This is a genomic window from Agrococcus sp. GCM10030265 (assembly GCF_042666675.1).
GTDB lineage: Bacteria > Actinomycetota > Actinomycetes > Actinomycetales > Microbacteriaceae > Agrococcus.
Genome location: NZ_JBHTCZ010000001.1, coordinates 170460 through 225897, shown reverse-complemented (window position 1 = coordinate 225897; position 55438 = coordinate 170460). Strand labels below are relative to the sequence as shown.

General features: G+C 73.2%; 56 protein-coding genes (2 of these 56 only partly in view). 27 read left to right on the top strand and 29 right to left on the bottom strand.

What is annotated here, in order from left to right; genetic code table 11:
- The 6 genes from ACFQPP_RS00970 to ACFQPP_RS00945 all read right to left on the bottom strand — a co-directional run.
- On the bottom strand, positions 1-897 hold the 5' portion of the coding sequence (locus ACFQPP_RS00970; RefSeq protein ID WP_376914606.1) for a hypothetical protein. 228 nt of this gene lie to the left of the window's left edge; 897 of the gene's 1125 nt are visible here — the first part of the coding sequence; its start codon is at positions 895-897; the stop codon falls past the left edge of the window.
- Positions 894-2123: a CaiB/BaiF CoA transferase family protein gene (locus ACFQPP_RS00965; protein ID WP_376914605.1), complete on the bottom strand. Its 1230-nt coding sequence runs from the start codon at positions 2121-2123 to the stop codon at positions 894-896. The genes ACFQPP_RS00970 and ACFQPP_RS00965 overlap by 4 nt, the downstream gene beginning before the upstream one ends.
- Positions 2124-2145: 22 nt before the next feature.
- Complete coding sequence (locus tag ACFQPP_RS00960; protein WP_376914604.1) at positions 2146-3201, bottom strand: Gfo/Idh/MocA family protein; 1056 nt, start codon at positions 3199-3201, stop codon at positions 2146-2148.
- Positions 3198-4157 carry an MBL fold metallo-hydrolase gene (locus ACFQPP_RS00955; protein ID WP_376914603.1) on the bottom strand — a complete coding sequence of 320 codons (960 nt, stop codon included), beginning with the start codon at positions 4155-4157 and terminating at the stop codon, positions 3198-3200. The genes ACFQPP_RS00960 and ACFQPP_RS00955 overlap by 4 nt, the downstream gene beginning before the upstream one ends.
- Positions 4157-5305, bottom strand: a complete 1149-nt coding sequence (locus ACFQPP_RS00950; protein ID WP_376914602.1) for a mandelate racemase/muconate lactonizing enzyme family protein — start codon at positions 5303-5305, stop codon at positions 4157-4159. Before ACFQPP_RS00950 ends, ACFQPP_RS00955 begins: the two co-directional genes overlap by 1 nt.
- Before the next feature lie 347 nt (positions 5306-5652).
- Positions 5653-6066: a hypothetical protein gene (locus ACFQPP_RS00945; RefSeq protein WP_376914601.1), complete on the bottom strand. Its 414-nt coding sequence runs from the start codon at positions 6064-6066 to the stop codon at positions 5653-5655.
- A gap of 148 nt (positions 6067-6214) precedes the next feature.
- Between ACFQPP_RS00945 and ACFQPP_RS00940 the strand changes: the two genes are divergently transcribed.
- From ACFQPP_RS00940 to ACFQPP_RS00925, 4 genes are read left to right on the top strand one after another with little or no spacing between them, the layout of a single operon-like run.
- Entirely contained in the window at positions 6215-7162 is a 948-nt protein-coding gene (locus tag ACFQPP_RS00940) for an aldo/keto reductase (protein ID WP_376914600.1), read from the top strand.
- Complete coding sequence (locus tag ACFQPP_RS00935) at positions 7159-8016, top strand: amidohydrolase family protein (RefSeq protein ID WP_376914599.1); 858 nt, start codon at positions 7159-7161, stop codon at positions 8014-8016. Before ACFQPP_RS00940 ends, ACFQPP_RS00935 begins: the two co-directional genes overlap by 4 nt.
- Positions 8013-8882, top strand: coding sequence for a fumarylacetoacetate hydrolase family protein (locus ACFQPP_RS00930; RefSeq protein WP_376914598.1), 870 nt, complete (start codon positions 8013-8015; stop codon positions 8880-8882). Before ACFQPP_RS00935 ends, ACFQPP_RS00930 begins: the two co-directional genes overlap by 4 nt.
- A complete protein-coding gene (locus ACFQPP_RS00925) occupies positions 8879-9628 on the top strand; it encodes an SDR family NAD(P)-dependent oxidoreductase (protein WP_376914597.1) in 750 nt (249 codons plus the stop codon). Before ACFQPP_RS00930 ends, ACFQPP_RS00925 begins: the two co-directional genes overlap by 4 nt.
- Positions 9629-9664: 36 nt before the next feature.
- On the opposite strand, the gene ACFQPP_RS00920 is transcribed toward ACFQPP_RS00925, so the two are convergent.
- The 6 genes from ACFQPP_RS00920 to ACFQPP_RS00895 all read right to left on the bottom strand — a co-directional run bounded on the left by ACFQPP_RS00920 (position 9665) and on the right by ACFQPP_RS00895 (position 15246).
- Positions 9665-10591 carry a YrzE family protein gene (locus tag ACFQPP_RS00920; protein WP_376914596.1) on the bottom strand — a complete coding sequence of 309 codons (927 nt, stop codon included), beginning with the start codon at positions 10589-10591 and terminating at the stop codon, positions 9665-9667.
- 153 nt (positions 10592-10744) lie between these two features.
- Positions 10745-11521: an IclR family transcriptional regulator gene (locus ACFQPP_RS00915; RefSeq protein ID WP_376914595.1), complete on the bottom strand. Its 777-nt coding sequence runs from the start codon at positions 11519-11521 to the stop codon at positions 10745-10747.
- A 17-nt stretch (positions 11522-11538) separates the two neighbouring features.
- Positions 11539-12372 (bottom strand): 5-dehydro-4-deoxy-D-glucuronate isomerase, encoded by an 834-nt coding sequence (kduI, locus tag ACFQPP_RS00910; protein WP_376914594.1) that lies wholly within the window; start codon positions 12370-12372, stop codon positions 11539-11541.
- A 17-nt stretch (positions 12373-12389) separates the two neighbouring features.
- A complete protein-coding gene (locus ACFQPP_RS00905) occupies positions 12390-13697 on the bottom strand; it encodes a TRAP transporter large permease (protein WP_376914593.1) in 1308 nt (435 codons plus the stop codon).
- Entirely contained in the window at positions 13694-14209 is a 516-nt protein-coding gene (locus ACFQPP_RS00900) for a TRAP transporter small permease (protein ID WP_376914592.1), read from the bottom strand. The genes ACFQPP_RS00905 and ACFQPP_RS00900 overlap by 4 nt, the downstream gene beginning before the upstream one ends.
- Before the next feature lie 14 nt (positions 14210-14223).
- The gene (locus ACFQPP_RS00895; RefSeq protein ID WP_376914591.1) at positions 14224-15246 is read right to left on the bottom strand and encodes a TRAP transporter substrate-binding protein; all 1023 of its coding nucleotides are present in this window, start codon (positions 15244-15246) and stop codon (positions 14224-14226) included.
- 136 nt (positions 15247-15382) lie between these two features.
- On the opposite strand from ACFQPP_RS00895, the gene ACFQPP_RS00890 reads away from it, so the two are divergent.
- The 8 genes from ACFQPP_RS00890 to ACFQPP_RS00855 all read left to right on the top strand — a co-directional run bounded on the left by ACFQPP_RS00890 (position 15383) and on the right by ACFQPP_RS00855 (position 23903).
- On the top strand, positions 15383-16408 hold the full coding sequence (locus ACFQPP_RS00890; protein ID WP_376914590.1) for a zinc-binding dehydrogenase: 1026 nt from the start codon (positions 15383-15385) through the stop codon (positions 16406-16408).
- On the top strand, positions 16405-17154 hold the full coding sequence (locus ACFQPP_RS00885; protein WP_376914589.1) for an SDR family oxidoreductase: 750 nt from the start codon (positions 16405-16407) through the stop codon (positions 17152-17154). The genes ACFQPP_RS00890 and ACFQPP_RS00885 overlap by 4 nt, the downstream gene beginning before the upstream one ends.
- A complete protein-coding gene (gene eda / locus ACFQPP_RS00880) occupies positions 17151-17771 on the top strand; it encodes a bifunctional 4-hydroxy-2-oxoglutarate aldolase/2-dehydro-3-deoxy-phosphogluconate aldolase (protein WP_376914588.1) in 621 nt (206 codons plus the stop codon). The genes ACFQPP_RS00885 and eda overlap by 4 nt, the downstream gene beginning before the upstream one ends.
- The gene (locus ACFQPP_RS00875) at positions 17768-18715 is read left to right on the top strand and encodes a sugar kinase (protein ID WP_376914587.1); all 948 of its coding nucleotides are present in this window, start codon (positions 17768-17770) and stop codon (positions 18713-18715) included. The genes eda and ACFQPP_RS00875 overlap by 4 nt, the downstream gene beginning before the upstream one ends.
- 235 nt (positions 18716-18950) lie before the next feature.
- Positions 18951-19841: a hypothetical protein gene (locus tag ACFQPP_RS00870; RefSeq protein WP_376914586.1), complete on the top strand. Its 891-nt coding sequence runs from the start codon at positions 18951-18953 to the stop codon at positions 19839-19841.
- A 76-nt stretch (positions 19842-19917) separates the two neighbouring features.
- Positions 19918-21459 (top strand): glycosyltransferase, encoded by a 1542-nt coding sequence (locus ACFQPP_RS00865; RefSeq protein WP_376914585.1) that lies wholly within the window; start codon positions 19918-19920, stop codon positions 21457-21459.
- Between the two features lie 150 nt (positions 21460-21609).
- Positions 21610-23022 carry a sugar porter family MFS transporter gene (locus ACFQPP_RS00860; protein WP_376914584.1) on the top strand — a complete coding sequence of 471 codons (1413 nt, stop codon included), beginning with the start codon at positions 21610-21612 and terminating at the stop codon, positions 23020-23022.
- 62 nt (positions 23023-23084) lie between these two features.
- On the top strand, positions 23085-23903 hold the full coding sequence (locus ACFQPP_RS00855) for a hypothetical protein (protein WP_376914583.1): 819 nt from the start codon (positions 23085-23087) through the stop codon (positions 23901-23903).
- Between the two features lie 28 nt (positions 23904-23931).
- On the opposite strand, the gene ACFQPP_RS00850 is transcribed toward ACFQPP_RS00855, so the two are convergent.
- Together ACFQPP_RS00850 and ACFQPP_RS00845 are read right to left on the bottom strand one after the other, a co-directional pair.
- The gene (locus ACFQPP_RS00850) at positions 23932-24156 is read right to left on the bottom strand and encodes a hypothetical protein (RefSeq protein ID WP_376914582.1); all 225 of its coding nucleotides are present in this window, start codon (positions 24154-24156) and stop codon (positions 23932-23934) included.
- A gap of 2 nt (positions 24157-24158) precedes the next feature.
- Positions 24159-25124: a hypothetical protein gene (locus ACFQPP_RS00845; RefSeq protein ID WP_376914581.1), complete on the bottom strand. Its 966-nt coding sequence runs from the start codon at positions 25122-25124 to the stop codon at positions 24159-24161.
- A gap of 352 nt (positions 25125-25476) precedes the next feature.
- Between ACFQPP_RS00845 and ACFQPP_RS00840 the strand changes: the two genes are divergently transcribed.
- Genes ACFQPP_RS00840 through ACFQPP_RS00830 form a run of 3 tightly spaced genes read left to right on the top strand, consistent with a single transcriptional unit; the run spans position 25477 to position 28621 of the window.
- Positions 25477-26781 (top strand): ABC transporter substrate-binding protein, encoded by a 1305-nt coding sequence (locus ACFQPP_RS00840; RefSeq protein ID WP_376914580.1) that lies wholly within the window; start codon positions 25477-25479, stop codon positions 26779-26781.
- Positions 26778-27719 carry a carbohydrate ABC transporter permease gene (locus ACFQPP_RS00835; protein ID WP_376914579.1) on the top strand — a complete coding sequence of 314 codons (942 nt, stop codon included), beginning with the start codon at positions 26778-26780 and terminating at the stop codon, positions 27717-27719. The genes ACFQPP_RS00840 and ACFQPP_RS00835 overlap by 4 nt, the downstream gene beginning before the upstream one ends.
- Before the next feature lie 8 nt (positions 27720-27727).
- Complete coding sequence (locus ACFQPP_RS00830; protein WP_376914578.1) at positions 27728-28621, top strand: carbohydrate ABC transporter permease; 894 nt, start codon at positions 27728-27730, stop codon at positions 28619-28621.
- 19 nt (positions 28622-28640) lie between these two features.
- On the opposite strand, the gene ACFQPP_RS00825 is transcribed toward ACFQPP_RS00830, so the two are convergent.
- Together ACFQPP_RS00825 and ACFQPP_RS00820 are read right to left on the bottom strand one after the other, a co-directional pair.
- The gene (locus tag ACFQPP_RS00825) at positions 28641-28865 is read right to left on the bottom strand and encodes a DUF2283 domain-containing protein (RefSeq protein ID WP_376914577.1); all 225 of its coding nucleotides are present in this window, start codon (positions 28863-28865) and stop codon (positions 28641-28643) included.
- Positions 28866-28987: 122 nt separating this feature from the next.
- A complete protein-coding gene (locus tag ACFQPP_RS00820; protein WP_376914576.1) occupies positions 28988-30031 on the bottom strand; it encodes a phosphotransferase enzyme family protein in 1044 nt (347 codons plus the stop codon).
- 119 nt (positions 30032-30150) lie between these two features.
- Here ACFQPP_RS00820 and ACFQPP_RS00815 point away from each other — a divergent pair, with 119 nt between their 5' ends.
- Complete coding sequence (locus ACFQPP_RS00815) at positions 30151-31737, top strand: SPFH domain-containing protein (protein WP_376914575.1); 1587 nt, start codon at positions 30151-30153, stop codon at positions 31735-31737.
- 83 nt (positions 31738-31820) lie between these two features.
- Here ACFQPP_RS00815 and ACFQPP_RS00810 read toward each other — a convergent pair whose 3' ends face one another.
- Positions 31821-32120: a DUF4287 domain-containing protein gene (locus ACFQPP_RS00810; RefSeq protein WP_376914574.1), complete on the bottom strand. Its 300-nt coding sequence runs from the start codon at positions 32118-32120 to the stop codon at positions 31821-31823.
- Positions 32121-32628: 508 nt separating this feature from the next.
- Positions 32629-33657, bottom strand: coding sequence for an Lrp/AsnC family transcriptional regulator (locus ACFQPP_RS00805; protein WP_376914573.1), 1029 nt, complete (start codon positions 33655-33657; stop codon positions 32629-32631).
- A gap of 121 nt (positions 33658-33778) precedes the next feature.
- Here ACFQPP_RS00805 and ACFQPP_RS00800 point away from each other — a divergent pair, with 121 nt between their 5' ends.
- Together ACFQPP_RS00800 and ACFQPP_RS00795 are read left to right on the top strand one after the other, a co-directional pair.
- Positions 33779-35326, top strand: a complete 1548-nt coding sequence (locus ACFQPP_RS00800) for an AbgT family transporter (protein WP_376914572.1) — start codon at positions 33779-33781, stop codon at positions 35324-35326.
- 42 nt (positions 35327-35368) lie between these two features.
- The gene (locus ACFQPP_RS00795) at positions 35369-36595 is read left to right on the top strand and encodes a M20 family metallopeptidase (protein WP_376914571.1); all 1227 of its coding nucleotides are present in this window, start codon (positions 35369-35371) and stop codon (positions 36593-36595) included.
- Between the two features lie 178 nt (positions 36596-36773).
- Here ACFQPP_RS00795 and ACFQPP_RS00790 read toward each other — a convergent pair whose 3' ends face one another.
- On the bottom strand, positions 36774-37223 hold the full coding sequence (locus ACFQPP_RS00790; protein WP_376914570.1) for a hypothetical protein: 450 nt from the start codon (positions 37221-37223) through the stop codon (positions 36774-36776).
- A gap of 240 nt (positions 37224-37463) precedes the next feature.
- Complete coding sequence (locus tag ACFQPP_RS00785; protein WP_376914569.1) at positions 37464-38585, bottom strand: phosphotransferase; 1122 nt, start codon at positions 38583-38585, stop codon at positions 37464-37466.
- A 99-nt stretch (positions 38586-38684) separates the two neighbouring features.
- On the opposite strand from ACFQPP_RS00785, the gene ACFQPP_RS00780 reads away from it, so the two are divergent.
- From ACFQPP_RS00780 to ACFQPP_RS00770, 3 genes are all read left to right on the top strand, one after another.
- Entirely contained in the window at positions 38685-40178 is a 1494-nt protein-coding gene (locus ACFQPP_RS00780; protein ID WP_376914568.1) for a sensor histidine kinase, read from the top strand.
- A 22-nt stretch (positions 40179-40200) separates the two neighbouring features.
- Positions 40201-40857 (top strand): response regulator transcription factor, encoded by a 657-nt coding sequence (locus ACFQPP_RS00775; protein WP_376914567.1) that lies wholly within the window; start codon positions 40201-40203, stop codon positions 40855-40857.
- 292 nt (positions 40858-41149) lie between these two features.
- On the top strand, positions 41150-41983 hold the full coding sequence (locus tag ACFQPP_RS00770; protein ID WP_376914566.1) for an LLM class flavin-dependent oxidoreductase: 834 nt from the start codon (positions 41150-41152) through the stop codon (positions 41981-41983).
- A 9-nt stretch (positions 41984-41992) separates the two neighbouring features.
- Here ACFQPP_RS00770 and ACFQPP_RS00765 read toward each other — a convergent pair whose 3' ends face one another.
- The 6 genes from ACFQPP_RS00765 to ACFQPP_RS00740 all read right to left on the bottom strand — a co-directional run bounded on the left by ACFQPP_RS00765 (position 41993) and on the right by ACFQPP_RS00740 (position 46470).
- Positions 41993-42346 (bottom strand): hypothetical protein, encoded by a 354-nt coding sequence (locus ACFQPP_RS00765; RefSeq protein ID WP_376914565.1) that lies wholly within the window; start codon positions 42344-42346, stop codon positions 41993-41995.
- Positions 42347-42390: 44 nt separating this feature from the next.
- Positions 42391-43425, bottom strand: a complete 1035-nt coding sequence (locus tag ACFQPP_RS00760) for a glutathione S-transferase family protein (protein WP_376914564.1) — start codon at positions 43423-43425, stop codon at positions 42391-42393.
- 88 nt (positions 43426-43513) lie between these two features.
- Entirely contained in the window at positions 43514-44086 is a 573-nt protein-coding gene (locus ACFQPP_RS00755) for a nitroreductase family protein (protein WP_376914563.1), read from the bottom strand.
- 211 nt (positions 44087-44297) lie between these two features.
- Entirely contained in the window at positions 44298-45563 is a 1266-nt protein-coding gene (locus ACFQPP_RS00750; RefSeq protein ID WP_376914562.1) for an MFS transporter, read from the bottom strand.
- Positions 45564-45615: 52 nt separating this feature from the next.
- A complete protein-coding gene (locus ACFQPP_RS00745; protein ID WP_376914561.1) occupies positions 45616-46044 on the bottom strand; it encodes a MarR family winged helix-turn-helix transcriptional regulator in 429 nt (142 codons plus the stop codon).
- 69 nt (positions 46045-46113) lie between these two features.
- On the bottom strand, positions 46114-46470 hold the full coding sequence (locus ACFQPP_RS00740) for a hypothetical protein (RefSeq protein ID WP_376914560.1): 357 nt from the start codon (positions 46468-46470) through the stop codon (positions 46114-46116).
- A 169-nt stretch (positions 46471-46639) separates the two neighbouring features.
- On the opposite strand from ACFQPP_RS00740, the gene ACFQPP_RS00735 reads away from it, so the two are divergent.
- Complete coding sequence (locus ACFQPP_RS00735) at positions 46640-47593, top strand: hypothetical protein (RefSeq protein WP_376914559.1); 954 nt, start codon at positions 46640-46642, stop codon at positions 47591-47593.
- Between the two features lie 16 nt (positions 47594-47609).
- Here the strand turns inward: ACFQPP_RS00735 and ACFQPP_RS00730 are convergent, their stop codons facing one another.
- The 3 genes from ACFQPP_RS00730 to ACFQPP_RS00720 all read right to left on the bottom strand — a co-directional run bounded on the left by ACFQPP_RS00730 (position 47610) and on the right by ACFQPP_RS00720 (position 50116).
- Complete coding sequence (locus ACFQPP_RS00730) at positions 47610-48080, bottom strand: MarR family winged helix-turn-helix transcriptional regulator (RefSeq protein WP_376914558.1); 471 nt, start codon at positions 48078-48080, stop codon at positions 47610-47612.
- Between the two features lie 40 nt (positions 48081-48120).
- Complete coding sequence (locus tag ACFQPP_RS00725) at positions 48121-48744, bottom strand: CE1759 family FMN reductase (protein ID WP_376914557.1); 624 nt, start codon at positions 48742-48744, stop codon at positions 48121-48123.
- Between the two features lie 217 nt (positions 48745-48961).
- Positions 48962-50116, bottom strand: coding sequence for an LLM class flavin-dependent oxidoreductase (locus ACFQPP_RS00720; protein WP_376915281.1), 1155 nt, complete (start codon positions 50114-50116; stop codon positions 48962-48964).
- 183 nt (positions 50117-50299) lie between these two features.
- On the opposite strand from ACFQPP_RS00720, the gene ACFQPP_RS00715 reads away from it, so the two are divergent.
- From ACFQPP_RS00715 to ACFQPP_RS00695, 5 genes are all read left to right on the top strand, one after another.
- A complete protein-coding gene (locus ACFQPP_RS00715) occupies positions 50300-50656 on the top strand; it encodes a hypothetical protein (protein WP_376914555.1) in 357 nt (118 codons plus the stop codon).
- Positions 50657-50822: 166 nt separating this feature from the next.
- Positions 50823-52322: an MFS transporter gene (locus ACFQPP_RS00710; RefSeq protein ID WP_376914554.1), complete on the top strand. Its 1500-nt coding sequence runs from the start codon at positions 50823-50825 to the stop codon at positions 52320-52322.
- Between the two features lie 80 nt (positions 52323-52402).
- Positions 52403-53092, top strand: a complete 690-nt coding sequence (locus ACFQPP_RS00705) for a copper homeostasis protein CutC (RefSeq protein WP_376914552.1) — start codon at positions 52403-52405, stop codon at positions 53090-53092.
- Between the two features lie 250 nt (positions 53093-53342).
- The gene (locus ACFQPP_RS00700) at positions 53343-54911 is read left to right on the top strand and encodes an MFS transporter (RefSeq protein ID WP_376914550.1); all 1569 of its coding nucleotides are present in this window, start codon (positions 53343-53345) and stop codon (positions 54909-54911) included.
- A gap of 167 nt (positions 54912-55078) precedes the next feature.
- Positions 55079-55438, top strand: the start of a protein-coding gene (locus ACFQPP_RS00695) for an alpha/beta fold hydrolase (RefSeq protein WP_376914549.1). It continues 543 nt past the right edge of the window; only the first 360 of its 903 coding nucleotides appear in the window; it begins with the start codon at positions 55079-55081; its stop codon lies off the right edge, out of view.

Below are 55438 nucleotides of genomic sequence, written 5' to 3'. Positions count from 1 at the left end.
GGCGGAGCGCGCGCTCGGCTGCCCGGCGTGCGCGGGGATGAAGGAGCGCTGCGCCTCGTCGCCCATGAGCCAGGCGACGTGGTCGAGCAGCTCGGCGCTCGCCGGCGTGCGCCGCGTGATCGCGATGCCCGTGCCGCCGAGGGTCGAGCCGATGCGGCCGTCGACGGCGGGCGGCGCGCCGAACGCGACGCGCTGCGCGGCGGGACGCTGCGCGTACGAGACGTAGCCGTACACGAGGGGCACGTAGCGCAGGTCGTCGCCCGTGCTCATGCGCTCGAGCAGCGCGATCGGGTTCTCGTCGACGGTGCCGACCGGCGCGTGCGCGGCGAGGTCGGCGAGCACGTCGATCGCGAGATCCCAGGCGTCGTCGCGGATGCGACCGTCGGCGGTCGGATCGGCACCGGCCGAGACCGCGATCGAGCAGAGGCTGAGGAAGGCGTGCGGCCCGGCGAGGTTCGGCGCGACGCCGCCCGCCCGCGCGAGCGAGCGCACGGCATCCCAGTCGACGGGTGCCTCGGGCACCGACTCGGCGCGCCGAGCCGACACCTGCGTCGCGGCGTCGAGCGGCAGCGCCCACAGGCGGCCGTCGACGACGTACGACTCGAGGCTGCGCCCGATCGCCGCCTCCCGCCACCGCGCGACGTCGTCGGCGCCGAACGACTCGTCGACGGCCACGAGGCAGTCGGCCTCGAGGGCGTCGCCCAGGTGCGGATGGTCGAGCACGACGAGGTCGTAGCGCGCCGCGGTCTCGGCGATGGGCGCCGACTCGAAGCCCTCGAGCGGATGCACGTCCCACGCGAGCGTGTCGACGCCGCGCGCCGAGAACGCCTGCGCGGCCGCCTCGAGCGCGACGCGGCCCCGCGGGTGATCCCACGTCAGGCCGCGGTACGCCGTCACGCGGGCACCTGCTCGACCGGCTCGAGCGTCGTCTCGGCGACCACGCCCGACGCGAGCAGCGCATCCACGCGCTCGGAGGCGATGCCGAGCTCGGCGAGCACCTCGCGCGTGTGCTCGCCCGCGAGCGGGGCGCCGCGGTCGATGCGGGCGGGCGTCGCCGAGAACCGGTACGGGAAGCCGGGCACCTTCACGCGCCCTTCCGTGGGGTGGTCGTACTCGACGAACGTGCCGTTGTGCGCGATCTGCGGGTCGTCGACGAGATCCTGGTAGCCGTACACGGGGCCCGCCCACATCCCGGCCGCGAGCAGCGCATCCACCCAGTGCTCGGTCGTGCCGGCGAGCAGGCGCTCGGCGACCTTCGCGTGGATCTCGTCGCGGCGCGCCCAGCCGTCGACCTCGGGGTCGAGCCCTGCGAACGACGGCTCGCCGATGATGCGGCCGAGGCCCTCGAGGTCGGCGAACGCGAGCGCCATGAAGCCGTCGGACGTCTGGAAGACGCCGTACGGGGCGCGGATGTAGACGTGGGCGCTCGGCTCCGCACCGCGGCGCTGCGCGACGCCGCCGACCGTGAAGACCGACAGCTCCTGCATCTGCAGCGTCGTGAGGGCGTCGAGCATGTTCACGGTGACGAGCTGGCCCTCCCCCGTGCGCTCGCGGTGCAGCAGCGCCACGAGCACGGCCTCGAAGGCCGTGGATGCCGTGACGGCGTCGGCGAGGTACTGGCCGGCGGGCATCGGCGGCTCGCCCTCGCGCCCGGCGGAGAGCATCGCGCCCGACATCGCCTGCACGAGCAGGTCCTGCCCGGGGCGCGAGACGTACGGACCCGTCTCGCCGTAGCCCGAGATCGACACGTAGACGAGGCCCGGGTTGATGGCCGAGAGGGTCTCATAGTCGAGGCCGAGGCGCGTCGCGACGCCGGGGCGGTAGTTCTGCAGGAAGACGTCGGCGCTCGCGACGAGCTCGCGCAGCACCGCGGCGCCGTCGTCGGACTTCGCGTCGATCGCGAGCGAGCGCTTGTTGCGGTTGAGCGAGAGGAACGACACGTTGATGCGGTTGCCGCGCGCACCGCCCGCGGCGGCGAAGCGCTGCCATTCGCCGGCCGTCGGCTCGATCTTCACGACGTCGGCGCCGAGGTCGCCGAGGCGCTGCGCGGCGAACGGGCCCGCCATCGCGATGGAGCAGTCGAGCACTCGGTAGCCGTCGAGGGCGCCGCGGGCGTCGGTCATGGTGCGTCCTGTCGTCGAGGGGTCAGTCGTGGACGCGCACCTCGACGCCGTCGGCGGCCGAGGAGCGCAGGAGGGCGTCGATGAGCTCGACGCTGCGGGCGGCGACCTCGGCATCCGAGTGGTTCTCGGTGGAGGCGCCGGTGATGAGGTCGATGAAGCGGGCGGGCGGCACGAGGCACTCGTAGTCGCCCTCGCCGGGCTCGATCGCGAGCTCCTCGCGGCGGCCGTCGTAGCGGCTGAGCGTCACGCGCTCGCGCTCGACGTCGAGCATGAGCACGCCCTCGGTGCCGAAGAGGCGGATGTCGACCTGGTAGCGGTCGCCGTCGGCGAGCGTCGCGGCGCCCGAGAGGGAGCCGAGCGCGCCGTTGTCGTAGCGCACGACCGCGGCGTCGAAGAGGTCGACGGGCGCGCCCGCGCTGGCCGTGCGGCCCGCGACGGTCGCGGCTCGCAGGCCCGTGAGCCACAGCAGCAGGGCGGAGGAGTGGGTGACCTGCCCGTGCGCGTAGCCGCCGCCGTGCTCGGGGCTCGACCACGTGCTCGCCTGCGGGGCGGTCGCGGTCGCCGAGTCCCAGCGCTCGAGCATGTGCGTCGCGTCGCCGCCGAAGAGGCCGCGCGTCGGCGAGGCCATGTGGCACACGGCGTGCTGGATCTCGCCGATCGCGCCCTCGTCGAGCATCCGCTTCGCAGCGATGGTGAACGGCTTGTAGTGCCAGCCGTAGGGCACGAGCAGGTGCGTGCCGGCCCGCTCGGCGCGCTCCACGAGATCCCACGCCTGGTCGGCGTGCAGCGTCATCGGCTTCTCGCACAGCACGTGCATACCGCGATCGAGCGCCTTCGCGGCGGCGTCGTGGTGCAGGTCGTGCGGCGTCGAGATGACGACGGCGTCGATGCCGGCGTCGAGCAGCACGTCGACGTCGTCGGTGGCGACGCGGAAGCCGAACCGCTCCTGCACCGCCGACAGGTCGCCGAGGCCGCACACGGCGACGAGCTCGACGTCGTCGCGTGCGGCGAGGATCGGCAGGTGGTTGCTCGTCGCCCACCAGCCGGCACCGATCGCGCCGACGCGCACGCGCCTCATGCGGCGCTCCAGGCGCGCAGGCCGTCGCGCGTGCCGACGCTCGCGCGCCCGCGCTCGACGAGCCGCTCGAGGTTGCCCGTGACGGGGAAGATCAGGTACTCGGCGGCATCGGGGCCCCACGGGCCGACGTCGCCGGCGATGCGGTGGATGAGCTCGAGGGTCGTGCGCGGGCCGTCGGCCTCCGCGAGCGCCGCCTCGAGCGCACGGTCGAGCACGGCGACGTAGTCGGCCGACTCGTCGAGGAAGGCGTCGACGGCCGTGCCCTCGAAGACGGGGTAGTGCGCCGTGAGCAGCAGCTCGGCGTCGTGGGCGCGGAGGCGCTCGATCGTCGCGAGGTACGGGTCGACGTCGCGGTACGTGGGCGGGAAGGCGGCGCGGCCGTCTGCGAACGGCACCGTGGTGCCGAGCACGGCGTCGCCGATGACGAGCGCACGGCTCGACGGATCCCACAGCGCGAGGTGGCCGGGGCTGTGACCGGGCGCCTCGAGCACGTGCACGATGCGGCCGCCGCCGAGGTCGAACGCGTCGCCGTCGCCGATCGTGCGGGCGAGGGATGCGAGGCGCGTGCTCGCGCGGATGTGCTCGGTGAGCTCGGGCGGGTCGTCGAAGCCGTCGGGCTCGTGGAACTCGCCGTAGCGGCCCGCGATGAGCAGCTCGAGATCCTGGGTCATCGCCGCGTCGGCTGCGCCGGCGAGCAGCTCGACGTGGGGTGCGGCCTCGAGCAGCGCCGCGCTGCCACCCGTGTGGTCGAAGTCGCAGTGCGACGTGATCGCCCAGCGGATGCGCGTCGTCGGCATGCCGATCTCGGCCAGGTACGGCAGCAGCGTGCCTGCGATGGTCTCGTCGACGCCGGTGTCGAACAGCAGCACGCCGTCGGGGCCCTCGAGCAGGTAGAGCGCGACGATGCGCTCGCCGAGCGGCGCGACGACGCGGTGCAGGCCTGGACGGATCCGCATCACGCCGTCCGCTCGGTCGCGAGCCGCAGGCCCGTGCGATGCGAGCGCACGTGCGGGCCCGCTGCGGAGCGCCAGCCGTCGCCCGCCATGCGTGCGGCGATCTCGGACTCGTCGATGCGGATGCCGGCGCCCGGCTCGTCGCCGAGCACGATGCCGCCGTCCTGGAACGCCTGGTCGATCGTCACGCCGATGGGCGAGCCGAGGTCCTGCACCTCGGTGGGCATCGTGTTGGGGACGGCCGCTGCCGCGTGCACGACGGCGGCGTCGGCGGTGTGGCCGACGAGGCTCACGGGCAGGTCGCGTGCGTGCGCCGCGACCGCGACGCGCAGGAAGTGGGTCACGCCCCAGACGGCGCCGATCTGCACGACGTCGACGGCGCCGGCGTCCATGAGCGGTCGGTACTGCTCGAGGCCGGTGAGGTTCTCGCCGGTGGCGACGCTCGCTCGCACGGCGCGCGACAGCGCGGCGTGGCCTGCCGCATCCCATCGGCGCAGGGGCTCCTCGATCCAGACGAGGTCGAGCTCGCGCTCGATGGCCGAGACGTGTCGCACGGCCTGCTTGCGATGCCACGACTCGTTGGCGTCGAGCATCAGGCCCGGGTGCTCGGCGTTGCGGTGCAGGGCCTCCTCGACGATGCGCAGCCTGCGCACGTCGTCGGCGACGTCGCGGCCGCCCTTCAGCTTGCCGCTCGTGTAGCCGCGCTCGGCCATCGAGCCGTAGAGCGCGGCGAGACGCTCGTCGTCGAGGGCGATGTCGAGCCCGGACGCGTAGCCGTCGACGTAGCGGTCGCGGGCGCCGAGCAGGCGCCAGAGCGGCTCGCCGGCGAGCTTGGCCTTGATGTCCCAGAGCGCGGCGTCGATCGTGCCGATGCCGCCGAACGTGGCGCCAGCGTGTCCCGACTTGAAGACGCGGGCGATCATGCGGTCGTAGAGCGAGGCGACGGCGCGCGGATCCTCGCCCTCGATGGCGGGGAAGAGGCGGTCGACGTCGTGCGTCGAGCCGGTCGCGACGCCCTCGATGCCGGCGTCGGTCTCGAGCACGAGGATCGGCACCTCGGTGATGCCGGAGTCGACGTGTCCGTTGACGTCGCCCACGGGGCGGCCCCAGTCGTGCTGCGTCGTGAGGCAGCGGTACCCCGTGATCTTCATCATCGCCTTCGATGTCGGTGGGTGCACCCGAGGTGCGTGCAAACACCATACATCATATGTCTGATGAGCGCGAGTTCCGCCAGGCGGATCGGCGGCGGCCCGCTGCGCGACGGCTCCCGGCCTCGAGGCGCCTGTCTCGAGTGCGCGTGCCAGCCGCTCGGCGCCGCGGGGATGCGCACGGAGCGGCGTCATGATCGACATGCGCGATCGAGATGTCGCTCCGTGCGCATCGCGGTCGATCGGCGATGCCGGCGGCCACGCCGGCGCACGCGTGCGGCGCGACGATGGCCGGACGCGACGATGGCGCGCACCCTCGCGGGTGCGCGCCATCGGTGGGGGGCTCGGGGTCAGCGACCGATGCTGCGGTCGTGGCTCTGGCCGGCGCGATGCTCGGTGTCCATCGACGGCTCGCTCGGGCCGAGCCGCAGGAGGCCCACGACGAGCGCGAGCGCGCCGGCGACGAGGTGGAAGCCGACGTCGAGGCCGTCGAAGCCCGTGGGCAGCACGCCGCCGAAGCTCGGGTCGATGACGGCGTAGGCGCCCATCGCCAGGTAGAGCAGGCCCGTGAGCACGAGCGAGATCCGCGACGCGCTGCGGAGGACGAGGCCTGCGATGAGCAGCGTGGTGCCGAGCACGAGGCGCAGCACGTCGAGAGGCGTGTCGACGTTGAGCCCGAGCAGGCGACCGTCCTCGACGGACAGGCCGGCGACGCCCAGGAACAGGACGAGGATGGCGAGGATGACGGCGACGATGCGTTGCATGACACCAGCATGCTGCCGGGCGTCGCCGGCGACGACGCCGTTGCGTCCACGCGGCCTTCCCGATAGAGCCGGGCGGCATAGGTATGATGTATGATCGCTGCATCTCGACGAGGAGGTTCGCGTGCGGACACGCACCGTAGGACACGACGTGCGCCTCACCGCGCTCGGCTTCGGCGCCGCGCAGCTCGGCAACCTCAACCGCGCCACGACCGACGAGGCATCCGCCGCCGCCGTCGACGCCGCATGGGATGCCGGCATCCGCGTCTTCGACACCGCGCCGCACTACGGGCTCGGGCTGTCCGAGCGACGCCTCGGCGCTGCGCTGCGCGACCGCCCGCGCGACGAGTACGCGCTCTCGACGAAGGTCGGACGCCTCCTCGAGCCAGCCCCCGAGCGTGCGGGCGAGCAGGACGAGCACGGCTTCCACGTGCCCGCCACCCACCGCCGCGCCTGGGACTTCTCGCGCGACGGCATCCTGCGATCCCTCGAGGCGAGCCTCGACCGGCTCGGCCTCGACCGCGTCGACGTCGTCTACCTCCACGACCCCGACGACCACCTCGAGCAGGCAGCCACCGAGGGCATGGATGCGCTCGTCGCCCTGCGCGACGAGGGCGTCGTCGGCGCGGTCGGCGCCGGCATGAACCAGTCGGCGGCGCTCGCCGAGCTCGTGCGCCGAGCCGACGTCGACGTCGTCATGCTCGCCGGCCGCTACACGCTGCTCGACCAGGGCGCGCTCGACGACCTGCTGCCGCTCGCCCTCGAGCGCGGCGTCGGCGTCGTCGCCGCCGGCGTCTACAACTCCGGGCTGCTCAGCCGCGCCGAGGTGCAGGCCGACGCCCACTTCGACTACCTGCCCGCATCCGCCGAGCTCGTCGCCCGCGCCCGTGCCCTCGCCGAGCGCTGCGCAGCCCACGGCGTCACGCTGCCCGACGCAGCCGTGCAGATGCCCCTGCGGCACCCGGCCGTCGTCTCGGTCGTGCTCGGCACCCGCACCGCCGAGCAGGTGCACGAGGGGGTGCGCCGTGCGCACGCGCCCATCCCCGAGGCGCTGTGGCGCGAGCTCGAGGCGTCGGGCGAGCTGCGGAGCGTCGCATGATCGTCGACGCCCACCTCCACGTCTGGGATCTCGACCGGGCCGAGTACGCCTGGATGGGCCCCGGGATGGGCGACCTGCACCGCACGATCGCCATCGACGAGATCGCACCCGCCCTCGTCGAGCGCGGCGTCGACGCCGTCGTGCTCGTGCAGTCGGCCGACGAGCGCGGCGACACCGACCACCTGCTCGAGGTGGCCTCGGCCCACCCGCTCGTCGCAGGCGTCGTGGCATGGAGCCCGCTCGACGACCCCGAGCGGCTGGCGCGCGACCTCGAGGCGTTCGCCGCCGACGACCGCGTCGTCGGCATCCGCAACCTCGTCCACGAGCGGCCCGCCGCCTGGTTCGCGAGCGACGTCGTCGAGCGCGGCCTCGCCGTGCTCGCCAGGCACGCGATGCCGCTCGACGTGCCGACGAGCGGGTTCGCGGCCCTCGGTCGCATCGCCGAGGTCGCGGCCGCGCACCCGAGCCTGCCGATCGTGATCGACCATCTCGGCACGCCGCCCGTCGGGGGCGACGCGGATGCGCTCGCCGCGTGGCGCGAGGCGCTCGCGGCGTGCGCGGCGCATCCGAACGTCGTCGCGAAGCTCTCGGGCCTGTACGCGAGGACGGGAGCGCTCGACGGCTGGAGCGTCGCCGCGCTGCGCCCCGTCGTCGACGCCGCGCTCGACGAGCTCGGCCCGGACCGGCTGCTCTCCGGCAGCGACTGGCCCATCGCGCGGCTCGCCGGCGGCGACGCCCGCACATGGGAGGCGATGCAGCAGCTGCTCGCGCCCCTCGCGCCCGACGAGCGCGCCGCGATCCTCGGTGGCACCGCCGCCCGCATCTACCGCATCCCAGAAGGAGCCGCATCGTGACCGATCCCCAGCCCGACGGCCTCGCCCGCCTCGGCGAGCCCGGCGCCGAGATCCCCGTGCTCGTGCGCGGCGGCGTCGCCCACGACCTGCGGTCGCTCACGGCCGACGTCGACGGCGCGTTCCTCGCCGCCGACGGCATCGCCCGGGCGCACGCGGCCCTCGACGCCGGCGAGCTGCCCGAGCTCGCGGACGCTGCCGGGCGCCGCGTCGGCGCCCCGATCGCCGCCCCGGGCAAGATCGTCTGCATCGGCCTCAACTACTCCGACCACGCGGCCGAGTCGGGACTGCCGACACCCGCCGAGCCCGTCGTCTTCATGAAGGATCCGTCGACGATCGTCGGCCCGTACGACCGCGTGCTCGTGCCGCGCGGATCGACGAAGACCGACTGGGAGGTCGAGCTCGGCGTCGTCGTCGGCACCGAGATGCGCTACCTCGACTCGCCCGCCGACGCGCTCGCCCATGTCGCGGGCTACGTGCTGTCGCACGACGTGTCGGAGCGCGAGTTCCAGCTCGAGCGCGGCGGCCAGTGGGACAAGGGCAAGAGCTGCGAGACGTTCAACCCGCTCGGCGCCCGCCTCGTGCCCGCCGACGCGATCGCCGACCCGCAGGCGCTCGGCATGCGGCTGTCGGTGAACGGCGTGCTGCGGCAGGACGGCTCGTCGGCCGACATGATCTTCCCCGTCGCGCACGTGCTCTGGTACCTCAGCCAGTTCATGGTGCTGCGGCCGGGCGACCTCGTGAACACGGGCACGCCCGCGGGCGTCGGCCTCGGCATGGCCACGCCCGAGTACCTGCGCGACGGCGACGTCGTCGAGCTCTCGATCGACGGGCTCGGCAGCGCTCGGCAGGAGATGGGGCAGGCATGAGCGGCGACCTCGACGGCCTCGTCGCGATCGTCACGGGCGGCGCCTCCGGCATCGGGCACGCGACCGCGCTGGCGCTCGCGGCCGAGGGGGCGCGGGTCGCGGTGCTCGACCTCGCCGTCGACGCCGTGGAGGCGCCGCTCGTCGGCTACGCCGCCGACGTGCGCGATCGCGCGTCGGTGGCCGCGGCCGTCGATGCCGTCGCGCGCGACCTCGGCGGCGTCGACGTCGTCGTGAACAATGCGGGCGTCAGCGCGGTCGGCACCGTGGAGGAGAACGACGACGCCGACTGGGCTCGCGTGCTCGACATCAACGTCACCGGCATGGCGCGCGTCACGGCCGCCGCCCTGCCGCACCTGCGGCGCTCGCGCGCCGCATCGGTCGTCAACGTGTGCTCGATCGCCGCGCTGAACGGCCTGCCGCAGCGAGCGCTGTACGCCGCGTCGAAGGGCGCCGTGCTGTCGCTGACGTTCGCGATGGCGACCGACCACGTCGCCGAGGGCATCCGCGTGAACTGCGTGCGGCCGGCCACGGTGTCGTCGCCGTTCGTCGAGCGGATGCTGCAGGGCTTCCCGGATCCGGTCGCCGAGCGCGCAGCCCTCGACGCCAGGCAGGCGACGGGCCGCATGGTGACGCCCGAGGAGGTCGCTGGCGCCATCCTCTACCTCGCGTCACCGCGGTCGGGGTCGACGACGGGCTCGGCGCTCGACGTCGACGGCGGCGTCACGCACCTGCGCGTCCGCCGCTGAGACGGGCCCGGGCGCGCTGCCCGGGCCCGCATCGGATCAGCGGCCGAGGCCCGCGCGGTCGACGCGGCGGTGGAATCGCATGCCCGCGAGGCCGCCGAGCACGGCGCCGAGCAGGCTGACGAGCAGCGCCGCGACGGCCGTGACGATGCCGGCGGTCGTGAGCTCTCCCTCGCCGAACGGCAGGCGCGGGAAGCTGTTGAGGTTCGCGAGCACGTTCCACTGGCTGCCGGCGATCGCGCTCACGATCGCGAGCACGATCGCGACGATCAGCGCCCACAGCCACACGGCGATGCCCTGCTTCGCGCCGCTGAAGCGCGCCATGCGGCCCGCGACGTAGCCGCCGGCGAAGTAGGCGATCAGCAGGATGACGAGCACGGCGATCGCGCCGACGATGCCGATCGTGCCCGCGTTCTGCGCGGCCTGGTCGGCGACCTCCTCGGGATCGGCCTGCGCGCCGAGCCCGAGCGCTGCGCCCGCGCCCGCGACGAGGGCAGTGAGCAGCACGGCCGTGCCGGTGGCGGTGAGCCAGCCGAAGAAGGCCGTGCCGAAGCGCATGCCGCCGAACTCGCGCTTCTCGCGGGCGACGACCTCCTCGCGCACGCTCACGCCCTCGCGAGCCGCGGCGGCGACGCGTGCGTCGCGGTCGGCGTCCGCCTCGAGGCGGCGGCGGCCGCGCCCGTCGTGGTCGCGGTCGTGGTCGAGGCCGTGAGCGTGGTCGCGATCGTGCCCGTCGTGGTCTCGGGCGAGGTCGCGGTCGTGGCCCGACCGGGCATCGACGCGGTCGTCGTGCGCGTGATCGCGGCGCACGGTGCGGTCGACGTCGTCGGCGTCGTGCCTGCCCGTGACGGGCACGGTCCTCGCGTCGTCGTGTCGCGCACGGTCGTCGAGCGGCAGCCCGTCGTCACGCCGACGCAGCGCGTCGGGGTCGCGGTCGTTCCGGGGCGGATCCTGACGTGCATCCATGGTGCGCATCTCCCATCGTGGGTCGTGCGCACCAGCGAACGCCCTGCGCGGCCCCTCGCGCAACGGGGTGCCCCGGGGTTGCGCGGCGTGCAGCGAGCCCCATCGTCGGGTGCTCGTCGCCCGCGACCGGTCGCGGGCGGCGGAGGCCGGGCGTCAGCGGCCCGGAGCCCCCAGCAGCCGCGAGATCTCGTCGGCCGCCGCGACCGCCGCGGGCGCGAGCGCCTCGATCGACGTGCCGGGATGCTCGAGCGCGATCGACGAGATCGACAGGCCGTAGGTCACGGCGCCCGTGTGATCGCGGATGGGCGCCGAGACGCACACGGTGCCGACCTCGTTCTCCCCGAGGTCCATCGCGTAGCCGCGCGCCGCGATGCGCGCGAGCTCCTCGTGCAGGGCCTCCGGCGTCGTGATGGTCTGCGCCGTGCGCGCAGGCAGGCCCGTGCGTGCGACGAGCTGGTCGACGCGGTCGGGGCTCCACGACGCGAGCACCGCCTTGCCCATGCCCGAGCAGTGCATGGGGATGCCGAGGCCCACGCGTGAGCGCATGCGGTACGGCTTCGACGCATCCTTGCGGATGACGTAGACCATCTCGGCGTCGGTGAGGACGCCGACGTGCACCGTGCAGTCGACGCGGGCGACGAGCTCGTCGATGATCGGCTCGGCGATCGACGAGATGTCGACGCTCGCGAGCGCGCGGCCGGCGAGCGTCAGCAGGCTCGGCCCGGCGCGGTAGCCGTGGTCGGCGTCGCCGGCGACGAACTCCTGCTCGACGAGCGTCGCGAGGATGCGGTGCACCGTGGCCTTCGCGAGCCCCGACTCGGCGACGATGTCGGTGAACCGCGGGTGCTCGAGCGCTGCCGAGAGCACGCGCAGCGTCTTCTCGCTCGCGCCCGCGGCGGGGGCCGGCGAACGGTCGATCTGCTCGAGCACCACGTCCATCCCTCCCGTCACCGCATCGCGGCGATCGGCACCGAGTCCATGTCGTCGAACGACTGGTTCTCGCCAGCCATGGCCCACACGAACGCGTAGTTCGACGAGCCTACGCCGGAGTGCAGCGACCACGAAGGGGACAGGATGAGGTCTCCGTTCGCCGCCATGAGGTGCCGTGTCTCGTCGGGCTCGCCCATGAGGTGCACGACGCGGGCGTCGTCGGCGAGGTCGAAGTAGAGGTAGAGCTCGGTGCGGCGGTCGTGCGTGTGGGCGGGCATGGTGTTCCACATGCTGCCCTCGTGCAGGCGCGTGATGCCCATGACGACCTGGCACGAGCGGATGCCGTCCTCGTGGATGACCTGGCGCAGCGTGCGCCGGTTCGACGTCGACTGGTCGCCGAGCTCGCGGATCGTGCCGTCCTCCGGCGTCGCGAGCGTGCTCGGGAACGACGCGTGCGCGGGCGCCGAGAAGCCGTAGAACCGTGCGGGCGCCGAGGCGTCGTCCGACTCGAAGACGACCTCCTTCGTCCCCCGGCCGAGGTAGAGCAGCGCCTCGGGGGCCATGGGGAAGCGCTCGCCGTCGGCGACGATGCTGCCGGCGCCTCCGACGTTGGCGATGCCGATCTCGCGGTGGTCGAGGAAGCGCTGCGATCGGATCTCGGGCACGGCCTCGAGCGCGAGCGGCGCATCCGTCGGCACGGCGCCCACGGCGACGACGCGGTCGAAGTGCGTGACGACCGTGCGCACCTCGCCGGGGGCCAGCAGCCCCTGCACGAGGTAGCGGTCGCGCAGCGCGGCCTGATCGAGGCCCGGGATGTCCTCGGGGCGGCCGGGGCGGTAGGCGGAGGGCATGGAGGTCCTTTCCACGTTCACAGGAGCCCGAAGAGCTGCGGGAGCCACAGCGTGATCTCGGGCACGAAGACGATGACGAACAGCAGCACGACCAGCACGGCCATGAACGGCAGCAGGTGCTTGATGACGGGCTCGAGCCGCACCCCGGCGACCTGCGCGCCGACGAACAGCACGGGCGCCGATGGTGGCGAGATCACCGCGATCGACAGGTTGAAGACCATCATGATGCCGAAGTGCACGGGGTCGATCCCGTACGAGATGGCGATGGGCAGGAAGATCGGGGTGAAGATCAGGATGGCGGGCGTCGGGTCGAGCGGGATGCCGATGATGAGCAGCAGCAGCATCATGATGAGCAGCACGACGACCTTCGAGTCCGTCCAGCCGAAGAGCGCCTCCGCCATGAGCTGCGGCAGCCGCGAGTACGTCATGACGTAGCCCATGATCGTCGACACCGCGATGAGGAAGATGACGATCGACGACGTGCGGCACGCCTCGAGCAGGATGCGCGGCAGGTCGCGCACCGTGATCGTGCGGTAGACGAACGACAGCGCGAGCGCGTACAGCACCGCGATGGCGGAGCCCTCGGTGGGGGTGAAGAAGCCGGCGACGATGCCGCCGATCGCGACGACGATGAGGCCGAGCGACGGCAGCGCCTTCAGGAACGTCGTCACGAAGACCGACGCGGCGGGCCACGGCTTGCCCTTCAGCTCGGGGTGGCGGCGCGCGTAGACGAAGACGACGACGGCGCAGGCGAGCGCCCACAGGAATCCGGGCACGTAGCCGGCGAGGAAGAGCGCGCCGACCGAGGTGCCGCCCGCGGCGAGCGAGTACACGATGAGGGTGTTGCTCGGCGGGATGAGCATGCCGGCGGGGGCCGATGCCACGTTCGCCGCGGCCGTGAAGGCCGGGTCGTAGCCCTCGCGCCGCTGCATGGGCGACATCGTCGCGCCGACCGCCGCGGCCGAGGCGACCGCAGAGCCCGAGACGGTGCCGAAGATCGCGTTCGCGATGACGTTCGTCTGCGCGAGCGGCGCCGGCATCCGCCCGACGAGCACGCGGGCGAGGTTGATGAGCCGTTCGGCGATGCCGCCGTTGTTCATGATGACGCCGGCGAGCACGAAGAACGGGATGGCGAGGAGCGCGAACGAGTTCGCGCCGCGCACCATCTGCTGCGCGGCCGTGATGGCGCCGCGATCGAAGTTGGAGATGAGCAGCATGCACACCGCCGACGGCAGCGCGATCGAGATCGACACGGGTGCGCCGACCGCGAGGAGGATGACGAGGCCACCGATGAGGATGGCGCCGATGAGTGCTGGATCGATCATGCGCCTGCCGCCGCCGGGTCTTCGTGGAAGCCCTCACGGCCCGTGTAGCCCGGCGCGAGCGTGCGACCGAGGTGCAGGAGCAGGAAGAGCGTGAGCAGGATGCCCGAGACGGGCACCGCCAGGTACAGCTGCCCCTGCGTGAGGGGGAGCAGGGGGTTGCGCTGCGTCCACGCGAGGGCCGACTGCTCGAGGCCGCCGAGCACCATGACGTAGAGGACGAACGCGAGCGTCGCGAGGTAGGCGAGCACGTCGGTGACGCGCTGCAGCGTCCTCGGCAGGCGCTCGACGACGAACTCCATGACCACGTCGGCCTTCTCGGCGACCGCGATCGCGATGCCGATGAGGCTCACCCAGACGAAGGCGTAGCGAGCCGCCTCCTCCGTCCAGGGGCTGGGGTCGCCCAGCACGAGCCGGGTGAAGACCTGCCAGGTGACGAGCAGCACGAGCGTCGCGAACAGCACGACGCAGATGACGCGCAGCACCCGGGTGAGCCAGGTCTCGAACGTGGTCACGGCGTTCGCCATCGTCAGCCTCGCGCCGCGTCGATCGCGTCGTAGATCGACTGCGTGAGGTCGGTCGTGACGCGCTCCTCGTGGATGGGCAGCACGGCCTCGCGGAAGGCGTCGACGTCTGCCTCCGAGAACTGCGCGCCCGCCTCCTCTGCTGCCGCGACGGCCTCGTCGACCGCGGTCGCGAAGAGCTCGAGCTCCGAGTCGACGCTGTCGGCGAGGAGGTCCTCGAGGATGCCGCGGGTCTCGTCGTCGAGGCCGTCCCAGATGGCGGGGCTCGCGATGAGGTAGTCGGGCATCATGAGGTGCTGCGTGTACGAGTAGTACCCGGCGACCTCGTCGTGGCTCAGCGACGAGTAGATGAGCTCGTTGTTCTCGGCGCCGTCGAGCACGCCCGACTGGATGGCCGTGTAGACCTCGCCCTGGGCCATCGGCGTGCCGACGCCGCCCATGAGCTCCATCATGAGCACGTTGGTGTCCGAGCCGATGACGCGGATCTTCGACCCTGCGAGGTCCTCGGGGGTCTCGATGGGGCCGTCGGTCGTGTACACGTTGCGCACGCCACCGTGGTAGGCCGTGAGCACCTGGATGCTGTCGTCGGCGAGCGTGTCGTAGAGCTCGCCCATGATCTCGTCGTCGTTGAGCACCGACATCTGGTGCTCGGGCGACTCGTAGAGGTAGGGCAGGTTCACGACCGAGAAGTCGGACTCGAAGTTCTCGAGCAGCGAGCCGGCGACGATCGCGAAGTCGAGGGTGCCGGACTGCACCTGCTCGATCGTCGCGGCCTGGTCGCCGAGCGTCTCGTCGGTGAAGAGCTCGAAGCGGTAGGCGCCGTCGGTGGCCTCCTCGAGCGCGTCGCTCACCTCGATGAGCGCCTGCGCCTGCGGGTGGTCGATGTTCTGGTTGAAGGCGACGCGGAACACGGTCTGCTCGGCCGAGCCGCCGTCGCCGTCGCTGCTGCCTCCGCCGCCGGAGCACGCCGTCAGGGCGAGTCCGAGGGTCGCGATCCCGGCGATGGCGCCGAGCCTCATGCTGCGCATGGTTCCTCCTCGTTGAGTGCTGCGGTGCTCGCCGTGGCGTGGACCGCTCCGGGTACGCTAGCGTGACGAAACGAAGTTCCGCAACGCGGACCTTCAGATGGAATCAGGTTTCACGGATCCGAGGGAGCATCCGCGCATGAGGGCAGCGCAGTACCGCGGCGAGCACCGCATCACCGTCGACGAGGTCGAGGCCGCCGAGCCCGGCCCCGGCCAGGTGCAGATCGCGGTGGCGTACACCGGCATCTGCGGCACCGACCTCCACGTGCTGCACGGCTCGATGGACTCCCGCGTCACGACGCCGCAGTCGATCGGCCACGAGATGAGCGGCACGATCGCCGCCGTCGGCGCAGGCGTCGAGGGCCACGCCGTCGGCGACCAGGTCACGGTCATGCCGCTCGACGCCTGCCACGAGTGCCCCGCATGCCTCGCAGGCAACGGCCACGTGTGCCAGCGCCTCAACTTCGTCGGCATCGACAGCCCCGGCTCGCTGCAGGAGCGGTGGACGGTGGATGCGTCGCTCGTCGTGCCGCTGCCCGCATCGCTCTCGCTGCGCCACGCCGCGCTCGTCGAGCCGCTCGCCGTCGCCTGCCACGACGTCGCCCGCGGCCGCGTCGCAGCCGGCGAGCACGTCGTCGTCGTGGGCGGCGGCCCCATCGGCCAGCTCATCGCGCTCGTCGCCCGCGCCACGGGCGCCCACGTGCTCGTCGTCGAGCCCAACGCCGAGCGCCGCGCGCTCGCCGAGCGCCTCGGCGCCGACACGCTCGACCCCATCGGCGCCGACGTGCCCGCCCTCGTCGACGAGCGCACCGGCGGCGCAGGCGCCGACGTGGTCTTCGAGGTCGCGGGCGTCGCCGCCACCGCCCTCTCGAGCCCCCACCTCGCCCGCGTGCGCGGCCGCGTCGTGATGGTCGCGATCCACGCGCAGCCCGTGCCGATCGACCTGCACCGCGTGTTCTGGCGCGAGCTCGAGCTCATCGGCGCCCGCGTGTACGAGCGCGCCGACTTCGAGCGCGCCGTCGACCTGCTCGCATCGGGGCAGGTGCCCGCCGACGAGCTCATCACCCGCGTCGTCCCCCTCGAGGAGACCCAGGACGCGTTCGAGGCGCTCGCCGTCGGCGACGCCATGAAGATCCTCGTCGACGTGCAGGGAGCCCGCGCATGACCTCGTTCGACCTCTCCGGCCAGACGGCCGTCGTCACCGGAGCCCGCCGCGGCATCGGCTTCGCCATGGCCCTCGCGCTCGCCGAGGCCGGCGCCGACGTCGTCGCCGCATCCTCGAGCCAGGAGGCCGACGGCGGCGAGATCGGCCGCCGCGTGCGCGAGCTCGGCCGCTCGTTCGAGGGTCACGCCGTCGACTTCTCGGATCGTGCAGCCGTCGAGGCGTTCGGCGCGCGGGTGCGCGGCGCCGACATCCTCGTGAACAACGCGGGCACCATCCGTCGCGCCCCCGCCGCCGAGCATCCGCTCGAGTGGTGGGACGAGGTGCTGCAGGTGAACCTGTCGAGCCAGTTCGTGCTGTCGCAGGCCGTCGGCGCGGGCATGCTCGAGCGCGGCCACGGCCGCATCATCTTCACCGCGAGCCTCCTCACCTTCCAGGGCGGCATCAACGTGCCCGGCTACGCCGCCGCGAAGTCGGGGATCGCAGGCGTCGTGCACGCCCTGTCGAACGAGTGGGCAGGGCTCGGCGTCACGGTGAACGGCATCGCCCCCGGCTACATCGCGACCGACAACACCGAGGCGCTGCGCGACGACCCCGACCGCTCGCAGGCCATCCTCGAGCGCATCCCCGCCGGCCGATGGGGCAGGGCGGAGGATCTCGGCGGCGCCGCCGTCTTCCTCGCGAGCCCGGCCGCCGCGTACGTGACGGGCGCGATCCTGCCCGTCGACGGCGGCTGGCTCGCCCGATGAGCACCCTCGCGGGCAACCGCCTCGTGCCGCTCGCCGCACCCGCGACGCCTGCGGAGGCGGAGGCGCTCGCCGACGGGCTCGTCGCAGGTGGCATCGGCATCGTCGAGGTCGCGCTGCGCACCGAGCACGCGATGGACGCCCTGCGCACCATCGCGGGCCGCGGCGACCTCGTCGTCGGCGCCGGCACCGTGCTCGACGCCGAGCAGGCGCGCGCGGCCGTCGACGCGGGCGCCACCTTCCTCGTCTCGCCCGGGCTCTCGGCCGACGTCGTCGCCGTCGCCCAGGCGGCCGGCGTCGGCGCGCTCCCGGGCATCATGACGCCCAGCGAGGTCATGGCGGCGCGCGACCTCGGCCTGCGCGAGGTCAAGCTCTTCCCCGCAGGCGTCGCAGGCGGCCTCGCGCTGCTCGACGCGTACGCATCCGTCTTCGCCGACGTGCGGTTCATGCCGTCCGGCGGCGTCAGCGAGGCGACGCTCGCCGCGCATCTCGCGCATCCGGCGGTCGTCGCCGTGTCGGGCTCCTGGCTCGCCTCCGGCACGCTGCTGCGCGAGGGCGCGGATGCCGTCGCCGCCGTCGCCGCGCGCGCCGTCGCCATCGCCGGCGAGGTGCGGGCATGAGCACGATCGTCACGCTCGGCGAGGCGCTCGGGCTCGTGCTCGCGCGTCGCACGGGCGGCTTCGACGTCGTGGGCGACGCGGAGCTCTCGTTCGGCGGCGCCGAGACGAACGTCGCGATCGCGACGGCGCGCCTCGGCGTCGACACCGCATGGATCGGCCGCGTCGGCGACGACGCCGTCGGCCGCCGCATCCTGCGCACGCTGCGCGCCGAGCACGTCGCGGCCCACGTCGCCGTCGACGACGAGGTGCCGACGGCGATCATGCTGAAGGACCGCCCGCACCTGGGCCGCAGCCGCGTCACCTACTACCGCGACGGCAACGCCGGGTCGCGGCTGTCGCCCGCCGACGTCGACCTCGACGCCATCGCGGCCGCCGACGTGCTGCACGTCACGGGCATCGGCCTCGCGCTGTCGCGCACGTCGGCGGATGCCGTGCTGCATGCCGTGCATCACGCGCGCGCCGTGGGCACCGCGGTGTCGTTCGACGTGAACCACCGCTCGAAGCTGTGGTCGCACGCCGACGCCGCCCCGCGCTACCGCGAGGTGGCGGCGCTCGCCGACGTCGTCTTCGCGGGCGACGACGAGGCGCGCATCCTCGTCGACGGCGACTCGCCCGAGCGTCTGGCGCTCGCGCTGCAGGCCCTCGGGCCGGCGCTCGCCGTCGTGAAGCTCGGCGAGCACGGCGCCGTCGGCGTCGACGGCGACGAGGTGCTGCGCGTCGACGCGTACCGCGTGCCCGTCGCCGACACCGTCGGCGCAGGCGACGCGTTCGTCGTCGGCTACCTCGTCGAGCTCGTGCGCTGCGCCGACCACGCGACGCGCCTGCGCACGGCGGCGGCTGCCGGTGCATGCGCGTGCCGTGCCGAGGGCGACTGGGAGGCGATGCCGACCCCGGCCGACGTCGCCGACCTCGTGCGCGGCGGCGGCGACCCGGTGGAGCGGTAGCGCCCGCCCGCCCGCCCCTCCTTCTTCCCCTCCCCGTCCCGCCCGACCCGTTCAGGGCGCCGACTGGGCACTCGATGCCGCCGAACGGGCAGGAGATGCGCGAGATTCCGCGCTGGCACAGCATCTGGTGCCCAGTCACGAGGGAAGCGACCACGAGGGTGCGGCTCCAGCGTCGGGATGCGAGGCGTCGCGCGCGACCGCCGCGCGCACGGCGTCGGGTGCGCGACGATGGAGCGTGCCCTTCGACCTCCGCTCCTGGCGTCCGCTGCTGCGCACCGGCGGCGACGCGCGCACCCTGCGCTGGCTCAGCCGACGCTCCATCACGCAGCGCTGGTACCCGCAGGGCATCGACGTCGGCACGTGGCGCGGGCGCCGCACGCTCGCCGTCAGCTGGTTCCGCCAGGATCGCGAGCGCCGCCACCTCGCGTCGCGGGTGACGTTCGTCGACATGGCGCGCGGCACGAGCGTCGACGTCGCGCTCGCGATCGACGGCGAGCGCGGCCTCGAGCCGGCGGCGATCCACGCGGGCGGCATCGCATGGATGGGCGACCGCCTGCTCGTCGCCGCGACGCGCGAGGGCGTGTGGGAGTTCGACCTCGGCGACCTCCGCACCGTGCGGGGGAGGGATGCGCGGCGGCTGCGGGCGTCGCGCTGGCCGGCGCTCGGGGCACGGGTGCGCGCCGCGGTGCGCACGCGCGTGCACGACGTGCCGATGCGGTGCTCGTTCCTCGGTCGAGCCGTCGACGCCGTCGACGCCGATGGCGCCGAGGCGTCGACCGTGCTCGTCGGCGAGTACCGCACCGACGACGCCGGCCGCATCGTCGAGTCGGTCGTGCCCGCTGCCGATGCCGCATGGCCGCCGCTCGCGCTCGTGCCGACGGGCGTCGAGCGCATGCAGGGCGTCGTGCGACACGGCGACACGGTGCTCGTGTCGCAGTCGCGCGGCATGCGCCCGGGCGCGCTGTGGGCGGGGCGGGGCGACGCGCTCGAGCGCACCGCGGTCGCCCTGCCCGTCGGCTGCGAGGATCTCGCGATCGACGTCGAGGGCGGGATGCTGTGGACGGTCGCCGAGCATCCGTGGCGCCGGGTGGTGCGCGGCATCCCGCTCGCCGAGCTCGGGCTGTGACGACGGGGGCGTACCAGCCTCTCCCCGACGCCGCGCCCGACGTGCTCGCGCGCAGCGGTTCTGCGATCATCGCTCGGTGACGTCTGCGCATCCCGCCCCCGAGTCCGCGCCCGCCGACGAGCCGGGCGGCGTCCGCGTCTCGGTCGTCGTGCCCGTCTACCGTCCGGGCTCCGCGATCGACCCGCTCATCGCATCGCTCGACGCGCAGACGCTCCCGCAGGACCGCTTCGAGCTGCTGCTGTGCGACGACGGCTCGGGCGACGACACGATCGCGCGGCTCGAGTCCATCGCGCGCGACCGCCCCAACGTGCGCATCCTGCCGCTCCCGCACACCGGCTGGCCGGGCACGCCCCGCAACCACGGCATCGACGCCGCCGCCGGCCGGTACCTGCAGTTCGTCGACCAGGACGACCACCTCTTCCCCGAGGCCCTCGAGCGGCTGTGCGACCTCGCCGACGAGCAGGGATCGGACGTCGTCGTCGGCCGCGAGGTCGGCATCGGTCGCGACATCCCGAAGCGCATCTTCGCGAAGGACGTGCCCGACGCTCGCCTGGGCCGCGACCCGCTGCTGCAGATGCTCACGCCTCACAAGATGTTCCGCACCGCGTTCCTGCGCCAGCACGGCATCCGATTCCCCGACGGCAAGGTGCGCCTCGAGGATCACCTCTTCGTCATGCGCGCGTACTTCGAGGCATCCCGCATCTCGATCCTCGCGAGCACGCCCTGCTACGCGTGGGTGCAGCAGCCGGGCAGCGCGAGCTCGTCGCGCATCGAGCCCGAGACGTACTTCCCGCACCTCGAGGCGGTGCTCGACCTCGTCGAGTCATACACCGAGCCCGGCGAGCTGCGGGATCGGCTGCTGCGGCACTGGCTGCGCGGCAAGATCCTGCAGCGCATGGCCGGTGCGCGCATGCTGCGCTACCCCGCCGAGTACCGCGATCGATTCGTCGACGTGGTCGCGCCGCTCGTCGAGCGACGCTTCGGGCCCGGGGTGGATGCGGGGCTCGCGCACCCGCATCGTGTGCGCGTGGCGCTGCTGCGCGCCGGGCGTCGCGACGAGCTGGTCGAGCTCGCGCGCTTCGAGACGTCGCTGCGAGCCGACGCCGAGGTGACCGATGCCGCGTGGTCGCGTGGCGGAGGGCTGCGCGTGTCGGTGCGGCTGCGGCTCGACGACGCCGGATGGCGCGGGCCGGCGTGGCTCGACGAGGTGCGCGACGCGACGGGCGGCGACGAGACGCAGGATCGCGTCGAGCTCTTCGCGCGCACAGGCGGCGATCCCGCATCCGACCGACGTCTGGCGACGGCGCCCATCGACGCGAAGGGTCGTGCGACGCTCGCGATCGACCCGCTGCGCGCGTTCCGAGCGCAGGACGAGGGGTCGGCCGTCGAGCTCGTCGGGCGAGCCGAGCGCGCAGGCTGGCCGATGGCGTCGTCGCTCGTGCTCGACGACGCCGTGGCCGCGAAGGTCGGTGCATCCCCGCTCCTCGCGGGTCGCGCCGTGCAGCTCGCGCCGGCGGCGGGCGGCGGCGTGGAGCTGCGGCGAGCGCCCGGCGGACGCCTGCGCGACGCCGCGGGCCGCGCCGCACGCCGGGTGCGCCGCAGGCTCGGACGCGGCTAGACCACTCGTCGCACCGAGCGACCGGTCATCGCACGAAGCGACCAGTCGAGGCGCGGTCACCGGTGCGCTGCGTCGCGCTCGCGACGCTCCGGGGCGGCGAGCCGCGCCGCCCGCGCGGTGCCAGGATGGTTCCTCGGATCGAGGAGGACCATGACCGCGCCCGCCGCACCCGCGACGCTGCCCCCGCTCGGCGACGGCCCGCATCGCCGCAGGCTCGGCCTCGTCGCCGTCGTCGCATGCCTCGGCGGGCTGCTCTTCGGCTACGACACCGGCGTCATCAACGGCGCACTGCTGCCGATGACGGAGGAGCTCGGGCTCACCGAGGTCACGCAGGGCGTCGCGACGTCGTCGCTCGTGTTCGCCGCGGCGATCGGCGCGCTCGTCGGTGGCCGCGTGTCGGATGCTCGGGGCCGCCGCACGACGATCCTCGCGCTCGCGATCCTCTTCTTCGTCGGCGCGCTCGTCGTCGTCGTGGCGCCGAGCCTCGAGGTGCTCGTCGTGGGCCGCGTGCTGCTCGGCCTCGCCGTCGGCGGCGCATCCACGGTGGTGCCCGTGTACCTCGCCGAGCTCGCGCCGCATGAGATCCGCGGGTCGCTCTCGGGTCGCAACGAGCTCGCGATCGTGTCCGGCCAGCTCGCGGCGTTCGTCGTCAACGCCATCCTCGGCGCGACGCTCGGCCACCTCGACGGCGTGTGGCGCGTCATGTTCGCGGTGTGCGCCCTGCCGGCGGCGGCGCTCTTCGTCGGGATGCTGCGCATGCCCGAGTCGCCGCGGTGGCTCGTCGACCACGGTCGCCGCGACGAGGCGCTCGCGGTGCTCGAGCGGGTGCGCACGCCCGAGCGCGCCGCGGCCGAGCTCGCCGACGTCGAGGCGGTGTCGCGTCTGCGACGACGCGACCGGGTGACGCTCGCCGACGTCGTGCGCGACCGGCGCCTCCTCGCGATCCTGCTCACGGGCATCGGCCTCGGCATCGGCCAGCAGGTCACCGGCATCAACGCGATCATGTACTACGGGCAGACCGTGCTCGTGGAGTCGGGATTCGAGCGGCAGGCGGCGCTCGTCGCCAACGTCGCCCCCGGCGTCATCGCCGTGCTCGGCGGCATCGTGGCGCTGTGGATGATGGATCGCGTGAACCGTCGCACGACGTTCGTGCTCGGCTTCGGCCTCACGACGATCTGCCAGGTGCTGATCGGCGTCGCGTCGCTCGTGCTGCAGCCGGGCGACCCCGCGCGTCCGATCGTCATCCTCGTGCTCGTCGTCGCGTTCGTCGGCGCGATGCAGACGTTCCTGAACGTCGCGTTCTGGGTCACGCTGTCCGAGATCTTCCCGATGCGGATGCGCGGGCTCGGCGTCGGCATGGGCGCGTTCGCGAACTGGATCACGAACGCATCCCTCGCCCTCGCGTTCCCGTCGCTCGTCGCGAGCGTCGGCATCTCGGGCACGTTCTTCGGCTTCGCGGTGCTCGGGGCGCTCGCGCTGGTGTTCGTGCTGTGGCGGCTGCCGGAGTCGCGCGGTCGCACGCTCGAGTCGCTCGAGGCCGACGTCGTGGGCAGCGCTCGCTGACGCCAGGCGGCTCATCCGCTCGGACGACGCGGGACCGCACGGGCGCGGCTAGCGTCGAGGGGATGCCCCGCCCGTCTCGAGTCGCCGTCGCCGCCATGGGCGTCGCCGCGATCGTCGTCGCAGCCCTCGTCACAGGCGGCGTCATGGTCGGCCGTCTCGTCGACCCGCCGAGCCCCACGACGACCGTCGTCGCCGACGACGGCTCGGAGATCGTGCTCGACTGGGCCGACCTGCCTGCAGACGGGTGGACGGATCCCGCCGACGTGCTCGCGGCGCCGCGTGCCGACGACGTCGAGCGCGTGGGCGAGCAGCAGCTGCTGTCGCTGCAGGCTGCGGTCGATCCCGTCGCGCCCGGGCTGCGATGGGGCTTCGAGCCTCAGGGCGGCGCGACCTTCGAGCCCATGCCCGTCGGCGGCAACGGCTACGGCGGCACGTCGCTGCATCAGGTCTACAACTCGCCGACGCGCACGGGTGCGGGTCTCGCCGCCGACGCCGACTGGCTCGTCGTCGCCGACGCACTCGAGGCGCACCTCGCCGAGCTCGGCTACGGCGCGATCGAGTGGGAGCACGATCGCGAGCCGTTCCCGCACGAGTCCGAGGCGGAGCGAGACCAGGAGGTCGTCCGCCAGTTCGGCTCGCTCGATCCCGACGAGATGTGGATGTGGTCGGGCACGGCGACCGCCGGCTCGATGTGGGCGTGGGTCTCGATCTGGGATGAGCGCCGCGACACCGCACCCAGCGAGCCGTGGCAGTCGTCGCCGTCGGGCGTGAGCCTCTTCCTCGGAGGCACGGTGGTGGCGGAGGCAGACGAGCAGGCCTACGCCGAGGGCGTCGCCCCCTTCGAGGGCCTCGCGCGCCCGGAGCCCTCGCACTCCGACTGAGGGATCGTGCGTTGGCCGAAGCGGCCGGTCAGCGCTCTCGATCCTCCGGACGTTCCCTGAGCGTCCTTGCAACTCTCCAGGTGCCTACCAAGAGCCAGGCTCCGATCGACCAGCTCAGCGCAAGCCACGTCACCTCACCGAACGACACCCATCCGATCATCGACAGGATCACGACGATCAGGTAGCCGAGGCACGGAGCGATCCAGGCGATGAGGTCGCGCCAGAGCCGGCGGCGCCAATGCAACTCGTGCATGGTCACCTCCTGCATGCGTACGAGCTCGGCGTCGGACCAGGAATGCCGAAGTTCGCGGCGAAGCATCGCCCCGCCGCATGCGCATTGCCGATGGCATTGGCCCATCGAATGAACTGGGATGCGCAGACTGCCAGGCCGACGACGCCGGCGACCCACGCCAATGCGCCGATCGTCCCGCAGATGGCGACGGCCGCGGCATAGTTCCCCTTGTTCGCGTTGAGCGCCCGCGTCTCCTGCCACGTCCAACGGATCTGCGGATAGCTCGGCCCGTTGTGCTGGTACGGGTCGGCGACGATCGGGTAGACCGTCCCGGTCGTCGGGTCGACGTGCTGCACGAGCGTCGAGCCCTCGATCGAGAACGCGGTGTCGACGGCTGCCCCGGTCGCATCGAACGCCCACGGCGCCTCGATCCTCGCCAGCACGACCTCCATGCCGGGCGCCTGCACGTCGGTCTCGATGATCTCGACGGCGCCGTCGTCGAGCAGGCGGAGCTGGTCGTCCCCGACGTCGAACCGCACCGAGCTGCCCGCCGCGGGCGACTCGAGGATCGCCTGGATGCTCGTGCCCTGCTCGGTCGCGCTCACGACGACGCTCGGCTCGGTCGCATCGGTGGTCGCGGCGACGGCGAGGCCCGCATCGGACGCCTCGACGGGCTCGGCCGTCCCCGACTGATCCACGGCGATGTCGAGGTAGGGCTCGGCTGCGCCCGGCATGGCGAAGGCGATGCTCGTGTCCCCGTCAGCACCGGCGACGGCGACGGCGGTCCCCGCACCCGTCTCGGTCGCGAGCGTCTCGCCGTCGACGTCGAACGCGGCGACCTCTGCGGCGTCGGGGTTCACGGCTGTCGACAGCGCCGCGAGATCCTCCGTCTCGTCGGCGCCCGACGCCATGGCGCTCGTCGGTGCGGCGAAGGCCAGCACGAGCGCGGGGATGATGACGGCGGCGCTGAACGCCCTGGCATGTCGCATGCTCGCTCCTCGATCCGAGACGCCCGTACGGGCCGTGTCCGTCGAAAGCATGGCTTGCTCTTCGGTCTCGAGCCGCGCGCTCCACCCATCCGTCAACTTCTCGCTACGTCGACGTGCTCGGTGCAGGAGAGGGGCGCGAACCCTCCACGTCCGCAGCGTGACGCCCTACGGGCGGCGAGATGTGCGCGTGAGCGTGCCGAGACGGCGCCAGGCCGCACGCCGGCATCGCCGCGCGCACCCACGAATCCAGCAGCCCCCGCGCCCATCCGTCAAGTGCTTCAGCAGAGGAAGCATCGAGACGCATACTTGCGTCACAGGCGACGCGCACGGCGCTCGCAGACAGGAGACTCCCGTGGCTCGAACGATGCGACGCAGGGCGGGCATCGCCGCGCTCGCCGTCACCACCACCGCGCTCGCCGGCTGCGCGGGCTTCGGCGGCGGCGGGGGAGGCGGCGGTGCCGAGGGTGACGACACCCTCACGTTCACGACGTGGGCGAGCGAGGCCGAGCAGGCCGAGTTCGAGGACCTCGCGGCGCAGTTCGAGGAGGAGAGCGGAGCGACCGTCGAGCTCAACGTCGTGCCCTACGAGCAGATGTTCTCGAACATCGACGCGCAGCTCGCGTCCGGCGACGCACCCGACGTGTTCCGCGTCGACTACGGCAACCTCGGCGTCTACTCGAGCCAGGAGCAGCTGCTCGACCTCTCCGACTCCTTCTCGCAGGACGAGGTCGACGCGTTCACGCCCGCCATGTGGGAGGCGGTGTCGTACGAGGGCGCTCCCTACGGCGTGCCGCACCAGACCGACGTGTCGGCGCTGCTCGTGAACCTCGACATGCTCGAGGCAGCCGGCGTCGACACGGCGTCGCTGCCGACGACGCAGGACGAGGCCTGGACGTGGGAGGAGTTCGGCGAGGTCGCCGCGCAGCTGCGCTCGTCGCTGCCCACCGAGCAGTACCCCTTCGTCGTCAACTGGCAGCAGGGCGGCGTGCTGCGCTGGCTGTCGTGGCTCTTCCAGGCCGGCGGCACGCTCATGGACGAGGACGGCGCGCCGCAGATCGACTCGCCGGAGGGCGCCGCGGCGCTCGACTTCACGCGCTCGTTCTACGAGCAGCAGTGGGTGCCGCCGGCATCCACGCCCACGGGCACGGTCTACGCCGACTCGCTGTTCTCCGAGCAGACGACGGCGATGGCGTTCGTCGGCTCGTTCCTCGTGCCCGACCTCGACTCCCTCAACGAGTTCGAGTGGACGGCGCTGCCGATGCCGCGCGACGAGCGCGGTGCGACCGACCTTGGCGGCAACGCCCTCGTCGCGACCGCCGACACCGACGCGCCCGAGCTCGCCGCCGAGTTCCTGCGCTTCATGGTCTCGGAGGATGCGATGAGCCAGTTCTGCGGCGCGACGAACGAGCTGCCCACCCTCACGGCGCTCGAGGGCGACGCGGTGGAGTTCGCGATCCGCCCCGACCTCATGCCCGTCTTCGTCGACCAGGCGACGACGATCGCGCCGGAGGACGTCACGCAGCTCACGTCGCCGGCGATCGCCGAGATCGGCGTGGCGCTGAGCACCGAGCTCGAGGCGGCGTTCGTGCAGGGCCAGTCGACGCCGGATACGCTCGCGAACCTCGATGCGGCGATCTCGGAGGCGACGGGCTCGTGACGAGCGCCGTCGTGCGCGACGGCGGGGGTGGCCCAGCGCCATCCCGCCCTCGCGCGGGCGCGCGTCGAGCACGACGCCGCGAGGGACTCGTCGGCTGGGCGTTCCTGACGCCGAACCTCGTGCTCATGATCGGCTTCCTCTTCGTGCCGATCGCGCTCGCCGTGCAGCTCTCGCTGCAGGAGACCCGTGGATTCGGCGACCCCGAGTGGGTGGGGCTCGCCAACTACGAGACGATGGTGCGCGACCCCGAATTCTGGCGCAGCCTCGCGAACACCGTGCTCTTCACGGCCGTGACGGTGCCGATCGAGCTCGCGGCGGGCCTCGGGCTCGCGGTGCTCCTGAACTCGGCGCTGCCGGCGCGGGGCGTGCTGCGCACGCTGCTCGTGCTGCCGATGGTCGTCTCGGGCGTCGCGTCGGCGATGATCGCCGTCATCCTCTTCTACGAGTCGAACGGTCTCGTGAACAAGGTGCTCGAGACGCTCGGGCTCGACCGGGTCGGCTGGCAGTCGGAGGGGGCGCCGGCGATGCTGTCGGTCATCCTCGTCGCGATCTGGCTGCGGCTCGGCTTCAACATGGTCATCTACCTCGCGGGCCTGCAGTCGATCGAGCCCGAGCTCTACGAGGCGGCGCGCATCGACGGCGCCTCGAAGTGGCAGCAGCTGCGCTCGATCACGGTGCCGCTGCTCGGCCCGTCCACGTTCTTCCTGCTCATCATGAACGTCATCGCGTCGTTCCAGATCTTCGACGTCGTCTTCGTCATGACGGGCGGAGGGCCGTCCGGCGCGACGAGCGTGCTCGTCACCTACGCGTACCGCAACGGCTTCCAGATCCGCGAGCAGGGCTACGGCGCCGCGCTCGGCATCGTCATCCTCGTCATCACCCTCGTGTTCACGTTCATCCAGTGGCGCACGAGCCGCACCCGCGACCTGGCCGGCTAGGAGGCACCGTGACCGCTCCCGCTCAGACGCTGCCCGCCGCGACGGCCGCCGCACCGCAGCGACCACGGCGACGCTCGCGCCGCGACGAGTCGCGCCGCGGCATCGTGTGGCGCACGATCGTGGCGGTCGTCGTGACCGCGATCGTCGTCTTCCCCCTGTACTGGATGCTCGTCGTCGCCTTCTCGCCGCGCGGCGAGATCTTCGAGCCGGGGCTGCGCCTGTGGCCGTCGAGCCTCACGCTCGACAACTTCGAGAAGATCTTCGACCGGTACCCCGTCGCCGCCTGGTTCGGCAACTCGTTCATCATCGGCGTCTTCATCATGGTCATCACGACCGCGCTGAACCTGCTCGCGGGCTACGCGTTCGCACGGCTGCGCTTCCGAGGCCGCACCGCCGTCTTCCTGCTGACGCTCTCGACGATGATGATCCCGGTGCAGGCGATCATGGTCGCCCAGTTCCGGCTCATCGTCGACGTCGGCGCCTACGGCACCTACTGGGGCGTCATCCTGCCGGGAGCGGCCGCGGCGTTCGGCATCTTCCTGGCCCGCCAGTTCTTCCTGTCGATCCCCGACGAGCTCGTCGAGGCCGCCCGGCTCGACGGCGCAGGGCACCTGCGCATCTTCCTGCAGATCGTGCTGCCGCTGTCGAAGCCGCTCATCGCGGTGCTGCTGCTGCTGACGTTCCTCGGCTCGTGGAACGACTTCGCGTGGCCGCTCATCGCGCTGAAGGACAACGAGCTCTTCACCCTCCCCGTCGGCCTGCTGTACCTCAAGGGCCAGACGACGCCCGACTACAACGCGATCATGGCGATGGCGCTCATCTCGGTCGTGCCGATGGTGCTGCTGTTCCTCTTCTTCCAGCGCTACTTCGTGCAGGGCTTCGCGCGCAGCGGCATCCGCTGAGGGGCGTGCGGCCGCCGCGTCATGCAGACTCGGTGGCAACGAGCACGGATGCGGGGAGTGCGGTGGAGGCGAACAGGACTTCGATGCCCAGCAGTCTCCCGTCTGCGTCGACGTCGAGGACGACCTGCCCGGCGAGCCGGTCGTCGCCGGGCACGCGGATCTGGTGCGCTGCCTCGCCAGGAGCGATGTCGTCGACGAGACGCGCGTAGGCGGCGTCGGCGTCGTGGTCATAGGTCAGTCGCATGCATCGATCTTCGAGGACGCGGCCGCCGGGATGCGCACGGAGCGGGACCTCGATCGCCATGTGCAGCCGACGTGCCGCTCCGTGCGCATCCCGGTCGCCGAGCAGGCGGGGGAGCGACGCGGTCAGCCGCTGACCGCGCCGAGCCGCTCGAGCGCCCGCTCGGCGAGCGTCACGAGGCCGTGCGGGCCGAGCATGCCGTCGAGCGCCTCGAGGCGGTCGACGCCGATCGGGGCCGTGTCGTCGAGCGCGTGGTGCACGACGCTCGCGACGTCCTCGATCGCGCGGACGCATCCGAACCGCGCCACCCGCTCCTCGTCGATCGGTGCGTCGGTGCCGTAGCCGTCGCGGAAGCGCGCGCGGTGCGACTCGTCGAGCGGCATCGCGAAGAGCACGCCGAGCTCGACGAGCATGAGGTCGACCTCGCGCGGCGCGACGGCGGCCTCGTCGAAGTCGATGAGCCACGGCCGGCCCTGCACGTCGACGACGACGTTGCCGAGGTGCGGGTCGCCGTGCAGCGTCACGCGGTCGGCGGGCATCCGCGTGCGCTTGAGCGCGCGCTCGGCCCGTGCGAGCCCGCGCAGCCTGCGGAGCGCATCCGGCCAGCGCTGGCGCAGGGGAGCGAGGCGCTCGTCGTCGCCCGCGGCCGCGAGGCGCGCATCCACCTCGTCGAGGAGGGCGTGCGGTGCGCGGTCGACGCGGCGGATGCCCTTGCGGCGTGCACGCACCTCGCTCGGCGGCGCGAGGTCGTGGACGCGGCGCAGCATGCGACCGAGGCGCTCCCAGTCGACGGCGTCGGCCGAGACCTCGACGGCGTCGACGCCCGCGACCCACGGCGAGACGACGAGCGTCACGCCGTCGGCCTCCATCCACAGACGTCCGTCGCGCGCAGGTCTCGGGGCGACGACGCCCTCGACGCCGTCGCGCACGAGGGATGCGGCGACCTCGAGCCCGAACCGCACGTCGCGCACCGTCGCCTTCACGCTCCACAGGCGGCCGTCGGCGTCGTCGGCCGCCCACACGATGGCGTCGCCATCCCATCCGCCCGCGACGGGCCGCAGGTCGCCGACGTGCAGGCCGTAGCCGTCGGCGAGCGCCGCGAGCACGCGCGCGCGGTCGAGATCGCCAGGCCGCACGGCACGCGGCGCACGATCCTCCCGCGGCGACATGCTCGCGAGCCTAGCCGCGGTCGCACGGTCGCTCAGCGCGCCACCGGGCCCACCGCAGGCGGCGTCCAGACGCCGTCCATAGATTCGAGGCGCCCCGCTCCCCACCGCGAAGGACCTCCATGTTCGGTCTCGACCTCGACCTCGGCGTCGTCGTGCTCATCGCACTCGGCATCGTCATCCTGCTGCTGCTGATCCTCGGCGCCGTGCGCCGCTACCGCATCGCCGAGCCCGACGAGGCGATCATCGTCACCGGCCGCAAGGGGCGCACGTACGTCGACGCGCAGGGGCAGGAGGTCACCGACCTCTCGGGGCAGAAGGTCGTCACCGGCGGCGGCATCTTCGTGATGCCGTTCGTGCAGAAGCACTTCCGCATGTCGCTGCGCTCGCGGCGGCTGCTCTTCAACACGACGGCGCAGACGCGCAACGGCATCACGATCCACGCGCAGGCCGTCGCCGTGATCAAGGTCGGCGGCTCGGAGGAGATGATCCGCCATGCGGCCCAGCGCTTCCTCTCGCAGCAGGAGGAGATCGAGTCGTCGACGCAGGAGGTGCTCTCGGGATCGCTGCGAGGCATCATCGGCTCGCTCACCGTCCTCGAGATCATCCACGACCGGAAGGCGCTCGCGGATGCGGTGCTGCAGGCCGCGGAGGACGCGCTGACGAAGCAGGGCCTCAACGTCGACACCCTGCAGATCCAGGAGATCAACGACACCCAGAACTACATCTCGAACCTCGGCGTGCCCGAGTCGGCCGCGGTGCAGCGTGCCGCGGCCATCGCGAACACCGAGGCGCAGAAGGCCGCCGAGCAGGCGTCGATCGAGGCGAAGAAGCAGATCCTCGAGGCGAACCGCGTGCTGCAGCTGCAGGAGGCGGCCGTGCAGGCCGAGACCGACAAGGCGCTCGCGCAGGCGAACGCGGCGAAGCCGCTCGAGGATGCCGTGCAGCGGCAGGCGATCGTCGCCCAGGAGGAGATCACGGCGCAGCGCGAGGCCGAGCTCAAGGAGCAGACGCTGAACGCCGAGGTGCGCAAGGTCGCCGACGCCGAGGCCTACCGCATCCGCATCACCGCCGAGGCGAACGCCGTCGCGCGCTCGACCGAGGCGAACGCCGAGCGGGCGTCGCGCGAGGCGCGCGCCGAGGCGCAGAAGGCGGAGGGCGTCGCCGAGGCGAGCGTGACCGAGGCGCGCGGCAATGCTCAGCGCACGTCGCGCATCGCCGCCGCGGAGGCTGCGAAGGCCGAGGGCGAGGCGGAGGCCGTCGCGGTGGCCGCGAAGGGCCGCGCCGAGGCCGAGGCCATCTCGGCGCGAGGCAGGGCCGAGGGCGATGCGATCGCCGCGCGCGCAGCCGCGCTCGCCGAGAACAGCCAGTTCGTGCTGGCGCAGGAGCTGCTCGAGCGCCTGCCCGAGGTCGCCGAGGCGTTCGCGAAGGCGTACGCGTCGTCGAACATCACGGTCGTGTCGGCCGACGGCACGAACAAGCTCACGTCCGACATGGTCGGCAACATCGCCTCGATGACGACGATGATGAAGGAGGCGACGGGCATCGACCTGCAGCAGGTCATCAACGCCACGGCGCAGGGCAACGCCGCCGGCTCGGCCGTGGCGGGTGCGCAGCGTCGCTCCGACGGCGACGCGGCCCGTGCCGCTGCCGCCGCGTCGTTCGCGGGCGACCAGGGCGCGAGCGCCGACGGATCCGACGCGCGCTGACGCGGTGCGCGGGCGCTCGACCCCGGCGGGCCGCCCGCCGGGGTCGAGCCGCGCCACCGCTGCTCGCCGTCGGCGTCGGCGCGTCAGGCGCCCCAGTCGGCGGGCTTCGAGTCCTTCCCGTCGAGCCACAGCGTGTCGGACTCGTCGCGGTGCGAGCCGGTCGAGCCGACGTGCCTCGACCCGATGCCCGGGCCCTTCGTGATGACGTGCACCATGGCCATGCCGTGCCCGCGGCCGAGGCCGTACACATCCCGCAACCACTCGAGGATGGGGCCGGCCTTCGTGTCGGCGCCGAAGCCGAGCGCGGTCGCCTCCTCGGCGAGCGCGCGCGGGGTCCTGCCGGTCTTCGCCTCCACGGCGTCGAGGTAGGCCTGGAACGACATGGTGGCTCCTTCGGTCGGGTGCGTCGTCCGCATCCTGCCGCACGCGGCCGCTGCTGGTCGAGGCCGGGCCGCGCGCCGGCGTCTCGCAGGTGCGCGGGTCTCGCGACGCGTGCTCGCTGCGCTCGCGCGCTCCTCGACCGGCATCGCCGCTGCTGGTCGAGGAGGCCGCGCCCGCAGGGCGCAGCCGTCGCGAGACCCGGCGTCCTGATGGTGCGCGGGTCTCGTGACGCGTGCTCGCTGACGCTCGCGCGCTCCTCGACCGCCAGGTGATGCGCGCTTCGCTGCGTCGGTCGACGCCTACCGGTGCTGGTCGAGGATGCCGCGCCCGCAGGGCGCAGCCGTCGCGAGACCCGGCGATCTCGCGAAGCGGTCGCTGGCCGGGTGGCTGCGACGCCGGGCGAGCCATCGCGCGCCGAGATGCGCGCTGAGCGGTCTCAGAGGGCCGATGCGCGATCACGATGCCGCTGCGTGCGCATCCGTGCGGGGCTGACGGCGGACCATCGGGGAGTCACGGCAGCGGCGCGAGCCACGACACGTGGCCCTCGCGGCGGTTCGCGCCGTCGAAGAGGTGGCCGACGCGCTTGTAGTAGTGCAGCAGGATGGCGCGGTCGAGCACCCGCAGCTCGAGGCTGCGGGCGAGCTCGGCCTCCATGGTCGCGGCGTCCTCGAGCTCGCGCAGCCACACGATGACGTAGAGGTTCGACGCGCCGCCGGCGAGCGCGGCGCACATGCGCGTCATCGGCAGGTTCGCGATCTGCAGCGCCGTCGCCTCCAGCCGCGCGGCGGGCACGACGAGCCACAGCGCGAGCGCGTGCGGCCACATCCGCTGCTCGAGCGACACGTCGATGCGCTGCTGGATCCAGCCGCTCGCGAGCAGCCTGCGCGCGACGCGGCGCGCGTGCGCCTCCGACGTGCCGAGGCGCTCGGCGAGCGTGCGCGCCGATGCGCGGCCGTCGCGCTCGAGCTCGGTGAGCACGGTGCGCCACTGCGCACGCGTCGCCGCGTCGCCGTCGGCGCGGGCGTCGTGCATCGTCGGCAGCAGCGCGTCGTGCGGCGGCCCCACGGCACGCCACCGCGAGCCGTCGGAGAACATGCGCGTCACGATCGTCGAGCGCACGCCGGTCACGGCGTCGTGCGTGCCGAGCCACGACTGGATGAGGGTGCGGAACTGCGCCATGTCGTCGGCGAGGATCGTGAGCACGAGGTCGCGATCGCCCGTCATGCCGGTGACGGAGATGACCTTCGGATGCTCGCGCAGCGCCGCCGCGACGGCGTCGACCGTGCCCGGCCGGCAGCGCACCTCGGCGAGCCCGAAGAGGAGGCCGGCCGCGAAGCCGACGTACGTGGTCGCCCATGCGGCGCCCGAGTCGACGATGCCCTCCCACCGGCGGCGAGCGGTCGGCGGGCTGGCTCCGATCGTGCGGGCGATCGACGCCCACGACGCCCTCGGCGCGTCCTGCAGGGCGGTGACGAGGGCGAGGTCCGAATCCGACAGGTCATGCGGATGCGGTGACGACGGCAGACGCATGTCGATCATCCTGGCAGCATCCGAGGTGCGAATCGGTCATGTGACACGGATCGTGACATGCGATCGGCAGGATGCTCCGCAACGCCCGTTCGCCGCGACGGCGCGGCCACCCCGACCCCACGGAGCACGCATGGCCACCGACACCACCACGACGCTCACGCTCGCCGACGCGAAGGGCGTCGGCGGACGCATCCTGCGCGGCATCGAGCGGGTCGGCAACAGGCTGCCGCACCCCTTCTACCTCTTCCTCATCATCGCCGGGCTCGTCGCCGTCGCCTCCGGCATCGCCGCGCTGCTGGGGGCCGAGACGGTCGACCCCGCGACGGGCGACACGGTTCCGATCCGCAGCATCCTCTCCGGCGAGGGCGCGGTGTACGCGCTGACCACGGCGATCGAGAACTTCGTGACGTTCCCGCCGCTCGGCCTCATCATCACGGTGATGCTCGGCATCGGCGTCGCCGAGCGCCTCGGTCTCCTGAAGGCCGCGATGCGCGGCGCGGTGCTCGCGGCGCCCGGATGGGCCGTGACGTTCGTCGTCGTGCTCGTGAGCCTCATGGGCAACCTCGCCTCCGACTCGGCGATGGTCATCCTGCCGCCGCTCGCCGCCGCCGCGTTCCTCGCCGCCGGCCGCCACCCGCTCGCCGGCTTCGCCGCGTCGTACGCCGCGGTCGTCGCGGGCTTCAGCGCGAACGTCGTGCCGGCGGGCACCGACGTGCTGCTGTCGGGCATCACGACGTCGGCGGCGCAGATCGTCGACCCCGAGGCATCGGTCTCGCCCATCGCCAACTACTTCTTCATGGCGACGTCGACGCTCATCCTCGCCGTGGTGATCACGGTCGTCTGCCAGCGCTACGTCGAGCCGCGCCTCACGCCGTACGCCGGTGGCGACGCGGATGCGGATGCGTCGAAGCCGCTCGAGCCCGTCGAGCGTCGCGGCCTGCGCGTCGCAGCCATCGCGACCGTCGTCTACCTCGCGCTCGTCGCGACGGTCGTGCTCGTGCCCGGGTCGCCGCTGCAGGGCGAGGGCGGGCAGATCCTGCGCTCGCCGTTCATGACGGCGCTGCCGATCTTCATCCTCTTCCTCTTCCTCGTCGCGGGCGTCGCGTTCGGGCTCGGCGCGAGGACGCTCACCAAGGCCACCGACGTGCCCGAGCACATGGCCGCCGCCGTGAAGGATCTCGTGCCGTTCATCGTCGTCATCTTCACGGCGGCGCAGGCGATCGCATGGTTCAACTGGTCGCAGCTCGGCCTGCTCATCGCGACGTCGGGCGCCGAGGCGATGGAGGCGACGGGCCTCGGCGGCGTCGGCGGCCTCGTGCTCTTCAGCCTCTTCTGCACCCTGCCCGCCCTGCTCCTCGCGAGCGGGTCGGCGCTGTGGACGCTGCTCGCGCCCATCTTCGTGCCGATGTTCATGCTCGCCGGCATCGACCCCGCGTACGTGCAGGCGGCCTTCCGCATCACCGACTCCGCCACGAACCCGCTCGTGCCGATGAACCCGATGCTGCCGGTCGTCCTCGGCCTGCTGCAGCGCTGGGAGCCGAAGGCGGGGCTCGGCACGCTCTTCAGCCTCGTCATCCCGTTCACGCTCGTGATCTGGGGCGTCTGGCTGCTGCAGTTCGTCGTGTGGGGCCTGCTCGGCCTCCCCGTCGGCCCCGGCCACGGCCTCACGATCGACTGACCCACCCATCCTCGACCCCGACCGACCCCAAGGAGGTCTCCCGTGCCCACCACCACCGTGCGCCCCGCAGCCGAGGCGGGCATCGCCGCGATGCCCGCGACGATCGCCGAGCTGCAGTCGCTGCTCGAGTCGCGGCTGACGACGCTCGTCGACGTCGCCGCCGACCTGCACGCGCATCCCGAGATCCGCTTCACCGAGACGCACGCGGCGGCACGCCTCACCGCCGAGCTCGAGCTCGCGGGCTTCGCCGTCGAGCGTGGCTTCGCCGGCCTCGACACCGCGTTCGTCGGCCGCTGGTCGACGCCGGATGCGGGCGCCGACGCCCCGACGGTCGCGATCTTCTGCGAGTACGACGCCCTCGAGGAGATCGGCCACGCGTGCGGCCACAACGTCATCGCCGCAGCCGGCCTCGGCGCGGGCATGCTCGTGAAGGATGCGCTCGAGGCATCGCCCGTGCCCGCGCACCTCGTCGTGATCGGCAGCCCGGGCGAGGAGGGCGCCGCCGGCAAGGTGCCCATGATCGACGGCGGCGTGCTCGACGGCGTCGACCTCGCGATCATGGTGCACCCGTCGGGGTCGGACGCGGTGCGAGGCTCGTCGCTCTCGCGCGTCGCGCTCGACGTCGACTTCCACGGCAGGGCGGCGCATGCGGCGGCCGCCCCCGAGCTGGGCCGCAACGCGCTCGACGGGGCGACGCTGTCGCTCACCGCCATCGGCATGCTGCGGCAGCAGATGACCGACGACGTGCGCATCCACGCGATCATCACGAACGGCGGGCAGGCGCCGAACATCATCCCCGAGCGCGCAGCGCTGCGCATCTTCGTGCGCGCCGGGGATCGCGATCACCTGCTGAGCGACGTCGTGCCGCGCGTGCGCGCGTGCTTCGAGGGTGCGGCGCTCGCGACGGGCACGACGGTCGAGATCGCCGAGAACACGCCGCCGTACTTCTCGCTGCGGTCGAACCCGACGCTCGTCGACGTGGCCGAGGCGGCGTACGGCGTGCTGGGACGCGAGCTCGAGCCCGACCCGACCCTCGCGGGCTCGACCGACATGGGCAACGTCTCGCACGTGGTGCCGTCGCTGCATCCGATGATCTGCCTCGCTCGCGACGTCGCGCCGCACACGCGCGAGTTCGCGGCGGCGGCGGGCTCGCCCGAGCTCGCCCCGCCGACGATCGCCGACGGTGCGGTCATGCTGGCGGCGACGGCGCTCTCGGCGTTCCGCGACCCGGCGATCGTGGCCGATGCGAGGGCGACGTTCGGCTCGTGACTGGTCGCTCGTTGGCCTGACTGGTCGCTCGTTGGGACTGACTGGTCGCTCGTGGTGCCGAGTGGTCGCTCGTCGCAACGAATGGTGACCACCGTGGCCCTCCCTCCGACGACGTCCACCGGATGAGCGGAGGGGCCGGAGGCAGCTCGCGAGCGTCCTCCGGCCCCTCCAGCCCTCGTCAGTCGCCCGAGGGGGCAGAGACGGGCGAGACGGGGCTGGCCGCCGACGGCGCGCTGTCCCAGGTGGGTGCGGGCGCCGGGGCGGGTGCCGGCGCTGGTGCGGGCGCCGGGGCGGGTGCGGCGACGGCGGACGGCGCGGATGCGGTGGGTGCGGGCGCCGGGGCGGGTGCCGGCGCTGCGGGTGCCGACGGCGCCGAGGTCGTGGGTGCGGGTGCGGCCGGCGCATCCGTCGGGCTCGGGGCGGAGACGACGGAGGCGTGGTCGCCGGTCACGCGAACGGTGACGCCCGACTTCTCGACGAGGCCGCTGCCGAGCACGACGCCGCCCTGGGCGACCTGCGTGGAGTCGTCGACGTCCATGGCGTTGGCGGTGGCCAACGCGCCGACCGCGACGAGGCCGAGGCCGAGGGTGCCGGCGGCGCCGACGGTGATCCAGGTGCGCTTCTCCATGGTGGGTCTCCTTGGTGGTGTGATGTCTCCTGCTGGTGCGAGACCACCATCCCGAGCGGCCGTGAGCCCCGCGTGACGAGCCGATGAGAGACCTCTCATGCGGACGTGCGGGTGGCTCGCGGCGCGACGATGGCCGTCTCGCGCCGCGAAGAGCGCCCAGCCGGCCCGACGAGCGACCAGTCACCCCGACGAGCGACCACTCATCCCGACGAGCGACCACTCACCCCGACGAGCGACCAGTCAGCGCAGCGACGACGCCGCGACGCCCACGAGCGATGCCGCCTCGTCGAGCATGCGGTCGGCACGGCCATGCGCGCCCTGCTCGGCGGCCGACAGGGCGTGCGCCGCGAGATGCGCCGCCGTGAGCGCGCGCGAGTGCGGCCCGTCGAGCCAGCGCTCGGCGGCGACGTCGGCGAGCACGTGCAGCGCGACCGCGGCCTCCTCGCGCCCGGCATCCTCGGTGAGCAGCGCGCTCGTGCGCGCGTGGCCGATGAATGCCGCCGAGTCCTCGTCGCGGTCGCCGACGCCTGCGGTGTCGACGTCGATGAGCCCGGAGACGGCACCGCCGTCGAAGAACAGCTGCCCCAGATGCAGGTCGCCGTGCACGACGACCGGCAACGTGACGTCGCGTCGCCGCTGGTGGATGGCCGTCCGCAGCGCCATCGCCGTGCCTGCGCGAGCGGGCCAGGCGCGAGCGAGCCGTGCTGCGTACCAGTCGATGCGCGACGCGAGCACCGGCCGCGCGGCACCCGAGACGTCGGCGCGCTCGAGGCCGAGGCGCACGACGTCGACGGCGCCCAGCAGCGCATCCGGTGCCAGCTGCATCGCAGCCTTCGGGCCGGCGAGCCCGGGGGCCTGCTCGATCAGCATGCAGCCCTGCGGCGCCCACCTGGGGATGCGCGGCACGGGCACGCCCGCCTTCGCGAACGCCGAGTGCAGCTGCGCGATGTGCTCGGTGGCACCCGGCGGCACGATCTTCAGGAAGTGGTCGGCGTGCTCGCCGTGCAGGCGCAGCACGGCGCGCTTGCCGGGGCGGTACGCGACGATCTCGGAGGTGAAGGTGCCGGCGATGCCGAAGCGCTCGAGCAGCCGCGCCGCCGACTCGCCGAACGCGGCGACGGCGAGCGTCGGCAGCCGCGGGTCGGCGGGGTGCAGCCAGACGCGGGCGCGCACCGCGTCGCCGACGCGCAGCACGAGCCCCGTCTCCTCGGGCACCGACTCGCCGGAGGTGTCGACGAAGTAGGTGAGCGTCGCGCCGTCGTCGTCGACCTCGAACCCCGCGATGACGCCCGACCCGAACGGGTCGCGCGAGATGAGCCGCCCGGTGCGCCCGAGCGCCTCCTCGAGCAGACGCGCCTCCATGTCCACGATCCTCCCAGGAACCCCTGGGCACGCGCTGGCCGCGCATGAGACTGCTCTCATCTGCGCGTGCGTCGGGGGCCGGGCGGGCAGGATGGGGGGATGAGCGCTGGGCGGGCACGGCTGCCGGTCGTCAGCGTGCGCACGCGCATCGTCGCGGCCCTCGGGCTCGTGTCGGCCCTCGCGGTGCTCGCCGCCGGCGTCACCGCCTACCTCGTCGAGCGCAGCCGCATCCTCGACCAGGTCGACACGCAGCTCGTGTCTGCGGTCGAGGCGGTGCGGCAGCTCGCCGAGGATCCGCCGGGCGAGGAGGCCGGCTGGGCCAGCGCCGACGAGCTGCTCACCGCCGCGCTGTCGCGCATCGCGCCCGACGACCACACGGGTGCGCTCGGCGTCGTCGACGGCCAGGCGGCGTTCGTCCCCGGCGTGCGGATGGACGTCGACCTCGATCGCTTCCCCGACCTCGCCGCGCGCGTCACGGGCGAGACCGGGGGCAGCGACGTCGTCATCGGCACGATCGCCGACGCCGAGGTCACGCTGCGCTACGTCGCCGTGCCGTTGGAGGTGACCTCGGGCGACGCCGGGTCGCAGGCGATCTTCGTCACGGGCTACGACCTCGTCGCCGAGCTCGCCGAGCTGGATGCGGCGGCGAGCGTCTTCCTCCTCGCGGCGGCCATCGGCGTGCTCGCCGTCGTCGTCATCGGCTTCGCGATCGCGGGCAGGCTGCTGCGCCCCATCCGCGATCTGCGCATGCTCGCCGAGCGCATCGCCGCCTCCGGCGTCTCCGAGCGTGTGCCGGTCAGCGGCAACGACGACGTGTCGCAGCTCGGCGTCACCGTCAACGCGATGCTCGACCGCCTCGACGGGTCGCTCGCGGCGCAGCGCAGGCTGCTCGACGACGTCGGTCACGAGCTGAAGACGCCCGTGACGATCGTGCGGGGCCACCTCGAGCTCATGGATGCGCGCGACCCCGCCGACGTCGAGCAGACGCGCGACGTCGCGATCTCCGAGCTCGACCGCATGGCGGGGCTCGTCGGCGACATCCAGCGCGCCTCGAGCGTCGACCACGTCGAGGCCTTCCGCTTCCGCGCGACCGACGTCGCCGAGCTCACCGAGCAGATCGCGACGACGGCGTCCGGCATCGAGGGCGCGACGGTGCGTCTCGGATCGACGACGGCCGTCGTCGCGATGCTCGACGTCGAGCGCGTCACGCAGGCGATGCTGCAGCTCGTGCAGAACGCCGTGACGCACGCGGGCGGCGACGTGACGATCGCGTCGCGGCGCGCGGGCGACCGCGTCGAGCTCATCGTGCAGGACGCGGGCCCCGGCGTGCCCGACGCGCACAAGGAGGCGGTGTTCGAGCGCTTCCGCCGCGTCGAGACCGGCCGCGGCCGCGAGGGCAGCGGGCTCGGGCTCTCGATCGTGCGACGCATCGCCGAGGCGCACGGCGGCACGGCGCGCGTCGACGACGCCGTCGCCGGTGGCGCGGCGTTCGTGCTCTCGCTGCCCGTCGACGCATCCGCCGTCGCGTCGGCCGACGACGTCGCCCACGGCACGCCGGCCGCGGCCATCGGGGAGGATGGTGTGCACGCGTGACCGGCCGACCGAGGGGGAGCGGATGCCGTCGATCCTGATCGCCGAGGACGAGCAGCGCATCAGCGCGTTCGTCGAGAAGGGGCTGCGGGCGGCCGGCTTCGCGACGACGGTCGCGGCCACGGGCGACGCCGCGCTCGACCTCGCGCTCACCGACGAGTTCGACCTCGTCGTCCTCGACGTCGGGCTGCCGGGCATCGATGGCTTCGAGGTGCTGGAGCGGCTGCGCGGCTCGGGCGCGACGGTGCCCGTCATCATGCTGACGGCGCGCACGTCGGCCGCCGACACCGTCGCGGGCCTCGAGGGCGGCGCGGACGACTACGTGCCGAAGCCGTTCCGCTTCGACGAGCTGCTCGCCCGCATCCGCCTGCGCATGCGACGCGAGGGCGCTGCGGCAGCGAGCGAGGTGGAGGCGGATGGCGTCGTGCTCGACGTGCGCACGCGTCGCGCGCGGCTCGACGGGCGCGAGGTCGACCTGTCGGCGCGCGAGTTCGCGCTCGCCGAGGAGCTCATGCGACACCGGGGCACGGTGCTGTCGCGCGGGCAGCTGCTGTCGCGCGTGTGGGGCTACGACTTCGACCCGGGCTCGAACGTCGTCGACGTGTACGTGCGCTACCTGCGGGCGAAGCTCGGCGCCGACCGCATCGAGACCGTGCGCGGCATGGGCTACCGCTTCCGCTGAGCCGCCTGCGGCGCCTCCCATCCGCCGCGGCCCCGGCAGTTCACGTCTCGCAGGCGATCGCGGCAGCGGAGGGGTCTGTTCCCTCGGCTGCCGCAATCGCCTGGGAGACGCATCCACCCGGCCGCTGACCGCGTGCGTTCTGCAGGCGATCACGGCACCGGAGGGGTATGTGCCCTCGGCCTGCCGGAATCGCCTGCGAAGCGCATCCGCCCGGGCGGCGCACCCACGCGCGGGTCGGAGGCCGCACGCACCCGCGGGCACGCGCGTCGGTGGGGCGCGGTAGCGTCGCGGCATGGTCGCCGTCGCCCTCGTCCTCCCGCCCGATCAGCCGCCCGAGCGCTACCTCTCGCTCGGCGCCGCTGCCGACGCCGCGGGGCTCGACGAGGTGTGGGTGTGGGAGGACTGCTTCGCCCAGTCGGGCGTGGCCGCCGCCGCCGCGCTGCTCGCGGCGACGCCGCGCATCCGCGTCGGCATCGGCCTCATGCCCGTGCCCCTGCGCACCGTCGCGCTCGAGGCCATGGAGGTCGCGACGCTCGCGCGGCTCTTCCCCGGGCGCCTGCTGCCGGGCTTCGGCCACGGCGTCCTCGACTGGATGGGGCAGGCGGGTGTGCGCGCACGGTCGCCGCTGACGCTGCTGCGCGAGCACCTCGAGGCGCTGCGGCCGTTGCTCGCGGGCGAGTCGGTGTCGCGCGACGGCCGCTACGTGCAGCTCGACGCCGTGCAGCTGCGCTGGCCGCCCGCAGAGGTGCCGCCGCTGCTCGTCGGAGCGATCGGTCCGCGCACGCTGGCCCTCGCCGGCGAGGCGGGCGACGGCGTCATCCTCACCGAGGGCACCGACGTCGACGTGGCCCGCGAGCGGGTGGAGGCGGTGCGCGAGGCGCGCCGCGCCGCGGGCAGGTCGGGCGAGCCGTCTGCGGTGGTGTTCCTGTCGATGCCCGCGGCGACGGCGCTCGGCCCCGGTGGTGCCGATGCGCTCGTCGCGCACGTGCGCGCGCTCGCGGCGGTCGGAGCGACGAGCGTCGCCGTGTGCCTCGTCGACGAGGTCGACGGCCCGCCGGTGGGCGACGAGCGCCTCGCGGCGCTCGTGCCCGTGCTCGCCGCCGCTCGGGAGGCCGTGCGCGGCTGACGCGAGCCGTCAGTCGTCGTCGGGCTCCTCGACGCCGTCGTCGTCATCGTCGTCGTCGGCGGGCGGCGGTGCCGGGGCGGGCGGCGCGGGCTGCACGGGCGCGGGCTGCACGGGGGCGGGCTGCGCGGGTGGCGCGGCGGGCGGCGCCGCCTCGGTCGGCGCCGGAGCCCCGGGCGTCTCGCCGGGCGCGGGAGCGGCGGTCGGCGCTGCCGACGAGCCCGGCACCGACACGGGGTCGACGCCGATGGGCGCGCCCGCCGCATCCTGCATGCGCACGGTCGACGACGCGACCCCCCACGTCACGCCGACGAGCACCGCGACGCCCGCCGCGACCGCGGCGATGCGTGCGAGCAGACGAGCCATGCCTCGATCCTCGCAGCCCCGGCCCGGCGAATCCACCGCGGGGGTCAGGAGCCGGGCGCGACGCCCCCTGGCAGGGGCGTGGCGTGCTGCGGCACGATCTCGGCAGCGCGCGGCGCGGGCGGGGGCGTGCCGTCGCCGAAGGGCGAGCCGCCGAGGGCCTCGCGTCCGTGGGGCGTCAGCCAGCCGTCGAGCGCCGGTCCCTTCGGCACGATGCCCGAGGGGTTCACGTCCTCATGCACGACGTAGTAGTGCCGCTTGATCTGCGCGAAGTCGATCGTGTCGCCGAAGCCGGGCGTCTGGAACAGATCGCGCGCGTACGCCCACAGGTTGGGCATCTCGGTGAGCCGCTGCCGGTTGGCCTTGAAGTGCCCGTGATACACGGGGTCGAAGCGCGCGAGCGTCGTGAACAGGCGCACGTCGGCCTCGGTGATGCGCTCGCCCATGAGGAAGCGGCGCGTCGCGAGCCGCTCCTCGAGCCAGTCCATCGCGGTCCACAGGCGGTCGTAGGCAGCGTCGTACGACTCCTGGCTGCCGGCGAAGCCGCAGCGGTAGACGCCGTTGTTCACCTCGGTGTAGACGCGGCGCATCACGGCGTCCATCTCCTCGCGCAGCTCGGCGGGCAGGAGGTCGGGCGCGCCATCGCGGTGGTGCTCGCGCCACTCGGTGGAGAGGTCGAGGCTCATCTGGGCGAAGTCGTTCGTCACGACCGCGCCCGTGGGCACGTCGACGATGGCGGGCACCGTGATGCCCTTGGGGTAGTCGGGCACGCGCGCGAAGTACGCCTGCTGCAGCCGCTCGATGCCGAGCACGGGGTCGACGCCGCCCGGGTCGAGGTCGAACGTCCATGAGCGGGCGTCGTGCGTCGGCCCGCACATGGCGAGCGAGATCGAATCCTCGAGCCCGAGCAGTCGCCGCACGATGATGAGGCGGTTGGCCCACGGGCACGCTCGGGCGACGACGAGCCGGTAGCGGCCGGCCTCGACGGGCCAGCCGTCGCGGCCGTCGGCGGTGATGCGCGACTCGATGTAGTCGGTGTCGCGCGTGTACTCCTGGCCGGGGGAGACGTAGTCGGAGGGCATGCCCCAACGCTACGCGCCCGCCGCATGCGACGAGGCGCGCATCCCGATGCGGGATGCGCGCCTCGGCGCACGTGGCGGGCTCGCGGCGTCAGCCGACGAGGATCTCCGACAGCGGCTTGCGCGCGCGGGGTGCGTGCTCGCGCTCGCGCAGCATCTCGCCGAGCGTGTCGGCGTCGCCGAGCGTGCCGAGCGCGACGACCGTGATGGGCGCGAGGCGCTCGTCGAGGCTGAACGCCTCGGATGCGGCGGCGGCGTCGAAGCCCGACATCTGGTGCACGACGAGGCCGTCGGCGTGCGCCTGGATCGTGAGGTGCGCGACGGCCTGACCCAGGTCGTAGACGGCGGTGGGGTTGGCGCGGCCCTCCTCGTTCGCGGTCTCGGCGATGGCGAGGATGAGCACGGAGGCGTTGGGCGCCCACTGCTGGTTGAACTCGGCGAGCGCGTCGACGATGCGGTCGAAGGCGTCGCTGCCGCGGCGTGCGACGACGAAGCGCCACGGCTGCGCGTTGTAGGCGCTCGGGCTCCATCGGGCGGCCTCGAGGGCCTTCGAGAGCAGCGACTCGTCGACGGGCACGGGCTCGTAGGCGCGGGGGCTCCAGCGCGACTGCAGCACGTCGAGGATCTCGTGGTCGGTGGGTGCGGTGCGGTCGACGATCGTCATGACGGCTCCTCGGATTCGATGGGCGGATGGAGCGGGTCGCCATCGACCCGTGGGCTGCAACGCAGCGCGTGCGCAGGCATTCCCGATTCGTTCGAATGTGAATGACCGGGCCGGCGAGCGGGGTGCTGCCGCCGGGATGCGCACGGAGCGCGCCCTCGCGTGCGATGCGCGCGCGAGCCCTCGCTGAGCGCGCATCCCGGCGCGCGAGGCGTCACGACTTCGTGGTCTGCAGCTCCTCGGTGACCTCGGCGAGCCGCAGGGTGCCGGTGCGGGTCATGCGGTCGGCGCGACGCTGACGCGACCACCAGACCGCGCCGATGAGGAAGGCGAGCAGCGCCGTCGCCACCGCGACCATGATCGCCCAGCGCGGGCCGTACGCATCCGCGACCCAGCCGACGATCGGCGCGCCGATGGGCGTGCCGCCGAGGAACACCGCCGAGTAGAGCGCCATGACGCGGCCGCGCATCTCGGGCGCCGTCGACAGCTGCACCGTCGAGTTCGCGTTCGTCATGAACAGCTGCGCCGTGAAGCCCGCGAGCGCGAGGCCTGCGGCGAAGAGCCACAGGTTCGGCACCCAGGCGAGGATCGCGCAGGCGATGGCGAACGCGCCGAGGCCGCCGATGACGAGCGTCCATCGCGGCCGCTCCGAGCGTGCGGCGAGCAGCGCGCCGGACACCGAGCCGATGGCCATCGCCGACGACAGCAGGCCGAAGGTGTCGGCGTCGGCGCCGAACTCGACCGTCATGGTCGAGATGAAGATTGGGAAGTTCAGGCCGAACGTGCCGAGGGTGAACGCCATGACCATGACGACGACGATGTCGTGCCGCCTGCCGACGTAGCGCATGCCCTGCACGATGTCGCCGAGGCCGCGCGCGCCCCGCGGCGCAGGTTGCAGCTCGTCGCGCCGCAGCCGCAGGAGCGCGACGATCATCGCCACGAACGTGAAGGCGTTCAGCAGGAACACCGGGCCGGCGCCGAGGAGCGCGATCGACAGGCCGGCGACGGCGGGGCCCACGAGGCGCGCGCCGTGGAACGACGCGGAGTTCAGCGCGACGGCGTTCGAGATCTGGTCCTGGCCGACGATCTCGGAGACGAACGCCTGCCGCGCGGGGTTGTCGAAGGCCTGCGTCGAGCCGAAGAGGGCGGCGAACGCCCACACCATCCAGAGCTCGAGCACACCCGAGAGCGCGAGCACGCCGAGCGCGAGCGACAGGAGCCCGAGCGTCGACTGCGTGACGAGCAGCACGTTGCGCTTCGGGAAGCGATCGGCGACGAGGCCCGAGATCGGCACGAGCAGCAGCTGCGGCCCGAACTGCAGCGCCATGGTGACGCCCACGGCCGTCGCATCCTGGTCGGTGAGCTGCGTCAGCGTGATCCACGAGAGCGCCGTGGCCTGCATCCAGGCGCCGACGTTCGAGATGAGGGCGCCGATGAACCAGGTGCGGTAGTTGAACAGGCGCAGCGAGCGGAACATCATGCGCGGGCCTCCGCTCGCCGAGGGGATGGGATGGGGTGGGTGCCGAGGCGCGTCATGCCTCGGCCTCGGCGATGCGCTCCATGATCTGGGCGGCGCGCTGCAGGGTGGCGCGCTCGTCGGGCGTGAGGGCGTCGAGGTGCGCCGCGAGCCACGCGTTGCGGCGTCGGCGCGTCTCGTCGATCATCTGCTGGCCCTCGTCGGTGATGACGAGCAGCTGCTTGCGACCGTCGGTCTCGTGCGGGGTGCGATCGACGTACCCGTGGTCGACGAGCCCCTGCACGGTGCGCAGCATGCTCGGCGGCGTCACGCGCTCCTTGGTCGAGAGATCCTGCAGCGTGATGGGGCCGCACTTCTGCATGGTGCCGAGCGCCGACATGTGCGGGAACCCGAGCGTCTCGTCGGCGACCGAGCGTCGCAGGCGGCGCGAGAGGCGCGCGACGGCGATGCGGAGGTCGTTGGAGAGTGCGAGGGATCGAGGCATGCGATTCGTTAGCCTAACGAATGGATGCACGACACGCCAGCGTGCGCGGCACGGCGGGCGGGTGGTGGCTCAGCGCCGCGAGGCGGCGACGGCGACCGCCGCGTCGAATGCGAGCAGCGCGCACATGATGGCGGCGCCGACCGGGCGTCCGCCGCGCGCGTACTCGCGAGCGAAGGGCAGGTGCATGACGCTGTGCGCGGCGAGCGGCAGCCATCGGCATCGCGAGCCCCGCATGCGCAGGATGGTGATGCCGAGCGTCAGGTCGACGACGCCCAGGGCGCGTCGACGGCGCACGCTCGCGGCGTCGAGCCGCAGCGAGCGGCCACCCGTGCGCGGCGCGGCGACGAGCAGCGAGCCGAACCCGACGCCCACGAGCCCGACGCCGTCTGCGACGACGGACGTGACGGCATGCGGCGTGGGAGGCACATGAGGATGCTACGGGCAGCCCTCGAGCCCGGCTCGTGACGACCAGGCGTCCGCTGCCGCGCGGCGGACGCGGACGCGCCGGGCCCGCTGCCGCAGGGCGGACGGTGACGCGCCGGAGCCGACGACCGACGACCGGCGCCCGCCCAGGCCGCGCACGTACCCTGACCGGATGGCACGGGGTCGGGGTCGCTGGCGCTGGATCGCGGCGGGCGCTGCGGTGCTCGTGCTCGCCGGCGGCGGCCTCCTCGCCGCCTGCTCGCCGATGGCGCTCGCGGCGCCCGGCGCCGTCGCGGCCGTCGAGCGCGTCGTGGGTGACGGCGGCGTCGTCGAGGTGCGCACGGTCGATCGCACCATCGGCGTCTCGCCCGAGTGCTCGATCGCCGTGCGGCTGGGCGAGGGCGTCTCGGAGGCCGAGACCGCCCGCATCCTCGAGGCGGCATGGGCGGCCCCCGGCGAGTCGCCGTGCGTCGTGACCACCATCGAGCTGGCGAGCCGCTCGTCGATCGGCGGGATGCCGGCGGAGGCGATGGATCAGGATGCGGCGGCCGCGGCAGCCGCGGCCATGCACCGCCTCGACCTCGTCGCGCTCGGCGCGAGCGACGGCGGCGGCGTCGTGGCGAGCGCGTCCGCATCGGGCGGCGACCTCTCCACGGCCGCTGCGCTCGTCCGCGAGGCGGTCGAGGCTCGGGCGCTCGAGGAGGCGTTCGGCGGCGTCCGGTGGTCGCTGCGCTGGTCGGGCGACGGCGAGCCGTACGACGACGTGGAGATCGAGTGGGATGCGACCCCCGACGCCGCGCTCGCCGACCTGCTCGACGGCCTCGCGGCGCTGCGCGCGTCGGGGGCGCTCGGGCAGCCGGGCTCGGCGCCGGCGGGTCCTGCGCTCGATGGCCCCATCTCGGGCCTCTCGGTGCGTGCCGGGGTCGACGCAGGCGTCGCAGCCCTGACCGTCGACCTCACGGCGGCGGGCTGGAGCGCCGCCGACCTCGCGGCGCAGGGCGACGCCTTCGCGTCGAGCAGCCGTGCTGCGCAGGCGGCGGAGGCCATCGCGGCGCTCGCCGCGGAGGTCGGCGCACCGCCGCCGACGATCACCGCGAACGAGACGGTCGTGCTCGTCGCGGCCTGACGCGGCGCGGCGGCGTCTAGACCTGCTCGTCGGGCACGACGGCCGTCTCGCACTCGCCGAGCAGCGTCGCGCGCACCGGCGAGAAGATGCCCCCGAGGTGCGCGGCGTCGTCGTCGGAGATCTGCGAGAGGAAGAGCTCCTCGACGTGGCGCGCATGCAGCGGCCGCGCCCTGCGCAGCGTACGTCTGCCGTCGTCGGTGAGCCCGGCGTCCGTCCCGCGACCGTCGGTCGTCGAGGGGGTGCGCCGCACCCAGCCCTTCGCCTCCATCTGCTGCATGCGATACGTCAGCCGGCCGGGTGCGAACGCGAGCTGGCGCGCGAGCGTGCCCATGCGCATCCGCTCGCCCTCGGCCTCCGACAGCAGGAGCAGGATGTTGAAGTCGGCGAGGTCGAGGCCGCAGGCGTCCTTCAGCCGCCGCTCGAGCGCGGCGGCCAGCATGGCGCTGCCCTCGAAGTAGGCGCGCCACGCCTCGGACGCTGCGGTCATGCGTCGAGCGTACGGCGCGATGCTGGTCATCGCCCGACCCTCAACGGCCGAGGAGCGATGCGAAGTCGTCGAACGCGCCGCCCTCGGGGTCGAAGGGGTCGGTCTTCGGCGCCCTGGGCATCTGCAGCACGAGGCGAGCGAGCTCGCGGCCCGCGCGGTCGATGCGCGACTGCAGCGCGGCATCCTGTCCCCAGTCCTCGGTCGCTGCGAAGACGCCCGTGGGGGCGACGACGGAGCCGAGGTATGCGAAGAGCGGGCGCAGCGCCGTGTCGACGACCATCGAGTGCCGCACCGTGCCGCCCGTGGCGCCGAGGAGCGTGGGGATGCCGGCGAGCTCGCGCTCGCCGATGCCGTCGATGAACGACTTGAACAGCCCCGAGTACGACATCGTGAAGACGGGCGTCACGGCCACGATCGCGTCGGCGGACGTCACGCGCCGGATGGCGTCGTCGAGCTCGGGCGACGCGACGCGCGTCACGAGGTGGGTGGCGATGTCGTGCGCGAGCGGGCGCAGCTCGACGGCGTCGACCGTCGCGGTGCGGCCGGCGTCGGCGAGCGCGGCCTGCGTGGCGGCGCCGAGGCGCGTGGCGAGCATCGTCGTGGTCGACGGATCGCCGAGTCCCGCGCTCACGATCGCGATGCGGGTGGGGGTCGTGTCGGTCATCGGGTTCCTCCTGGATGTCCAACCGGGATGCGGTGCGGGATCGTCCGCTGCGCATCCGTCGCGTGTCGTGGTGGTGGGGTGGGGCGTCGAGCGCCCCGGATCCCCGTGAGGTCCTCGGCCGCCTGCGAGGTCGCGAGCGGCCGAGGACCTGACGGGCATCCGGGGTGCTCGGCCCCTGCTGGCGTCAGAGGGGGCCGAGCACGTCGGGACGTGCGGGCTAGGCGCGGTTCGGGGCGATCGCCGCTGCCGTGTCGACGTCGTCGCGCACGACGGCGTCGGATGCGGGCGCGGCCGCCGCCGCGTCGCGCGCGGCGACACGGGATGCGTGCGTCGGCGCGTCGGGCACGCCCGGGGCGCGCAGACGGTCGAACTCGGCGCGCAGCACCGGCACGACCTCGCGGCCGAGCATCTCGAGCTGGTCGAGCACGATCTCGAGCGGCAGGCCGGCGTGGTCGATGAGGAAGAGCTGGCGCTGGTAGTCGCCCGCGTAGTCGCGGAACGAGAGCGTCTTCTCGATGACCTGCTCGGGGGTGCCGACCGTGAGCGGCGTCTGCGCCGTGAAGTCCTCGAGGCTCGGGCCGTGGCCGTACACCGGTGCCTCGTCGAAGTACGGGCGGAAGCGGCGCTTCGCCTCGGCCTCGGTCTCGGCCATGAAGATCTGGCCGCCGAGGCCGACGATCGCCTCCTCCTTCGCGCCGTGGCCGTGGTGCTCGAAGCGCCTGCGGTACAGCTCGACCATCTGCTGGGTGTGCTCCTTGTTCCAGAAGATGTTGTTGTGGAAGAAGCCGTCGCCGTAGAACGCCGCCTGCTCGGCGATCTGCGGGGTGCGGATCGAGCCGTGCCATACGAACGGCGCGACCCCGTCGAGCGGCGCAGGCGTCGACGTGTAGCCCGTGAGGGGTGTGCGGTGCTTGCCCGACCAGCTGACGTTCGTCTCGGTCCAGAGGCGGCGCAGCAGGGCGTAGTGCTCGATCGCGAGCGACAGGCCGTCGCGGATGTCGTAGCCGAACCACGGGTAGACCGGCCCGGTGTTGCCGCGACCGAGGGTGAGGTCGACGCGGCCCTCGGCGAGGTGCTGCAGCATCGCGTAGTCCTCGGCGATCTTCACCGGGTCGTTCGTGGTGATGAGCGTCGTGGCGGTGGACAGCTGCAGACGCGTGGTCTGCGCCGCGATGTACGCGAGCGTCGTCGTGGGGCTCGAGGAGAAGAACGGCGGGTTGTGGTGCTCGCCGAGCGCGAAGACGTCGAGGCCGACCTCCTCGGCCTTCCTCGCGATCGTCACGACGTCCTGGATGCGCTTCGCCTCGGTCGGCGTCGTGCCGGTCGTGGGGTCGCGGGTGATGTCGCTCACCGTGAAGATGCCGAACTGCATGCTGCTCATGGCCGCCTCCTGCTGGTCCTTCGATCCAAGTATTTCGAATCTGAAGCAATCCAACCACGACCGGGCCGATCCATTCCCGTTCGGAGGACGCCTCATGCATCCCGGGCGTGGCGGATGGCACGAGCGGTCGTCCACCCCTCGACGCACGCGGCGTGCGCTGGCACGATCGCCGACATGCAGCCCATCACCGAGCTCGGCCCCGACGAGGTCTTCGTCTTCGGCTCCAACGCCGACGGCGCCCACGCCGCCGGCGCAGCCAGGACCGCCGCCGACCGCTTCGGCGCGGTCTGGGGCGAGGGCGACGGCCTGCACGGGCAGTCGTACGCCATCGACACGATGAGCGGACCCGCCGTCATGGCGGACCGCGTCGCAGCCTTCCTGCGCTTCGCCGCCGAGCACCCCGAGCTGCGGTTCCTCGTCACGCCCATCGGCACGGGCATCGCCGGCTACCAGCCGCACGAGATCGCACCGCTCTTCGCCGGCGCATCCGACAACGTCGTGCTGCCGCCCCAGTTCCGCGACCTGCTCTGAGGCGCCCGGCGCACCCGCGCCCGCCGTGCACGCCGCCCCGCACCCGGGCAAGCGCGTGCGAGGCCGCGGTGAACCCGAGTACCGTGACCCTTCCGCACCCCTGTGCGCCCGCTCGCGGAGGCCATCCGCGTCGCGTGCGCCGCACCAGTGGAAGGAACGCACGACCATGACCGCAGCGCACGAACGCGGATCGGATCCCGCAGGCACGGCCAGGCAGCCCGGGAGGCTCGAGGTCGACGACGTCATCGTCGTCGAGAAGCGCACGGTGCGCACCGCCATCTCCGGCACCGTCGTCGGCAACTTCATGGAGTGGTTCGACTTCGGCATCTACGGCTACCTCACCGTGACGCTCACGGCGGTGTTCACCGCCGACCTGCCGGAGCCGTGGGGCATCCTCGTCACCCTGCTGGGCTTCGCGATCTCGTTCATGGTGCGCCCGCTCGGCGGCATCGTGCTCGGCCCGCTCGGCGACCGCATCGGGCGCCAGAAGGTGCTGTTCCTGACGATGGCGATGATGGCCACCGCCACGGCGCTCATCGGCCTGCTGCCGACCTCGGCGCAGATCGGCCTGTGGGCCATCGTGCCGCTGTACCTGCTGAAGATGATCCAGGGCTTCTCGACCGGCGGCGAGTACGCGGGCGCCACGACGTACGTCACCGAGTTCTCGCCCGACCGCAGCCGCGGCTTCTGGGCGTCGTGGCTCGACGTCGGCTCGTACGTCGGCTTCGCGGCGGGCGCGTCGGTCGTCGCGCTCACGACCCTGATCACGCAGTCGATCTCGGGGCCCGACGCCATGCTCGAGTACGGCTGGCGCATCCCCTTCCTCCTCGCCATCCCGCTCGGCGCCGTCGCGATCTGGTTCCGCCTGCGCATCCCCGAGACGCCGTCGTTCGAGCTCGCCGCGCAGGCGGGCTCGACGTCGAAGGCCGCCGACGACCCGCTCGCGCGCCACGGCATCGGCGGCATCCTGCGGCACCACTGGCGCGCGATCCTCATCGCGATCGCGCTCGTCGCGGCGACGAACTCCGCAGGCTACGCGCTCACGAGCTACATGCCGACGTACCTCGAGACCGAGGTGGGGGTGTCGAACCTCATGGCCGCCGTCGCGACCGTGCCGGTGCTCGTGCTCATGTCGGCGTGCCTGCCCCTCATCGGCAGGCTCTCGGATCGCATCGGCCGCAAGCCCGTGTACGGCATCGCGGTGGTCTCGACGATCGTGCTCATGGTGCCCGCGTTCGCGATCATGCAGATCGGCGAGGAGTGGGCGGTGTTCGTCGCGCTCGCGATGGTCGCCATCCCCGTCGCGTTCTACGTGGCGATCTCGGCCTCGGCGCTGCCGGCGCTCTTCCCGACCGCGACGCGCTTCGGCGCGATGGGCATCGCGTACAACCTCGCGGTGTCGCTCTTCGGCGGCACGACGCCGCTGTTCTCGCAGGGCCTCATCGAGCTCACCGGCAACACGTTCATGCCGGCGTTCTACATCATGTTCTTCGCGGCGCTCGGCGGCGTCGCGATGCTCACGATGCGCGAGTCGGCGCAGCGCCCCCTCATCGGCTCGGTGCCCGCCGTCGAGACGCGCCAGGAGGCGGAGGCCGTCGTCGAGCGGCAGGACTCGGATCCGCGCATCGACACGTCGCAGATGCCGGTCGTCACGGCGAGGGGCTGACGCCCCGGACCCGGATGCGCACGAGGGCCCCGCGATGGCCGCGGGGCCCTCGTCGTGCCGGGCGCTGGCACGATGGGTGCATGCTGCGGGTCGAGGTCTGCGTGACGGATGCCGATGGCGTGCGCGTCGCCCGTGAGGCGGGAGCGGATCGCGTCGAGCTGTGCGTCGCGCTCGACGCCGGCGGGCTCACGCCCTCGCTCGGGCTCGTCGAGCAGGCGGTCGCGGCCGCCGAGGGCATGGGCGTGCACGTGCTGCTGCGGCCGCGCCCCGGCGACTTCCTGACCGACGCGGGCGAGCTCGACGTGGTGCTGCGCGACGCCGAGCTCGTGCTCGCAGCCGGCGCGAGCGGCATCGTGGTGGGGCCGCTGCTGGCGAGCGGCCGCTTCGACCTGGCGGCGATGCGTCGGCTGCGTGCCATCGCGGGCGACGCCCAGCTCACGGCGCATCGTGCCGTCGACGTCGAGGCCGACGTCGAGGCGACGGTCGGCGACCTCGTCGCCGTCGGCGTCGACCGCATGCTGACGTCGGGCGGCGCGACGTCGGCGCACGACGGCGCCGAGCGCATCGCGCGTGCGGTCGCCGCGGCGCAGGGGCGACTCGCGGTCATGGCGGGCGGCGGCATCCGACCCGAGCGCGTCGGGGAGCTCGTGGCGGCGACGGGCATCGCCGACGTGCACCTCTCGGCGCGCACCCTCGTCGCGCCGGACGACGGCTTCGGTGCTCGGCACCGCACGGATCCCGCCGTGCTCGCGCGCATCCTCGGGGGCTGACGCCGCTCTCGCGAGGTGGTTGGCAGGGCGCTCGATCGTGGGCCGTGGCTCGCCGCGCGACCGCCCGGGCGTGTCGCGACCTCCCGGAGCGCCCTGCAGCCCATGTCCCGACTGGTGAGGACGGCGCTCGCGACACGCCCGGGATGCATGCCGCGCGGAGCATGCCCCGTCTTGGCGCAGGTGATTCGGCTGGCTAGGGTCCTATGACCGTTCGGGGCTTCGCGCCCATCGACCCTTCTCCAGGAGAGCCATGCCCCACGGTGACGCCCACCATCCCTCGACCCCCGATGCACCGCAGGCGGGGGTCGGACCAGGAGGGCATCGCCTCGAGGTCGACGACGTCATCGTCGTGCCGAGGAGACGCGTCAGGACCGCCATCTCGGGCACGGTCGTCGGCAACTTCATGGAGTGGTTCGACTTCGGCATCTACGGCTACCTCGCCGTCACGCTCGCCGTGGTCTTCACCGCCGACCTGCCCGAGCCGTGGGGCCTCCTCGTCACGCTCCTCGGGTTCGCGATCTCGTTCCTCGTGCGGCCCATCGGTGGCATCGTGCTCGGCCCGCTCGGCGACCGCATCGGGCGCCAGCGCGTGCTCTTCATCACGATGGCGATGATGGCGACGGCGACGGCGCTCATCGGGCTGCTGCCGACGTCGGCGCAGATCGGCCTGTGGGCGATCGTGCCGCTATACCTGCTGAAGATGGTGCAGGGCTTCTCGACGGGCGGCGAGTACGCGGGCGCCTCGACGTACGTCACCGAGTTCTCGCCCGACCGCAGCCGTGGCTTCTGGGCGTCGTGGCTCGACGTCGGCTCGTACGTCGGCTTCGCGGCCGGCGCGTCGGTCGTCGCGCTCACGACCGTCGTCACCGAGTGGCTCGCGGGGCCCGGCGCCATGGTCGACTTCGGCTGGCGCATCCCGTTCCTCGTCGCCATCCCGCTCGGCGCCGTCGCGATCTGGTTCCGCCTGCGCATCCCCGAGACGCCCGCGTTCGAGGCCGTGCACGCCGAGGGCGACGAGCGCCCGAACGACCCGCTCGCACGCCACGGCATCGCCGGCACCATCCGCCACCACTGGCGGGCGATGCTCGTCGTCGTCGCCCTCGCCGCCGCGACGAACACCGTCGGCTACGCGTTGACGAGCTACATGCCCACGTACCTCGAGACCGAGGTGGGCGTCTCGAACCTCCTCGCGGCGCTCGCGACCGTGCCCGTGCTCATCGCGCTGTCGGCACTGCTGCCCGTCATCGGCCGCATCAGCGACCGCGTGGGCCGCAAGCCGATCTACGTCGTCGCCTTCGTCTCGACCCTCGTCGTCATGGTGCCCGCGTTCGCGATCATGCAGCTCGGCGAGGTGTGGGCGGTCGTCGTCGCGCTGTGCATCGTCGCCGTGCCCGCCGCCCTCTTCATCGCGGTCTCCGCATCCGCCCTGCCCGCGATGTTCCCCACGGCGACGCGCTTCGGCGCGATGGCGATCGCGTTCAACGTGTCGGTGTCGCTCTTCGGCGGCACGACGCCGCTGTTCTCGCAGGCGCTCATCGAGCTCACGGGCAACGCCTTCATGCCGGCGTTCTACATCATGCTGTTCGCCGCGCTCGGCGGGGTCGCGCTGCTGTCGATGCGCGAGTCGTCGAACCGGCCGCTCATCGGATCGGTGCCGACCGTCGAGACGCGCGCCGAGGCCGTGGCCGTCGTCGAGCGCCAGGACACCGACCCGAGCATCGACCTCTCGTCGATGCCGCTCGACGTCATCCGGGCGCACGCGGCCGAGGGCTCGGAGGGTCGCGACCACGACGAGGGCCGCGAGCTGACGCGCGCCTGACCCCTCCCGGCCGGGCGCTCGATGCTCGCGAGCGGGCGGCAGACGCTGCCGCGCCGCCCCCGCAGCGGCATCGAGCGCGCGGTCCCCGAGGTCCGACGAGGGTGCGCGGATGCGTGCGGGCCACCGGCGAGGAGTACGCTGCACGCCGGAGCATCCGGAGGTCAGCAGTGCCCAAGTTCGCCGTGATCCGGCAGGACCACACGTTCGTGGACCTGCAGGGCGTCACCATCCACTGGTACTCGTGGATGCCTGGCAAGCCCAAGGCCATCGTGCTCGTCGTGCACGGCGTCGGCGAGCACGCGCTGCGCTACGAGCACGTCGCGCAGCACCTCGTGAACGCCGGCTACGGCGTCGCAGCGCTCGACCAGCGCGGCCACGGCGCGACGGGGCTCGAGCAGTCCGGCGGCGACGTCGCGGGCCTCGGGCGCCTCGGCCCCGGAGGCGGCGCCGCGGTCGTCGGCGACGTCGTCTCGCTCGTCAAGCGCCTCCGCGGCGAGCATCCCGAGCTGCCCCTCGGCATCATCGGG

Coding starts and splice junctions, on each gene's coding strand:
- ACFQPP_RS00965 (WP_376914605.1), bottom strand. CDS start 2,123: ATGACCGACGCCCGCGGCGCCCTCGACGGCTACCGAGTGCTCGACTGC.
- ACFQPP_RS00960 (WP_376914604.1), bottom strand. CDS start 3,201: ATGAGGCGCGTGCGCGTCGGCGCGATCGGTGCCGGCTGGTGGGCGACG.
- ACFQPP_RS00955 (WP_376914603.1), bottom strand. CDS start 4,157: ATGCGGATCCGTCCAGGCCTGCACCGCGTCGTCGCGCCGCTCGGCGAG.
- ACFQPP_RS00950 (WP_376914602.1), bottom strand. CDS start 5,305: ATGAAGATCACGGGGTACCGCTGCCTCACGACGCAGCACGACTGGGGC.
- ACFQPP_RS00945 (WP_376914601.1), bottom strand. CDS start 6,066: ATGCAACGCATCGTCGCCGTCATCCTCGCCATCCTCGTCCTGTTCCTG.
- ACFQPP_RS00935 (WP_376914599.1), top strand. CDS start 7,159: ATGATCGTCGACGCCCACCTCCACGTCTGGGATCTCGACCGGGCCGAG.
- ACFQPP_RS00925 (WP_376914597.1), top strand. CDS start 8,879: ATGAGCGGCGACCTCGACGGCCTCGTCGCGATCGTCACGGGCGGCGCC.
- ACFQPP_RS00920 (WP_376914596.1), bottom strand. CDS start 10,591: ATGGATGCACGTCAGGATCCGCCCCGGAACGACCGCGACCCCGACGCG.
- kduI (WP_376914594.1), bottom strand. CDS start 12,372: ATGCCCTCCGCCTACCGCCCCGGCCGCCCCGAGGACATCCCGGGCCTC.
- ACFQPP_RS00905 (WP_376914593.1), bottom strand. CDS start 13,697: ATGATCGATCCAGCACTCATCGGCGCCATCCTCATCGGTGGCCTCGTC.
- ACFQPP_RS00895 (WP_376914591.1), bottom strand. CDS start 15,246: ATGCGCAGCATGAGGCTCGGCGCCATCGCCGGGATCGCGACCCTCGGA.
- ACFQPP_RS00890 (WP_376914590.1), top strand. CDS start 15,383: ATGAGGGCAGCGCAGTACCGCGGCGAGCACCGCATCACCGTCGACGAG.
- ACFQPP_RS00885 (WP_376914589.1), top strand. CDS start 16,405: ATGACCTCGTTCGACCTCTCCGGCCAGACGGCCGTCGTCACCGGAGCC.
- eda (WP_376914588.1), top strand. CDS start 17,151: ATGAGCACCCTCGCGGGCAACCGCCTCGTGCCGCTCGCCGCACCCGCG.
- ACFQPP_RS00875 (WP_376914587.1), top strand. CDS start 17,768: ATGAGCACGATCGTCACGCTCGGCGAGGCGCTCGGGCTCGTGCTCGCG.
- ACFQPP_RS00860 (WP_376914584.1), top strand. CDS start 21,610: ATGACCGCGCCCGCCGCACCCGCGACGCTGCCCCCGCTCGGCGACGGC.
- ACFQPP_RS00855 (WP_376914583.1), top strand. CDS start 23,085: ATGCCCCGCCCGTCTCGAGTCGCCGTCGCCGCCATGGGCGTCGCCGCG.
- ACFQPP_RS00850 (WP_376914582.1), bottom strand. CDS start 24,156: ATGCACGAGTTGCATTGGCGCCGCCGGCTCTGGCGCGACCTCATCGCC.
- ACFQPP_RS00845 (WP_376914581.1), bottom strand. CDS start 25,124: ATGCGACATGCCAGGGCGTTCAGCGCCGCCGTCATCATCCCCGCGCTC.
- ACFQPP_RS00825 (WP_376914577.1), bottom strand. CDS start 28,865: ATGCGACTGACCTATGACCACGACGCCGACGCCGCCTACGCGCGTCTC.
- ACFQPP_RS00820 (WP_376914576.1), bottom strand. CDS start 30,031: ATGTCGCCGCGGGAGGATCGTGCGCCGCGTGCCGTGCGGCCTGGCGAT.
- ACFQPP_RS00815 (WP_376914575.1), top strand. CDS start 30,151: ATGTTCGGTCTCGACCTCGACCTCGGCGTCGTCGTGCTCATCGCACTC.
- ACFQPP_RS00810 (WP_376914574.1), bottom strand. CDS start 32,120: ATGTCGTTCCAGGCCTACCTCGACGCCGTGGAGGCGAAGACCGGCAGG.
- ACFQPP_RS00805 (WP_376914573.1), bottom strand. CDS start 33,657: ATGATCGACATGCGTCTGCCGTCGTCACCGCATCCGCATGACCTGTCG.
- ACFQPP_RS00800 (WP_376914572.1), top strand. CDS start 33,779: ATGGCCACCGACACCACCACGACGCTCACGCTCGCCGACGCGAAGGGC.
- ACFQPP_RS00790 (WP_376914570.1), bottom strand. CDS start 37,223: ATGGAGAAGCGCACCTGGATCACCGTCGGCGCCGCCGGCACCCTCGGC.
- ACFQPP_RS00785 (WP_376914569.1), bottom strand. CDS start 38,585: ATGGAGGCGCGTCTGCTCGAGGAGGCGCTCGGGCGCACCGGGCGGCTC.
- ACFQPP_RS00780 (WP_376914568.1), top strand. CDS start 38,685: ATGAGCGCTGGGCGGGCACGGCTGCCGGTCGTCAGCGTGCGCACGCGC.
- ACFQPP_RS00775 (WP_376914567.1), top strand. CDS start 40,201: ATGCCGTCGATCCTGATCGCCGAGGACGAGCAGCGCATCAGCGCGTTC.
- ACFQPP_RS00770 (WP_376914566.1), top strand. CDS start 41,150: ATGGTCGCCGTCGCCCTCGTCCTCCCGCCCGATCAGCCGCCCGAGCGC.
- ACFQPP_RS00765 (WP_376914565.1), bottom strand. CDS start 42,346: ATGGCTCGTCTGCTCGCACGCATCGCCGCGGTCGCGGCGGGCGTCGCG.
- ACFQPP_RS00760 (WP_376914564.1), bottom strand. CDS start 43,425: ATGCCCTCCGACTACGTCTCCCCCGGCCAGGAGTACACGCGCGACACC.
- ACFQPP_RS00755 (WP_376914563.1), bottom strand. CDS start 44,086: ATGACGATCGTCGACCGCACCGCACCCACCGACCACGAGATCCTCGAC.
- ACFQPP_RS00750 (WP_376914562.1), bottom strand. CDS start 45,563: ATGATGTTCCGCTCGCTGCGCCTGTTCAACTACCGCACCTGGTTCATC.
- ACFQPP_RS00745 (WP_376914561.1), bottom strand. CDS start 46,044: ATGCCTCGATCCCTCGCACTCTCCAACGACCTCCGCATCGCCGTCGCG.
- ACFQPP_RS00735 (WP_376914559.1), top strand. CDS start 46,640: ATGGCACGGGGTCGGGGTCGCTGGCGCTGGATCGCGGCGGGCGCTGCG.
- ACFQPP_RS00730 (WP_376914558.1), bottom strand. CDS start 48,080: ATGACCGCAGCGTCCGAGGCGTGGCGCGCCTACTTCGAGGGCAGCGCC.
- ACFQPP_RS00725 (WP_376914557.1), bottom strand. CDS start 48,744: ATGACCGACACGACCCCCACCCGCATCGCGATCGTGAGCGCGGGACTC.
- ACFQPP_RS00720 (WP_376915281.1), bottom strand. CDS start 50,116: ATGCAGTTCGGCATCTTCACGGTGAGCGACATCACCCGCGACCCCACG.
- ACFQPP_RS00715 (WP_376914555.1), top strand. CDS start 50,300: ATGCAGCCCATCACCGAGCTCGGCCCCGACGAGGTCTTCGTCTTCGGC.
- ACFQPP_RS00710 (WP_376914554.1), top strand. CDS start 50,823: ATGACCGCAGCGCACGAACGCGGATCGGATCCCGCAGGCACGGCCAGG.
- ACFQPP_RS00705 (WP_376914552.1), top strand. CDS start 52,403: ATGCTGCGGGTCGAGGTCTGCGTGACGGATGCCGATGGCGTGCGCGTC.
- ACFQPP_RS00700 (WP_376914550.1), top strand. CDS start 53,343: ATGCCCCACGGTGACGCCCACCATCCCTCGACCCCCGATGCACCGCAG.